Below are 57,671 nucleotides of genomic sequence, written 5' to 3'. Positions count from 1 at the left end.
TATGTGACACCGAAAGAACATCTCGGACTTCCCGATAAGGAAGACGTAAAACAAGGAGTGATCGCGTATAAGATCGCGGCTCATGCGGCCGATTTGGCGAAGGGACATCCGGGCGCGATCGAACGGGACAATCTTTTGAGCAAGGCACGTTTCGAATTTCGATGGGAGGATCAGTTTGCTCTTTCGCTCGATCCGGAAACGGCAAAGTCCTTTCACGACGAAACCCTTCCGCAGGATCGTATGAAAACGGCGCACTTCTGTTCCATGTGCGGTCCTCATTTTTGTTCGATGAATCTAACGCAGGAACTCCGCAAATTCGCGGAGGAAAAAGGAATCGGCGAGAAGGAAGCGCTCCGGGTCGGAATGGATGAAAAATCCAAAGAGTTTTTGGATCAAGGAGCGGAAATCTACAGTGCTCCTTGAGTGTGGGAACTCCTTCGGAAATATTTTTGGCCGCATCCGCGTTGGAATCGCAACGAGTTCGTTTGAATTTCGTAAGAGTTCCCACGCGGACCGCGCCACTTCCGGCTCGCGGAGTCCCGCTCGGTCCTCGAAGACTCGGACCAAGCCGTGCGTGTCGCTTGCGGGCCGTTATCCGGGATCTTTCCGTTTTCGAAAGAGTGTGGGAACTCCTTCGGACTGGAAATACGGATGATTTATTGAAATCGGAAAGGTCGTGGGAACTCCCGCAAACCGGAAAAACAGGCGATTCACCGAGATCCTAAAAGTGTGGGAACTCTTACGCTTTCTTTCGAACGCAACGTTTGGTCCGACAAACAAAAGGGCACAAAATTACGTTGACAAAACGGCGAACGGCTCTTTGCGGAAGACGTGATTTCGTCTAACGTTTTCCGCTGCCGTTCGTTGGTATAACACATTCGGAGCTCCGCGGGAGATCCGTACGTTCGTCTTACTCGGCGATCACGTTCAAAACCTGTTCACCCAAATCGATCTTGCCGTCAACGGTGCGGATCGAAGAACGGACGACGTCACCCGGTTGTAAGTATTGGCTTCGTTTGCTTTGACCTTTGACGAACAACTTCCATTTCGTTTTTTCGGAAAGAAAACCGCCCAACGCCTGTACGAGTTTCCCCGGTGCGCGGAGCGCGCAACCGGAAGGAGTTCCCGTCAACAAAACGTCACCCGGAGCAATATTACAAAAACGTGATAGTTCTACGATGCTTTCGATCGGTTTGAAAACGAGATTGGAAGCCTTGTCCCTTTGACGGACTTCTCCGTTAACGGTCAACGTCAATTCCAGCGAATCCAAACGTTCGAAATCTCCCGGTTCCAAAACCGTAAGATGCGGGCCGGACGGACAAAAGGTGCGGTAAGATTTTCCCTTATACCATTGCAATTGAGGAAGTTGAACATCCCTCGCAGAGACGTCGTTTGCCATAAAGAACGCTGCTACGTGCGAGGCGACGTTTTCCGGATTCGGATTCAAATCGGAATCGAATCCTTTTCCGAAAACAAGACCGAGTTCGATCTCGTAATCCAGAAGTTTTACATGCAAGGGACGCACAATGTCGCCGATCGGCGGAAACAAGGACGCGTCCGATTTTGTAAAGAAGAGATTGTAATTCTTATCGTCCGGATTCAAACCCGATTCGATCAGATGTTGCCTATAGTTCGCGCCTTGACAAATGATCTGACAAGGAGCCGTGATCGGCGATAAAATCGAAACTCCTTCCGAAGAGATCGATTTGAGTTTGGTTGATTTCTTTTTCTTCCGTAAAAATTCGAGAAAGTCTTTTGTCGATAGATCTCCGCAGCCCAACGGGAGAATTCTTCCGTTATCGAGTAAAGCCCAATCGATGTTCTTCTTTTTCTGAAACCGAATATAATTCTTTGCCATGGATGCGAAGTCCGCCTAAAGATTTTTTTGAATCGATTGCAACTTTAAAAAAATCACAACGATTGTTCCGACAAATTATTTCCAAGTCGAAATTTCGTTTGCAAAAATCCGAACACTTGATCGTCAACACAACGATCCATCAGTGGACTTTCGTTTTTGCGATCATCTTCGCAAAAATCCCCGGAAAAAATTTATACATAAAAATTCCGAACCTTTCTCTCGAACCTGCGATGATGATCTTGTGTTTCTTTTCCGCGATTCCGTCCAGAATTTTGCGGGCGCATTCGTCCGCGGGGATTCCTTGTTCGATCACGGAATCCATTTTACCTTGTTTGCTTCCGTCGCCTTTAAGGGCGTTGTTGGAGATTTGAGTTTTTATAAAGCCGGGATAAATTAAGGAAACTTGAATATTCTCCCGGACGTTTTCCGCGCGAAGGGCCTCGTAAAAACCGGTGAGGGCCGCCTTTGTCGCGCTGTAACCGCTGCGTAGAGGAACTCCGAACAATCCGGCTACGCTCGAAATCGAAGCGATGACTCCGCTCTTTTGTTTGCGTAAGATCGGAAGAACGGCGAGGGACAACGCGATGTTTCCGAAGTAGTTCACGTCCATCAGCTTCTCGTACGTATCGATCGAGGTTTCATACGTGAAGGAACGCTGGCTGATTCCCCCGTTATTGATGAGAACGTCGATTCTTCCGAATTGATCGATCGCCTTTTTGGGAACGTTCTTTAGTTTTTTATAATCTTCTAAATCTAAAGGAAGAATCAGGCTGTTCGTTTTGGTGAGGCCGCATTCTTTTTTGACCCTTTCCAATTCCTTGGTTCTTCTGGCGGAAAGAACGATTTTCGCTCCCCGTTTGGCCGCTTCCTTTACGAGTTCTTCCCCGATGCCGGAAGAGGCTCCCGTGATCCACACCACCTTGTCTTTGTAAAACGCTGCGCTCATATTGAACTCCCGCTTTCGTACGCCGATTTCCGGATTCCGATTTCTTTTTAAAAAGCGAGAATTACGGAGAAACTCTCTTACTTCAAGAATTCTTTAGTGCGAATCGGAATTTGTTCGTCCGCGATCCATCGCATCCAATAAGCAAGCATCAGAAGAGAAATCGCGGGGAACAAAAGACCGGGCGTATTGAAGGAAAGAGGGCTCATATCAAGAAGGATCGAATCGCGGACTCGGCTGTAAAGTTTCATTTTTTTACGATTCAAGAGTTTCCTGACGGAAAAAATATCGCCTGAATTCTTACTTGTGATAAGAATACACCAGGCAATCGTATGAATACCGAACTTACTCCCGTTCCGAAACCGGACTTAACCGTTCATCGAATCTTCGAGACACTCAGCATAATCGCGTTCGTTTTTCTTTCCGTTTATCTCGGCTATAAACTCGCGAACCTTTTTCAAAACGACTTCGCGGCCCATTCGTATTTGATCTGGGCCGTGCCTGCCGTGATTTTCCTTTCCTGGCTTGGAGCCGATTTCGTTTCCGGATTGGTCCACTTTTTGGGGGATAGCATCGGTTCGGAAAACACCCCCGTTCTCGGCCCCGCTTTCATCTTTCCTTTCCGCGATCATCACGTGGATCCGAAAGGAATTACGAGACACGATTTTATCGAGACGAACGGAAACAATTGTCTCGTTTCGTTACCTATATTAGTATATTATGTTTTCTTTTGGGAATCTGCTGGCGTTTTCAGTTCGCTTTTCGCGTTGTTCTGGTTTTTCCTTTTGTGGGGAATTTTCGCGACCAACCAGATTCATAAATGGGCGCATCAGGATTCTCCTTTGCCCGTGATAAAAATATTACAAAAATATAAACTGATTTTAGGGCCGGAACACCACAAGGTTCATCACACGGCCCCACACGACACGTATTTCTGCATCACAACCGGATGGCTGAACCCGATTTTAAAAGCTACGAAGTTTTACGAAGCGCTTCGTTGGATTTTAAGAATTCCTCCCGCGGTTAAACCGTAAGCCACCTTCGAATCAGAACCGGAATACAGGCCAGGATGAAATAACCTTCTCCGAAAAGTCTGTAAAACCGGTTTCTCTGAAACGAAGTTTCAAATCGTAAAATCCCGGCAGAAATCGCATAACCCAAGCCCAAATACAGACATTCGGGAAGAATCCGCTCCGAACTTTCGAAAAACCAAAAAAGAATTCCGGCAGTTCCGATTGCGGCTAACGTATAAACGGTCTTTCTCAAAGTGACGGGAGAAATTTGTTTGAGAATCGATTCCACGTTTTCTTTGCGATCGATTTCCTTTTCCATATAAGAATTCACGAAAGAATTGCAAAGTGCCGTTAAAAGGAAAAGAGCGCAGGGCGTCCAGGTTTCGAAGGCGGATTTTTGCGTCAGCAAAATCGGACCGAACCAAACTCCGGCGGTATAAAGAACGGAAACGGAACATTCTTTCCAAAAGAAGGAAATTTGAAGATAGGCAAAAACGACGTGCAAAAACACGAAGATTCCCAAAATCAAAGCGACGTTTACGACCCATTCCCGCAGAAACAGAATCCCGCAGACAAAACACAAAACCGCGGCGATCATCGTAATCCAACTTAAGAAAATTCTGTTTTTGTAATGGAATGCGTGCCGTTCGTTCGCGCTGTTTTCTCCCAATTTCCAGCCGTCGATCAGATGATCCGCGCTGTAGATGACCCAAACGGACGCGGGTAATAAAATCCAAAATGCCGTTCTCATTTGCGTTTGGAGAAGCGAGGAAGCGAACCACGCCGAAGCGACCGCGCCGCATACTATATCGACGCTCAATACGTTCCAGTAATAAAACGCGTCTTTAAAAAAAGAATCTTTCATGTTTGCAAGTATATTTAAGGCGTTCGATCGCTCCTGTCATTTCTTGTTTTGCAACCTCCATTCGATTCCTTCTTTTTGAAAACGGGAATGGAGAAGTTTGATGTATTCGTGTTTGATCGGAAACTGATCCGTAAATTCCTGTGAAGGGAGAACGACTTTAAAATCGATCGAATTTTCGGAGAACTTTTGATAAGCGAAGGAAACGTCCTTGGTCGAAGGAGATTGATAGAACTTCTTCAATACTTCGTTTCCGATTTCCACGGCGAGAGTTTCCACTCGTTCGAGATCGGATTGATAAGCGACACCGGCTTCGATCTGTATCGAAAATTCTTTCGTGGGCAGATCGAAGTTCGTAAACACAGAGGAAGCCATGACCGAATTCGGAACCACGATCGTGCTGTTGTTGAATCTGCGGATCGTCGTGCTTCTCCACGTGACGTCCTGCACGTAACCTTCGAGTCCTTCTCCCGATAAACGAACATAATCCCCTTTTTTGAGCTGCTTTCCGAGAAGAATGCTGAGACCCGAAAATAAATTGGAAAGAGTCGGTTGCAAACCGAGCGCGACCGCAAGACCTCCTACTCCGAGCGCTCCGAGAATCGGCGCGACGGAAATTCCGAGCGATTGAAGGATCAGCAAAACTCCGATGGCGAATAACGTGATCCGAATTACGTTGCTGATGATCGACGCGGAAGAAATCAAACCGTCCGTTTTTTCGGAATACGTTTCGAACACCGCCGAAAAAAGACGAACGAGAGAAAATGTCAAAAGAACGATCGAAAGAATTTTGTATCCTAAAAAGACGAATTCTCCCGAACCCGCGGTAAGTTTGAGAAGTTTTAGAAATAAAAACGCTGCGAGAAGGAAGAAAAGCAAACGGATGATTCTTCTTCCCGCTTTAAATAGTGGATGAGAGCTGGGGATTCTATTCTGAAAAAGAACTGCGGAAAGTCTCGGAACGATTCTGTCTCCGAGTATATAACCGAAAAATAATACGAAGAGAAAAATTCCGAAAGCGTTTCCGAATTCCAAAAAGAATTCCTTCGAAATCCAGGTTTGAATTCCGTTCCAATCCATAGGAACAGTTTTCACTCCGATCGGGATTGGGCAAGACCAAATCGATTTCGTTTTTTGTAACGAATTTCGTTTTAAACCGAATTAACACGAAGAGGTGGTAATGAAAACTGCTTTAGCGATTACGATTTTATTTCTAAGTTCTGCGGTTTCCGCTTCGGAAATCAATAAGACATTTTTGAAGGGCGTAGCGATCGAGGGTTATGATCCGGTCGCTTATTTTGTATCGGGCAGACCGATCGAAGGAAAGGGAGAATTCTCCTATAAATGGAAGGGAGCGGATTGGTATTTTTCTTCGGCCGAAAATTTGAAACGATTCCGCGAAAATCCCGAACGATATGTTCCTCAGTTCGGCGGCTACTGCGCGTACGGAATCGCACTCGGCGAAAAAGTAAATATCGATCCCAATCAATGGAAGATCGTGGACGGAAAGTTGTATTTAAACTACGACCACGAAACTCAGGGGCTTTGGGAAAAGGATATTCCGGGTTTCATTCGGAAAGCCGCGGAAAAATGGGAGGGAATTAAGACGAAATAAAAAGATCTTCCCGGCTTTCTTTGTCCGATCTGTGTCGATTTTCGTTCAAATCGTTTGGTTTAACTATGTCTTCTGTTTAAATTTTTGATTTTAGGATGACAGGAGAAAAAACATCTTCATTCTTCTCCAGAATTAAGGAGAACAGGGAACGGATGTCCAGGCTGCTTGATCGATTCATACGGAAACGGGATAAAACGATTCGTTGGGAAGAACTACCGAATCTTCATTCCGACGGAGACGATCCCGATTTATTAATCCGAAGTCTGATTGGCGAAAAGCTCGCGCTCGGAATCAGAGAAGTCGTTTTTTGTCTTCCGGGAAAGGAAGCGGAAACTCTCAAAAAGTCCCGCGATTTTTTAAGACTCGTACGCGATCTGAAACACGGAGGTTTCACGATTTCTTCCGCGGACAGCGATAAGATTCTTTCCGGCAGCGGAGAATCCTCGGAAAAATTCTTTCAATTCCTGAAAAACCGTTCGCACAACAGCCCTTGTCTGATTTGGACGGGCAACGGACTCGCTTCCACGATCGAATCAAAATATTATGATTTTCTAAAACATCCTCGTCATCCGCACGGTTACGACGAGCCGTTCCGTCCTTCCCGGTTTACGATTCGAGTAAAACTTCTCTCCATCGTTTCCGCGATCATCATGATCAGCATGAGTTTGATGATCACGATGGCGACGTACTTTTTCAGAAAATACAGCGAGATTCTCATTCAGGAATACAATCTTTCTCTCGCGAGAATGACCGGTCTGCAATTGAGTGGACAACTGAAGGAAACCACTCGTAAGATCCAGGACTTTCGTCCGACCGAATCCGAAAAATTCTTCCGTGCGAACGCGAACGCGGTCGCGTATGTTCGTTTTCGATCCAGACCCGGAGATTCCGTCCGCGAGATTAGTTCTCTTTTTTGGAATCTGAAATTTTTAAAGGCGAATTCGGTTTCGGGAGTTCCCGATCCGGAGACGTTGAAAGTAGCTTTGGAAAAGGCTTCTTCCCGTTTGTCCGGAACATTAGAAGTATTGAATGTTTCTTCCGAATTCGGATTCCCCGCTGTTGCGGTACTTCTGCCCGTGTCCGAAGGCGCTGAAATTTCGGGTCTGGTTTTTTCCGCCACGGAATTTTTGGATTCTTTTTTGGCCGTTCGGCAAACGGACTTCTTCCAAATGCTCGTCGTGGATTCTTCCGGAAATCTGATCGCGCACTCGAACGATAAGGAAGCGATTTCCGGTAAGGATTATAAAAAACATCCTCTTGTGGAGAATATGCTTCGCAGTCCTTCGGACAACGGTTCGCAGCTTTTCGATTTTGAAGGAAGGGAAATGCTGGGTTCGTATCAACAGCTCGAAGTCGGAGGGCTTGGAATTCTTTCCACGTTGGACGCCGATCTCGCTTTCGAGGCGGTTTACAAGATTAGAAAGCAGAATCTTCTCATCATGATTTCGGTTTTGTCAGTGGCATTCTTCGTCGTGTTCGTGTTTTCAAGAACTCTGACGATTCCGATCATTCAACTTCTAAGTGCGACGCGTAAAGTGGAACAGGGGAATTATCACGTTGATATCCGTCCAACGACGCACGACGAAGTGGGGGTTCTTACCAACTCGTTCTTACGAATGGCGCGCGGACTCGAGGAGCGCGAAAAGATCAAAAACACTTTCGGTAAATTCGTAAACAAGGAGATCGCCGAACGCGCGTTATCTTCCGATCTCAAGCTCGGCGGCGAAAACCGAGACGTTACTGTCTTCTTTTCCGATCTCCGAAACTTTACGGGAATGTCAGAAAAGATGAAACCTGAAGAAGTCGTCGAATTCCTGAATCAATATTTCACGGAGATGGTGGAATGTATTTATCTCACCCAGGGAATCGTGGATAAGTTCATCGGAGATGCGGTGATGGCTCACTGGGGCGCGCTCGTTCACGATGGTCACGAACCGAAGAACGCGATCAACGCCGCCTTGTTAATGCGAAGAGCGTTGATCGAGTTCAACGACAAAGGACACGAGATCGGACGTCCGTTTACCCGTTTCGGTTGCGGAATCAATTCCGGCCCGGTGATCGTCGGGCAGATCGGTTCGGAGAAGAAGCTTGAATTCACGGTGATCGGCGATACGGTCAATCTCGCGTCCAGAATCGAATACTTGAACAAGGAATTCGGAACCGACATTCTCATCTCGGAAAGCACGTATCAACTGGCAAAGGATCATTTCAATTTCGTCGAACTTCCTCCCGTATGGATTCGCGGAAAGGAAAAGCCGCAGTCCATCTACGCGGTGTTAGGTTGGAAAGAGGATCAGGATTGCCCAAAATCTCTCGAAGAATTACGCGTGTTATGCGGAATTCCCGACCCCGAATCGCCTTCCCGGTCCTTGGCATGAACCTATATTCGAAATTTCGAAAGGAAATCCAAGTGGGCGTTCTGTCCCTTCTCGCGCTTTGTGTTTCCCTTTTTCTTTTTTGGAGGGAGGGCGCGGCCGATTTCGGGGAAGGCAGGAAGGAAACCGTAGGTAACATCACGTTCAAATACAAAACCGCGCAGAGAAAATTTTCGGATCGTATGATCTGGCAGGACGTGGAGCAGAACTTTCCGATCTTCAATCACGATTCCGTCCGAACCGACGAATTATCCGAAGCCGTCGTCACGCTGACTTCGGGAACCAAATTCGAATTGGATCCGAGATCGATGATCGTAATCAATCTCAAGGAAGAAGAGGAACTTCTGGAATTGGAGGAAGGTTCGGTTCGAGTGCAATCTACCCGATCGATAAGTCTTGCATCCGGCAAAACGGTTCTGAAGTCGGCGGACAAATCCAGTCTGTTTCGCATAACGCGGGATGAAACCGGCGGGGACAATCTCGTCGAACTCACCCAGGGAACCTTGAAGTGGATCGGCTCCGATCAGAAAACCAAGGAAATCAAAGAAGGGGAAAAGGCGAGGGTCGGTCACGAATCTCTTCAGCCGATCAAAGAAGAATGGACCTTACTCGAACCCGTGGACAATCATCGGATTTTTCCGGAAACCGGAGAGGCCAAAATCTTATTCCGATGGAAGCCGGTCCCTTCCATTCCCAATGTCGTATTAGAAGTTTCGTTAAACCGAAGTTTTCATCCTTTGATTTTCAAAAAGGAATCCAAAGGGGATTTTGCTGACGCCAGCCTTCCGGAGGGAATCTATTATTGGAGACTCATCTCAGCGGACAAAACGAAACTCTCCGAAGTCAGGAAGTTTCGCATTCTCCCCAACCCTCCCGTAACGTTATTGTTTCCGTTGAAGAACACGAGCTTGGAAGGCGGCGAGCTGCAATCGTTTCGATGGAAACCTTCCCGGTTGGCGACGGGTTATATTTTGGAAATTTCGGATTCGTCCGATTTCAAATCGGGGCTCAGGCAACTCACGGTTTTTAAGACTTCGATTTCCATCCCGTTATCGGGAGGAAAATATCATTGGAGAGTAAAGTCCTTTTCGAACTTACCGGAAACCGAAGCCGTATCCGAAGCGAGATCGTTCCAGGTTGAAAAAACGGAAACCGTTCAAAAGACGGAGATTCCGGTTAAAACGTCCGAGACTCCAACTTTGCCTGTTGCTAATGCGACATCGGCGAAAGTAGAAGAGAACACGACTACCGAGAAAAAGAACGATGCGGCCGAAAAGAAAACCGAAAAAGAAACTTCGCCAGTCCCGGCCTTGGTATTTCCGATTCAAGGAAGAACCGTGGATATGACCGGAAAAAACTCGATCGTATTCCGCTGGAAACACAACACGAATTCCAAAGAACAAAAATGGAGTCTAAATCTTTACGGAGGAAACGGAGAATCCATATTCAAACGATCCGTAAACGGAGAATCCTTCCGCTTGACGGACCTAAGCGTTCTGGACGTTGGAAAATTCTCCTGGGCCTTGATTCAGGAAGGCAACGAATCCAATCGGGCTAAGGCGGAATTTAAAATCGTACTAAGAGAAGACTTGGCCGCCCCGGAAACAAAAACAACGGGCAAAAAAGGGGAATAGATTGAGATCGATCGCAAGATTCGTTCCGGCGCTGATCTGCTTGTTTATAAGCGTTTCTGCATATTCGGAAGAAAGAAAGTATACGTTTTACATAGAATGGAACGAGGTCAAAGGAAACAACGGATACAAGGTGGAAATACGAAAACCTTCCGATCCGACGACCTTGGTCGCGGAAGAAAAGGTCGTAACGAACAGCTTGGAATTCCTGATTTCCGCGGGCGAATACGAGTTTAGAATCTCGGCGCTCAATCGTTTCGGAAAACCGTCCTCCTGGAGTCAATGGTCCGCGTTTCTTGTCGAACACGATCGTCCGAAGAGCGTGTATGAAGCCGAAAAAAAACAGGCCGCCGTGGGCGTCGCATCGTGGAAAGTCTGGGTTCCCGGACTTCTTCCTTTGGAACGAAAAGAATACACGAAGACCTCTTTGATTTTTTTGTGGTTCGGCGCCTTGGCGGTTGCGGGTAACGCGGAGAGGACGGCGGGAAATTCTCTCGCCCAATCCTCAGCGAACGATCCCGGTTTTTTGACGTTAGCCGCATTGACCGCTCCGCTGCCGGTTACGTTGTATCTTCTTCAGCAAAGGGACGAGGATAAAAAAGAATACAAAATGCATCAAAATAATCAAGTCGGCATAAGCGCGTTAGCCCTTTTGACATACGGCTTGAATGTGTGGTTGGAAAAACGTTCTTTTCAATCCGCAACCGTTTTGATAGAATCGAAGTCGGAAGGCGTTACGCGATGGAATTCTCCGAACCTGCAACCGAATTCGTTTCTTTCCTTGGGAAGAATCGAGTTGAGCTTCCGAAAGGAGTTCGAATGATTCGAAAGAATATTCTGAAATTCGTATATTCTTTTTTTATACTATGTTTTTTTGGAATCGGCTGTTCGGTTCCGTTTCCGGGAGATGCTTCCGGCGTTTTACTGCTCGCACTTTTGAACTCTAATTCAAACAACGGCAGCGGAACTACCGATCCGGTTCTTTCGTATAAATTTCTTTTTGTGACGACCGGTCCAGGCACGACGGGAGCCCTGGGAGATGTGACGGGAGCGGATTCTACTTGCGCCACTCAAAAGAATAACAATTTCGCTTCTTTGCCCGGGACGGGAACGGAGTACAAGGCTTTGATCGTATCAACTGTACCGCTTCGAAGAGCTTGCAATGGTACTGCAAATTGTACGGATCCCACTGAAAATAGTAACTGGGTTTTGTTGCCCAATCGGGATTATTATCGAGGCACAGTTGCGAATCCTATAAAAGTATTTACTACGAACACTGCTGGAATTGCGACATTTCCAATTACAGCGGCGATAGATACTAATGGCGCTAATATTTGGTGGACCGGATTGACCAGTGATTGGAGAATCAGCGTCGGTGATACTTGTAGCGATTGGGTGGATGGAACGGCAGGTTCTACGGGTGAATTCGGATCTGGTGCTGTAAGCAATTTAAACTCAATCAATTCAGGCGGATTTTCGGATCCTTGTAACTCAACCAAAAAGCTGATCTGCGTTCGCCAATGACTTCGTTTTAAAATAAAACTACAGGCCTTTGATAAGCGACAACGATTAGATCTTGAATCGGCTCCTGTTCCTGTTCAAATTCCAAAACCGATCGAATCTGGTCTTGATCTAGATCCGCGGAGCGGATCGTTTTGCAAAGATGTCTTCCTTGCGGTTCGACGTCTTTTTTGTAGAGTACGATGTGCGTTCCCGTTTTCTTTTCTAAAAGAAGAATCTTCTTTTTTTGTTCCTCGTTCGGAATCCAAAGAACGTTCAAATCCAATTCCTCGAGAATCGGCTGGGGGATCTGATTTAGAAAAGAATGATGTTTGAATGTGATTTCGTGTTTCAACAAAGAAGTCCTTGGGTCGGGATCCGTTTTTCGTTCGTGCGCTATTCGATCGGTTCTTTGGAAATTTTTTCGATGACCGCGCGGAGTTCCTTCTCGTCCGGTCCGTATAAGTTCCATTGAATCGCGTCGGCTCCCCAGAGACGTTCCCATCTCCAGTGAAAATCGGACGCCGATCGGAATGGCGCAAACGAACGAATGTTCGAGAGCTTGTCTCCTTCCATGGTTTCGTTTTTCGTAACCGAATACCACCAAAAAAGAATCGGAGCCGCGCCCGAAGGACTTTTGAGCTGACCTCTGTTCAATCCCTTATCTCCTGTTTGTTCCGTAAAGGCAAAACCGACCGCTTCAAAACAGATTCTCGGATCATGGCCGGTTCCGATGGCGAACAAATCCCTCTTTATAATCAGATAATTCTCTCCCGAACGATAAACGGCGATTCGAGGATCATCGGCAGTGGAGCCGGATTCGAGTCGAAAGGAGGACACTTGCGAAGGCCAGTCGCGTTTTGGAACGGGTGCGATCCGGTTTCCAAACAGCGAGATCGTCGCGAGTAAGGGGAGAATCAGCCGCGCCGACCGGGAAGGAAATCGTAGGGGAAGGGCGGCGCTGCTTGGAGTTAATTCGGATTTTTGAATATTCGGAAAAATCAATGAAATGATCGAAAGCGGGATGAAAACTCCGCAGAGAAACAAAACGATTCCGATAAACTCGTGTCTCCAGGAAGAAGCGGGAACTTGAAATAAAACCAGCGTAAAGACGCGGAATAAATTCGAAAAAAACCAAAGCGGGAAAACGGACAAAAGAATCAGAACAAAACCGAAGCGGTCGGAACGGAGCGCGAGCGCGGCCGCAATCAAAAGGGAGGCGAGGCCCATCTTCATTCCTTCGCAAACACGATCGACTACGAACCACTCTCCGTGAAAGAAAATTTGATTCCCGACCGCGATCGAACCCGCATCGATCCAGCGTATCCCTTGAACGCAGATTTCCGTTACGATCAATCGAAGTTTATATCCCAGAAAAAGGGAACCGAATCCGGTGATCGGAGGAATCGCAAAGATTAAAAAGGGCGCGGGCCAAGAAAAACGGATTCCGCCTGTATGCAAAACGGCCAATGCGTTCCAAAAGGAACCGATCCAAATCAAACTCGATCTTTGGAAAAGGATTCCGCAGACCAGAAACGAAGAGCCCGGAACGAACCAAAGAACCTTTTCCGATACGATCGAAAACAGTTTCCATCTTTTGAATATTCTATGAATTGCAAGCGATGTGATCCCTCCTTCTCCGTCCTTCGTCGAACGAACGAATAAAGGAAGAAACAAAACCGGATACAACTCCGCGATCGAGCGTGCTCCGAGAGAATCGAAACCGACCTTAAACATCGGAATCACGCATACGAAAGCGAGAAGTCCGACGTAAAAGGCGGGTCGACTGGCGGAACCGGTGAAAACTGAAGTCGCGATCATATCGTTTTTGTTAAGCGAATTGTCTTCTCGTTTTGAAATATACGATCAAACCGAAGACGACGCAGACCAGCAACAGCCATTCTTCCGGTTCGGGAACGGCGCCGGGCGCTTCGAGTTTGCTTTGTCCGAGCGCCGATTTGCCCGCTTTGATTCCGAAACGATCGTAGTCGTTTTCCGTTTCCAATACGATCAAAGTGGAAACGGGAGATACGACCATCGCGTCTCTTGCTAAATCGACGAGATCCCCGTTTTCCAAATCACGGTCAAAGAATCGTTTGCCGAGTTGTTTTAGAATCCTTCTTTGAATCGCCATTCGGATTAACAGATCGCTTCCGGGACGTTTTACGTTCGAGCCGTTCGTCGTTTCCAAAGTGAGTTTTGCGTGAGGAAGGGATACGATTCCTTCTTTTTCGATCGGCAAACGGATTCGTTTATTCTTGAGAACCGCAAAGAGTTCGTCTTCGTTATCCGCGACCGACACGACTTGATTCAGATCGATTAGGCTCGCGACGTATTCGGAACGTTTTCCGTTGAGGATCGCGATCTTATGCGGCTCGCTCCGTTTGCCTGCGGCGCTTTGAATCCCTTCAAATCGGGCAGAACCTCTGAGTTCTCCCAAAGGGATCGATTGATTCTCACCCGATACGATCCACAGAGGATTTTTTCCGGCGATCTTAGAAGTTTCCGAAATTGAATCCAAGTGCAGCGGAAACAGATTGAAGGCGGGAATTTCGCATTCGTCCAAATACCTCATCGCCTTATCCGCGTCTTTCGTATAAAACCATTCGTTGGTAAGAATCGTAACCGGAATTCCGGAGTCGTAAATTTTTTGAACGACTTCTTTCCAAGTCGAACGGGAAAGCGAAGAATTTAATACGACAAGAGCACGATCGGGTTGAAAGTCTTTGATCGCGGTTTGTTCCGGAAGAACGTTGTATGTCACGCCTCCGGCGGAAATCGTTCCACCCGGTTTTGTCGCCGGAAAGGAAAACGACCAGCCTCGAAAACCGGAGTTTCCGGTCCATTGACGCACTTGCGAATCCGACACGACTTTTTCCTTGAGAGAAATTCCGTTCGAGTCGAGTTCGATCGGCGCGTTGGAAAACAAATCCACGTTCACCTTTTGATCCGCAAAATCGGCAACCGGACCTTCGATTTTGATTCTTTCATAGGAAAGAATTTCTTTTCCATCGGATGTAAGCTCCGCCTTGAGAGGCGAAACGATTCCGATACGGACCATTCTATAATTTTCCGGGGTCACCGGAAATACTCGCAGGCGCAGACGATTTCCGTCCAGCCATTCGACATAAGAAGGGTCCCTTCTTTCCCCGCCTACGATCGTCTGATACGCGTTATGCGCCGTTGATTTGAAAGTCAGCCTCGCCGGTCTTTCCTCGCCGTCGATCCAAAGGGAAAGTTTCGTGCAGATGCTTCCCGGAGGAACGGTGATCGTATAAATCGCCTCTTCGGGAGAGGAATTCCAAGTGCCCAAACCGACCCAAGTATGAGAGGAAGAATTCTCGTTATAAATGGAAAGAGTCGTTTCGGTGTAAGACACTCTGAGTTCGGGATGAATCTGAACGTGCGAATCCATATCCGTCGTAATGAGCGAAGTTCCTCTCCAAAGACGATCCAAAAACGCATGCGATTTTCCGAATAGAAGATGGAGAATTTTTCCCGCGTCCTCGGCTGTGATCCTTTGTTCTGCGTCGGAGCGAAAGAGAGAAAGAAAACCCTGCGAAGCGAAATACGCGAGCGGATCGAATTGACTTTGCGCCGCGAACAAACCCATCGCCGATCTGCGATCCGGCTGCAGCGCCATTTCGGTCACGTGATTGACACGGAGATGCGCCGCTTTTTGAACCCACTCGGGTAAATCCGCATCGATGCGGTTATGACCTTGGATCGTTTCGGGTTTGGTAAGAATATGCTCCGCGTGTTTCCATTGGAAAAAATAATAAACGCTGTAACTCAAAAGAAGAACCGTCGTTCCTAAAATCAAGGCTGCCGAAATTCGTTTTAGATTCTCTCTCGGAAAGGAAGAATGAATCTTATGAACCGCTTTTCCGAATGCGGTCATCGCGAACAAAGGACCGTAGGGAAGAAAACCTAATCCCGCCATCCAAACTAAAACCCAACTGAAAATCATTACGGGCGCCAATACGAGCGCGAACGAAAGCGAGATAAACGCGCCCATCACTAAGAAGGGTTGAAAAAACAACAACACAATCGGATGAATCCGCTCCTGGATCAGCGAAGCGGCCAGCAAAAAAAACGAAATCCAAAGAGCCCATACGGTTCTTTCCGTGAACGGAGGGAAGACCTCGTGATTGAGGATGTACGAATTCGCGGTAAAACAGATCGCCGAAAGAATCAAAGTGAAGATCAAAAACGGTTTGTAACTCGGAAACAACGCGTAAAGAAGAAGGGAAAAAAGAGAAAAGAATACGATCGCAAGAAATCCGAAAAAGAGAAAGTTGGCGAACTCCGAAGGGTGGTATTGAATTCTCCAGCTGAGTTCCATAATTCCGTACGCGACACCGATCAGAGTCAAAATGATCCCGATCAATCCGAAGATCGCCAATATCCTGTTGTGTATTTTGAATCCTAAAAGATTCACTTCGCCTAAAAAGTAGTCTTGAATTTTTTTGCCGATCGCCATAACGATTGTTTTCCTTCCTAAGTAGGATTCAAATATACCGAAAAAACAGGAAAGATTCGCCCGTTTGAGTGTTCGTTTCCAAGCACTCAGGTGCTTGACGACGCGAAGTTTCCCCTCTGAAAACTATTCCTTCCTATAACAAACAAGGTCAGCCTGCGAACGCTTTTTTTACCGGGAAACGGTCGGATTGATAGCGCGGATCGGCCTGCTTTGGAGCGGATGTTCCATTGGCGTGCCGCGTTGTCGTTTCGGATTTTTTTTAAACGACAACGAAAAGAGAATGGAAAAGGGGTTCGATTTTAAAAAAACAGCTTTGCGGCAAACATAAATTTCGATCCAAGAGAAAACGTCCGTCATTCTCCCGCTCAAAATGAAAATGAGAAAATTATAATGTTTGAATGTATTAGAATCGGCGTTTCGTTTTCGCGGTTACGATTCGATCAAACCAGCGCGGATCGCATACATGACCAAATCCGCAACCTTATGGAGATCTAGCTTTTTCATGATGTTCGCGCGGTGAACTTTGACCGTAGCCGGAGAAATTCTCAAGATTTTGCCGATCGATTCGTTGGAATTTCCTTCCGCCACAAGTTTTAGAATCTCGCGTTCGCGATCCGAAAGAACGGAAAACGCCTTCTTCGCGTCTTGATTTTCTTCCCCCGGTTTTCCCGAACCGACAAATCCGGAAAGAAAGTGCGCGGTGATCCCCGGACTTAAATACGTTTCGCCTTTGTGAACCGCTTCGATCGCTCTCAGAAGGTCGTTCCCCGCGTCGTCTTTGAGAACGTAACCGTTGATTCCTAACTCCAATAATTTTTGAACGTATTCTTTGTTGTCGTGACGGGAGAGAATGATGGTGCGTATGTTCGGATAATATTTGCGTAGATTCTTTACGAGGTCGATTCCGCTTAAGCCGGGCATCGAAATATCGGTGATGACCAAGTCGGGATTCAATTTGCCGATTTGATCCAAGGCTTTTTCGGCGTCTCCGGACTCGCCGCAAATTTCAAAACCGGTTTGTCCGGAAAGAATCATCTTCAGCCCTTCGCGGAGAATGGCGTGATCGTCGACTAAGAATACTTTTGTGATTGCAGGTTTCATATTTTTTTAGCGTTCGTATTTTTATTTTTCTCTAAAGGAATCCGAATGATAAACTTAGTTCCTTTTCCGGCCGAAGAATCAATCTTAAATTTACCGTTTAAATCTTCCACTCTTCTTCGTATATTTTCAAGTCCAAAACCGGAAGACCTGGCTCTGACCTTTCTTTCTTGAAAGCCGATTCCGTTGTCCTTCGCATCGAGAAACAACTGCCTTCCTTTGACGTGAATCTTTAGATAAATATTTCTCGCCTGCGAATGTTTGATCACGTTCTGAAAAATTTCCTGCACGATTCGAAACACCTGATTGGCGACCGTTTGTTGAAGATCCGGTTTGAGATTCAGATCCAATTCCGCCTGAACGTCCATAGGCGGAAAGAGATCGGAACTGAGAGAACGGATCGCCGCTTCCAACCCGATTTCACGCAGAGTGGAAGGGTGCAGATTCGTATAAATGTCCCTGAGTTCCTGACTCGCTTTGTCGATCAAAAGAAGTCCCGTATCGAATTGAGCTTCGTAGATTTTCGGATTTCTGCTGTAGGCTTGAAAGTTGAGTTTGGCCGCGAGAATCGTTTGTCCGACTCCGTCGTGCAATTCGCGAGAAAGTCGGATTCTCTCTTCTTCCTGCGACTGAAGAAGTTTGGTGTGAAGGTTGGCGATTTTTCTTTCCAACCGTTTGTTTTCCGTAATGTTCTTGAGAATGATTCCGATGCTTTCGCCGAATCGAAACACGGAATAACCGTAATAGATCTTTTGTTTTCGAAACTCTTGGTTTTGAACCTTTCCTCGTTTGGAAAGATTGATGTTGGCTTCCATCTCTTCCTGATCGACGGGATTTAAACCGAAGATCCGAAACAGATTCTTTCCCATTAGGTTGCGGGAACTCCCCGCAAATTCTTTTCGAAAGGATTCGTTCGCAAAAAGAATCGTTCTATGGTCGTCGATCGCGACGATCGGTGAGATTTCTTTCAAAAGGTTGAGGAAGAATTTAGGGGAAAGACCGGATTCTAAGATTGCAGTCGACGAAGGAAGTTTTCGATTCTTCAGTTTCAAGTCCCGCATAAGAGCTTAAAACAATCTCATGGCAGCGCGAGAAAGAAAAGAAAAAAAGAGGCCCCGGGAAGAAAATCCCGGGGAAATGAGTTCAATTCGTAGCGGGGAAAACCTCGGAAGATACCGGACTGAGATACCAGTCTTGGTTCGTGTTTCCTGAGGATTCATACCAAGGTTTGAAAGAAGGATAGGATTTACGGATATCCGTGCTTTCATAGGGCCAGAGAAAATTTCCCGGAACCAAAAGCGCCCAAGGGAATCCTGTGGAATCCAGATAAATATCCTTTCCCTGCGCGTCGAAGTATCTTCTCGGAAAGTGGATTTCCTTGTTCGTGTTGATGACTTTGACGAAGGTATCGTACGGAGCCGGACCTAAGCTTACGCGGTTGATCGCATTTTGTAAAACGACTTCCAGATTCGCGGACTTGCCTTTTTTGAACGTAGTGTTGTTTCTCGCCGAGTTCGAGGATTGAATCGTCGTATTGGATCTGGGGAGAATTTCGAGAGATGAAATCGCCGTATCGTTTCCGGTCGTGTTGGATTCTACCGTAGTTCCGTCAAAACCGTATCGAGTCAGAGCATACGAAGAAGCGGTGATTCCCGGAATCGTAAGATGCAGAGTATGGTTGTAACCCGCGCCTTTCGCCACGTGTGTGAAGTTGGCGCGAACTCTCGCGACTTCACCCTTGGCGTTCCAGTCCTCTTCAAACACGACTCGAACGTTGTAGTCGTTGAAGTCCGCGTCTCCCTGAGCCGGATATAAGTCTTCGTAAGAAATCGTGTAATATCCTTCGGTAGGATAACGAAACGTGGAAGCGCGGGTCGGATCGTTCGGATACGTGTCGTCCCGATCCACGATTCCGTCCCCGTCCGTATCGGGGAGAATCACGTTGTTTCCTTTGATGACGACCGTGATTCTTCTGGAAATGCTGTACGAGTTGATGATTTCCACTTCCGCTTCGTAGAGTTGACCGAAGGCTTCCACTTTGAGGAAAACCTTGCGGGTCGCTTCGTCGATCGTAAAACTTCCTTTGACTTCTCCGTTTTCGGAGGTCGCCGCGCGGAAGATCGATTTCTGAGCGGTGTTATCTATATTAAAGATTTGTACTAAACTTCCCGAGACGGGAGATTCGGGACTTAAAACCTGGATGTTTACGTTCACCGTTTTGGTCGTATCGAAGACGAAATCCACCGGAGCCGTTTCGTCGTTGATGACGATGCTGAACGGTTGCTCTCCGTCCGGAGCGGCCGAAGGATTCGGCTGCGTAGCGCTCAGGAGCCAGAGAAGATTGGGATCCTGTGAATTCGTGCAAGCGTTCGCTCCGAAAAGAAGAACCCCCGCCAGAACCGTCCCCGTTATTTTTTGAAACCCTTTCATCGTCCCCTCCGGCATGTCGCCTTAACGAGACCTATTCTCGCATGTCGGAATAACGGGGGCAATAGTCCGAACGGTGTATTTTGTTAAGCGAACAGGTATAAAACGATGTCGGATTAAATTTTCAATAAATGACGGAAAATAGGCTTTTAAGGGGAGACGGCCTATTTACGGCGAAAACGGATTCGAATTTTAAAATATAATAAATTACGGATTCTGCTTCAACTTTAACAAACCGCCGGGAAATCGTTTGCGTTTTTTCGAAAAAAAATCGGATTTTTTTCGTCGTTCTCGAACTGCCCGGAGAGGCGGTTTCCCTTATCTCGCGGTCGCGAGAAAGTTTTCGAGCGCTTTCGTTCTAAAGGAATGAAATTCACCCGAACTTCCGAACTTGCAAAACTGAAGAATCTTTTCGGGAATCTCGCTGTATTTCGCTTCCTCGTTGTTGATCTTGATCATCATGTCCGCGATATAAATCGGATAGATATACGGCGCGAATTCCTCGTCGATGATCAAAGGTCTGTGATGGAATTCCATCGCCTTTGCGTAAATATCCGGAAAGTTCCATTTCTCGGCGATGAGAGAACCCACTTTCGTATGAGTGATTCCTAATGCGGCTTCTTCCATGGAAACCGCGGAAGCGATCTCCTTGGAAGCGGAGATTTTGCCGATGCTCTTCATCGTCCTTTCTTCCAAAGAAAGAAGTATGATTTCCCCGATGTCGTGTAACAATGCGGCGGACATCAGATTGCTGACCGTATCCTTGGGAAGATTCATCTTTGCGGCGATCAATTTACAATAGAACGCGCATTGATTGGATTTGTCCCAGATGGAAAGAAAGGCGGGGAACTTATCCTCCAGAATCTGTTTTGTTCCGAGAGAGTATAAAAGCTGACTGAGTTCTTTGAGTCCGATGAGTTGAATCGCTCTGTCCAAGGATTCCACTTTGTTCGCGCGGATAAACGCGGCGGAGTTTGCAAGTTTCAGAATGTTCGCGGAAAGCGCCACGTCCTTTTTGATGACTTCGGCGATCTGGCTGATGGAAGAGTTCGGTCTTTCGATCATCGCCTGAATGTCCTGAATCGATTTCGGAAAGGTCGGAAGTCCGTCTATGTTCTTAAGAATGTCCTGCGTTTTCTGAAGCTGGTGATTGTCCTTTGTTACGTTCAAAGGAATATCGATGATGACGCTCGTGTTGTTTCCTTGGCTTTCGATCTTATAGGAAGAAGTCGAAAGTCCGTCGTTTTTCAGCATCATCAACGACATGATGAGGCCGAGTCCGGCTCCTTCGGTTTCGTCCCCCGCTTCGAGAAACGCTTCGGCAAGATCGTTGTATTGTTTCGCCTTTTCGATCCTTTGATTGATCCGTTCCACCTCGGTAGGACTGAGTTTGACGTTGTTCATCACCCGAATCCGGATCATGTCCTTGTTGTGGATAAAGGAAACGAGAACCACGAAATTGTTCTTAAAAAGAAGTTCCTCGTATTTTTCCTTTTCGTCGATGTATTTCTTTTTGAATCCTAAAATCTTCTGTTTGTAGATTTCCGGATTCTGAATGTCGGCTTCGAGTTCGCGGAAATAAATTCGTTTGATGTTCGCTTTGATCGAGTTGGCGATCGTTTCTTTCAGAGCGGCGAAAACGGAATCACGAACGTAAATGATGTCGAGTTGAAGCAGATAACGGTCCAGAGTTCTGCTGATGATGGAGTCCACATTTTCCGTAAGGTTATGAAATCTGTAATGAACGGGAGAATTTTCAAGAACGGGATGGTTTAAATCCTTAAGATTGCTGTAAAGATTTAAGTCTCGGTGATGATGCAGTTCTAACGCCTTGCTCTGACTCATATAGTTTGATTCTTCCGTGTGCGTTCTTTTCTTGTCAAGTCATCGGAAATCCCGCATGGAAATTCCTGGAAAAATATTTCCTAATTCTATTCCGTTTTTATGATTCATGAAAGAAATCTTTGTTAAGGAATTTGAATTTTATTCCGTCTCATTTCCTTTTCGTTCTTAAACTGAATCCTCGCCGGCGCATACAATTCTCCCTTGGTTGCGATCGGCATCGCAAATCCGTTAATGCGAAGTCGCAACTTATAATATAAGTTGCGTTGTTGGGCGGCCGTAACGTCTAACGTATGTGAAAATCGCCGAAATTCCGTTCGATTTTTCCTAGCGGAAAACGCTCCGGGAAACTTGGGACTTATTTCATCCCTTGGAACGGTTATCCGATCCAAACGGTCTACTTAAGGAATAGGGACTGAAACGCCTATAAAAAGAATTGCTTTCCGATTCCGCGATGATAGAATGGGGCCGCCTAATCGGGTTTATTCCCGAATTTCAATCCCAGAACTAGATCTAAGGAGCCGCTTCCGATGCCAACTTTACAGGAATCTCCGGTAAAAACGCCGAATTCTCAACAGACTCCCAATTACCCGCCCGTCGATAAGGCCGAGATTGAACGTGTGTTCAAGCTTCAAAAAGAACATTTCCATAAGGTGATGAAACTCACCACCGCAAGTCAGCGGATTCAGCGTTTAAAAAGGCTCAGAGACGCGATCAATAAATACACGCCCGAAATCGAAAAGGCTGTGAACGCGGACTTCCGCAAAAACGAAAGGGAAGTCGACATTTCCGAAATCATGCCTTCGATCTCCGAAGTCAACGACGCGATCAAACACGTACGTAGATGGATGAAACCGGTGGGAGTAAAAACTCCGATGACTCTTTTCGGGGCGAAGAGCCAGATGATCTATGAACCGCGCGGAGTGGTGTTGATCATCGGACCTTGGAACTATCCGTTCTATCTCACGTTTGCTCCTCTTGCGGCTGCGATCGCTGCGGGGAATACGGTTCTCATTAAACCGTCCGAGTTTACTCCCGCGACGACCGAGATCACGCAAAAGATCATCAGCGAAGTATTTCCAAAAGAAGAAGTCGCCGTGTTTCCGGGAGACTATCAGGTTTCAGGCGCGTTGATGGAACTTCCTCTGGATCATATCTTTTTTACGGGAAGCACCCAAGTCGGTAAGATCGTAATGGCCGCGGCGGCCAAACACTTAACGACGGTGACTCTCGAATTAGGCGGTAAGTCGCCTGCGGTTATCGATCGAAGCGCAGATCTCAAAAAGGCGGCTAAAAAACTCGTTTGGGGAAAAGTGTTGAATGCGGGACAAACCTGTGTGGCTCCCGATTATCTTCTTATTCCGAACGACATGATCAAACCGTTTGTGGAAGAAGCAAAAGCGGTCGTAAAACAATTCTATACTAAGGACGGCAAATCTCTTAAGGAGAATCCCGATTTTTGTAGAATCATCAACGATCGCAACTTCAACCGCGTTTCCGGTTACATTCACGAAGCCGTGGAAAAAGGCGCTAAGATCGAGATGGGAGGAGACACGGACGCTTCTCAAAACTACATCGAACCGACACTCCTCAGCAACGTACCAGAAAATTCGAATATTATGGAAGATGAAATCTTCGGACCCGTTCTTCCGATGATTCCATATACGGATCTCGACGACGCGATCGCTAAGATCAACTCCAAACCGAAACCGCTCGCTCTTTACGTATTCGGTAAAAAGGAACGCGCGATCAAAAAGATTCTCAAGGAGACTTCCTCGGGAGGAGTTGCGGTCAACGACGTGATTCTTCACTTGGTGAATCCGAACCTTCCGTTCGGCGGTGTGAATCATTCCGGTCACGGAAGTTATCACGGATACTTCGGTTTTAAAGCATTCTCGCACGAACGTTCCGTTCTGCGTCAGGCCGCTTTGAGTTCGATCGATCTGATGTATCCGCCTTACACGAATTTCGTAAAACGCCTCGTCTCTTTGACAAAGAAGTTTCTCGTTTGAGTCGATAGGAAAAATTCTTCCGGCTTACCGCATTCGGAAGCCGGCGGTTTATGAAAATCCTTTGAGGTAGGCGACAACGCCTAAACTTCAAAGGATTTTTTTGTGCATTTCGGAATTTAAATATAGACAGACTTGTCTGTTCGTTTTTAGTTTGGATAGACTTGTTGGTCTATGGAGAATTCGAATGCGACAACTTACGTTTATTCGCCCCGGCATATTGGAATGGTGGGATGTTCCGGAACCTCGGTTGGAAAGCGACGACGACGCTTTGGTGGAACCGCTTGCGGTCGCGAGATGCGATTTGGATCTGGCGATTTTGCAAGGCGAGGCGCCGTTTCGAGGAAAACTTCTTCATTGGATACGAAATCACGCGCACGGTCTGATTTCCAACACCGCTTTAGGAAAAGCGCCGTTTCGCGGTCCATATGCGTTCGGACACGAATTCGTCGCTCAAGTAAAACAAGTCGGGGACAAGGTGAAGAACGTAAAAGAAGGAGATCGTGTGATCGTCGCGTTTCAGATCGCCTGCGGAAAATGCGATCGATGCAGACAAGGTTTGACCAATAGCTGCACCGGGGTTCCGGCGAGATCGATGTACGGTTTCGGAGATCTTGGAGGAAAAAAATGGGGTGGAGCCTTTTCGGATCTGGTTCGAGTTCCGTTTGCCGATTATATGCTGATTCCTTTGCCGAAGTCGCTTTCTCCCGCCGATGCCGCGAGTATGAGCGATAATATTCCGGACGGTTATAGAACCGTTGCGCCTTTTTTAAAACGAAATCCGGGAAGTCCCGTTTTAGTCGTGGGCGGCGGAGCCAAAAGTGTCGGTCTTTATTCCGTCATGATCGCCCTTGCGATGGGTTCGCCCGTAACCTATGTCGACGATGAACCGCAGAGAATCAGAATCGCTTCGGAGTTAGGAGCCTCGGTCCTCACTAAAAAATATCCCGAACCTGTGATTCAATATCCGATTACCGTGGATGCGAGCGCGAATGAGGACGGACTTGCGTTCGCTCTCCGATCCCTTTTGCCGGGAGGTCATTGTACGAGTGTGGGAATTTACTACAGTAAGAAGACTTCGATTCCTTTGTTGGAAATGTACGGAAGAGGAATTACGTTTTCCACCGGAAGGGTTAACGTTCAACCGTGTTTGCACGATTTACTTCCTTTGACGGAAAATCCGCATTTCTGTCCCCACAAGATTACGACCTTGACTTCTTCCTGGGAAGAAGCTCCGGAAGCTCTGATGGATTTCGGACCCAAGGTCGTAATCGAGAGACGGTTTTGAGATTCGATTTTTAAAGCGCAGCGTTGGCTGCCGCAAGAGCGGCCGCGTAATTCGGTTCGGAACCGATCTCGGGAACAAGCTCCACATAACGCACCGTATCCGATTTATCCACGACGAACACGGCCCTCGCGGAAAGTCCTTTCAGAGGCCCGTCGGCGATATGAGTTCCGTACGCTTTGGAAAAGGAAAAGTCGCGATACTGCGATCCTGTCACGAGGTTCGGAGAATTGATTCCTTCGGTGGAACAAAAACGTTTCATCGCAAACGGAAGATCTCCGGAAATGATGAGGGTCGCGACGTCCGAAAGTCCGGCCGCTTTTTCGTTGAAGACCTTGGTTTCGATCGCACAGACCGAAGTGTCCAGGCTCGGAACCGCCACGAGAATTTTCACTTTCCCCGCGTAGTCTTTGAGACCAAACTCGGAAAGATCTTGTTTGATCGCTTTGAAGTCGGGAGCCTTTTCACCGGGAGAAGGAATCTTTCCTTCCAGCGGAACCGGATTGCCTTTGAGAGTGACTTGTGCCATTTGAGTTTTCCTAATCCATTCAATTTCGAGAATATATGAGAAGAACCAATTCTAACGGAAGAAGGAAGTTTAGAAAGCAGGATTTCCATCGAATGTCTGTGGAAGGGAACGCAAAAAAGAAAGAAATAGAATTCAAATTTGAAAGTAAAATGGAGAATGCTCTTTATTTTATAGATCGGTTTAAAAAAGCGCTTGCTAACGAAAATAACATTCGGATAAGTTGGCGGCAGAACTCAATTTTATGAATCTCAATCGCGTAACAACACAAGATACTCTCGTCACCGTAATGGTGTGGCTCGTGCTTGTGGTGGTCGTCTGGCCACCGGGACCCCGCTTTACGCTGTAGAGATTTACTTCAGGCGCAATCCTAAGAAAAGCCTCCTCCGGTGTAAAGCCGGGGGAGGCTTTTTTATTTTAAGGCGCTCGTTGAATGAACTTGAGAACGAAATCAAAAGTTTACGGAAGAAGGGACCGAGATATGAATTTAAACGGAGCGGAACTCATCGTTCGATTTTTAGAATACGCAGGAATCGAAGTCGTCGCCGGAATTCCGGGAGGCGCGAGTCTTCCCATCTACGACGCGTTACACGGAAGTAAGATCCGCCATATTCTTGCCAGACACGAACAAGGAGCGGGATTTATCGCAGGCGGAATGGCGAGGGCTTCCGGAAAACCCGCGGTTTGCATCGCCTCTTCCGGGCCGGGCGTTACGAATCTGATCACGGCGGTCGCCGATGCTAAGATGGATTCCATTCCTTTGATCGCCATCACCGGCCAGGTTCCGGTTTCGATGATCGGCACGGACGCCTTTCAGGAAATCGATACTCTCAGTCTGTCCGTTCCCATCACAAAAAGAAGTTATCTCGTAAAAGACGTCGAGGATCTGATCCGCATTCTTCCGCAAGCCTGGAAGACTTCGATCGAAGGACGTCCGGGCCCGGTTTGGATCGACGTTCCCAAAGACGTCGCTTCCGCAAGAATCGAATGGAACGAACAAAAAGAAAAAGAATTATGGAATATTCAAAAAGATGAATTTTCTGTGAAGATCGGCGCGGATTGGATCGAACGTTTCAAGGATTTGCTGTCGGAGTCCGAACGTCCCGTATTTTATATCGGGGGCGGTTTGAATCGTCCGGAGTCCGCGGAGTCGTTCCGGAAACTTCACGAAAAACTCGGCTTTCCCACGGTTTCCACATTGATGGGTTTGGGAATTTGTCGCGACGATCATCCTCGTTTTTTGGGAATGCTAGGAATGCACGGTTCGCGCGCTACCAATCTCGTCCTGGAAGAAACCGATCTATTGGTCGCGCTCGGAGTTCGTTTCGACGATCGCGCGACCGGAAAACTGAACGAGTTTTGTCCGAGCGCAAAGATCGTTCACGTGGACATAGACGCGACCGAAATCGGTAAATTAAAGAATCCGAATCTTTTCCTCAGACACGATATCGGAGATTTTCTCAAACAGATGTTGAACGAAACGTTCGCGGAAGCACATTCGGCAAAGGAAGAATGGCTGGATCGAGTTCGAACTCTGAAGACGTTATACGCGTTTCCGATGCCCGAAAAAAAAGAAATGTTGCATCCGTTCGCGATCATTCGACGCGTCGCGGAAATTTTAGAGGACCGTGCGATCGTCACGACAGACGTGGGTCAACATCAGATGTGGGCGGCTCAGTATTATCCGTTTCGAACGCAGGGTTCTCTTTTGACTTCGGGCGGTTTGGGAACGATGGGATTCGGATTGCCGACGGCGATCGGAGCTGCGCTTGTTTCGCCGGACAAACGAATCGTTTGCATTTCTGGAGACGGATCGATCTTGATGAACGTTCAGGAATTGGATACTCTCCGCGAACTCGATTTGGACGTGACCGTACTTTTGATGAACAACGGACATTTAGGACTCGTAAGACAACAGCAGGAACTGTTCTTTTCGTCCCGATTCTCCGCGTCGAAATTCGCTCTTCCCACAAACTTTACGAAAATTGCATCTTCTTTCGGAATCCCTTCTTTCGAGCTAAGGGAAGAAGACTCCGTTTCGGAAGTTCTGGAAGAGGCGTTGAACCGAAAAGGACCTTCTTTTGTGACGCTGAGGGTTGCGCCCGAACTGCACGTATTGCCGATGGTTCCGCCCGGAAAGCCGAATCGAGAAATGATTCATTAAAATATTAGAATATAGGAGAAATATCATGTTTATCCAACCCGCAAAAGAGGAAAGAAGTTATTCATACGAGATCGCGTCCGAAGAAGGCGCGGGCGCAATTTTACGTCTGATCGGAATTTTATCCCGCAAATCGATCGATTGGAAGGATTGGCGCCTCTGGCGCGACACGGAGAACAAAACACAAAGGATCGCTATCGTCATTCATACCGGGGAACCGGAAAAAATACTGAACTTGTTCCGGAGTATTCCGGAAATCACAGGAGTCCACTATGTCGAATCGGATTTCGAATCTGAAACAATCCCTGAACTCTCTCCCGGAAAAGCCGAAGAGTTTACCGTTTCCGCTGCGGGAGGAGGAAACTGAAACATTTCTATTTCGCTTAACAAAAAAGTATCCCGGATGTTTCCTGTTGGAGAGCCATCCGGGATATCCGGATAACTACCGTTATTCGATTCTCGGCTTTTCGCCTTTCGTCCAATTCCGCGGTTATCCCGGAAAGCTCGTCCTCGACGGAGAAACCTTCTTCGTTTTGAATCCTTACCGAACACTCCAAGAAATTTTTCCTCCGAAAAAAAACTGCAAACGTTACACGGGCGGTCTCGTTGGTTGTCTCGGTTACGATTCGGCTTCGCTCTTTGAACCGGTAACCGCTTTGAATCCGCGGAAAGGTTACCCTCTTTTTTCTTTCGGTTTGTACTTGGATGGAATCGTAATCGATCATCTGACCGGATCGTCCGAGTATTTTTATTATACGCGGAACCGGATCGAAGAACTTGCCTCTCTTCTCGATTCGAGCGATACCATTCCGCGCGATACGAAAGTCCGATCCCTCGGATTTTCCAAAACAAAGGAAGAATATACGGATCTTTTTCTGAAAACGAAGGAAGAGATTCTCGCAGGCAACACGTTTCAATGTCAGATCGGTTTCGAAGAACGATTTGAAATTGAGGGAAGTCTCGTTCCGATATACGGAAATTTAAAGAAGGGAAATCCGTCCCCTTATCTTTTCTTTTACAAGGACGACGAGATCGAAACCTTCGGTTCGAGTCCCGAGCTTTTGTTTTCTCATAAGGATCGGATCGCGGAAACATATCCTCTTGCGGGAACGTATCCGAGGGGCGCGACTCCGGAAGAGGATAGGATTCTTGCGCGGAAATTATTAAGCGACAAAAAGGAAATCGCGGAACATTCGATGCTGATCGATCTGCATCGGAACGATCTCAGCCGGGTTTGTGAAAAGGGGACCGTACGAGTCAAAAAGGAATTCGAGATCTTAAAGTTCGCGTACGTTCAGCATATCACGAGCGAAGTTTCCGGAATTATGAGGAAGGACGAGGACTCTTTCAGCGGTTTGGAATCAGTGTTTCCCGCGGGAACTCTTACGGGCGCTCCCAAAGTGGAATCGATCAAGCTGATTGCCAAAACCGAAGGAGACGATCGGGGTTTGTACGGAGGCGTTCTCGGCTATTTCTCTTTGGACGGAAGTTCTCAATTCTGCATTTTAATCCGAAGTCTGTTCCGATCGGGAAACTCCGCGTATTCGAGAGCCGCCTCCGGCATCGTTTTGGATTCTCTGGAAGAATTAGAATATCAAGAAATTCTAAATAAATTGAAGGCAGTGAACCGATCCATGGAGGAATTTACCGCATGAAAAACTGCATCGTCGTCGATCATTACGATTCTTTTACGTACAATCTCGTTCATCTTCTGGAGGATTGTTTGCAAACATCCGGGGAACGATTCTCTTTGTCGATTTTCAGACAGGATCAAACGGATCTGCGTGAGATTCTTTCCTTGAATCCTACCCACATTCTTCTTTCCCCGGGGCCGGGTCATCCGGAGGATCCGGAATATTTCGGGGTTTCCGAATCGATTCTTAGATTAAGAAATCCTTATATTAAGATCTTCGGCGTTTGTCTCGGTATGCAGGGGATCGTCACTTCTTTCGGGGGTCGTCTGCGGAGATCGAAAATTCCGTTTCATGGAAAAACGTCCGAGATCACGCACGATCGGCTTGGAATTTTTAGAGGTATTCCCGATGCGATCCGTGTGATGCGTTACCATTCTTTGGAAGGAGTTCCCGAGTCTTTGCCGGATTGTTTGGAAATTTCCGCGTTCGTCGAATCGGAGAATTCTTCCTTGATGGGAATCAGACACAAAACGCTTCCCATAGAAGGCGTGCAGTTTCATCCGGAATCCTTCGCGACCGAAGGCGGGAGAATTATGATCGAGAACTTTTTGGGATAAATTTCGAACTGTATTTCGATTCATAGGGAGAATTGCTGAGTTTGCCGAGAGCCCGGCCGCGGAGAGGCAACGCCATTTTATTTTCGTGCGTTCTATTCCGAATTTCGGTCCGAAATAAAACGGTTGAGTATGTCGGCGATCTCTTCTTTGCGGAATGGTTTGCTGATAAAGTCGTCCATTCCGGCTGCCATACATTTGTCCCGATCCGATTGATCCGCGTTAGCCGTCATTGCGATGATATAAGGACGAAGGGATTGGTTTGTGTGTTGAGTGAGGATTTTTGCGGTGTCGATTCCGCTCAACTCCGGCATTTGAATATCCAAGAACAAGATATCCGTCCGCATCGTTTCGATGTGATGAAGCGCCTCGATTCCGTTCGGAACGATTACGGGTTCGTATCCGAGTTTTTCGAGAACCTTTCGGATCAGCATCTGATTGATCTCGTTGTCCTCCGCTACAAGAATTTTCAGATCCGTTTGCTGAGGTTTTCCGTTCGCGTTATCGGAAATCGATTTCGGTTCGAAGTCGATTTCCGATTTTTCGGCAAGCGGAATTCTTCCCGAAATTTCGAACACGCTCCCTCTGTTGACGATGCTTTCCGCGGTCAATTCGAGACCCATCATCTCCGCGAGATTTTTGCTGATCGCGAGTCCGAGACCGGTTCCTCCGTATTTTCTCGATACGGACGTATCCGCTTGCGTATATGCTTGAAAGAGTTCGTTGAGTTTGAGTTTGGGAATTCCGATTCCCGTATCGCGGACTCGGATTTTCACGTCGCATTCCTCTCCGATAATGTACGATTCGAATTCCATCGAAACGCTTCCTTTTTCCGTAAACTTAAAGGCATTGGAGATCAGATTGACCAGAATTTGCCGGAGACGATTCGGGTCGGTCGAAACCGTGAGCGGCGTGGTTCTTTCCGTGACCAATCTGAATTCCAGGTTTTTCTTTTTCGTATCCGCTTCGAACAGGGAGTATACGTCCTTTAAAAGCGCCATCAGGTCGAACGCAACGATTTCGATTTTCATGTGAGCGGATTCTAATTTAGAAAAATCTAATATGTCGTTGAGCAGCCCCAAGAGAAGGCCTCCGCTTCTGCGGATCGTGTCGACGTATTCTTTTTGCTCCGGATGCAGATCCGTTTCGGCCAAAAGTCCGGCGACTCCGAGAATTCCGTGGATCGGCGTTCTTATTTCGTGACTCATATTCGCGAAAAATTGGCTTTTGGAATTCTGCAGCTCTTCCTCCTTTGTACGGATGAGAATCAGTTCGCGGTTCTTTTTGATCAGCTCGAAGTTTGCGATCACCTGATTGGACAGGACCTTCAAAATGATTTTTTGTTTTTCGTCGAGCCGTTTCGGATTTTGATCGAGGACGCACAACGTTCCTATGTTGAATCCGTCCGGGGTTTTCAAAGGAGCGCCCGCATAAAAACGGATGAACGGGGGGCCTAAAACCAATGGATTATTCTTAAAACGGGCGTCTTGTTTCGCGTCTTCGATTTCGAAAATATCGTCCTGAAGAATCGCATACTGACAAAAGGAAAAACTTCGCGGAGTTTCGGAGTCGGTCATTCCTACTTTCGCTTTAAACCACTGACGATTCACATCGATCAGGGAGATCAGCGCGGTGGAAGAATTACAGATAAAAGCCGCGATTTGCGTAAGAGAATCGAATTTTTCCTCCGGAGCCGTGTCCACGATCTGATACGAATCCAAAGATTTAAGCCGTTCGTTTTCGTTATCCGGAACGGGTAAAAATTGTTCTTCCGAAATGCTCACAATAGGAAACCGGAAACATTTTCTTTAAAAAAAATAAAATTAGGCAAGAGGAATTTAATACGAACTTCTAAATTCGGATCACCTGAAAATGTCTGGGAGAGCCGTATCCGTTTTCGTACAGACAATTCTGTAACTGCCGCATTTCCCTGCAGATTCTTCCTCGAATTCCCGAATTTAAAATCCGCTCTCCGGCGCTGTACGGAAATTTCAATTTAGAATGATTGGTGAACGTTATTTTTGTTCCGCTCTTGGAAGACTGGAACGTATAAATGTCCCTCTGCTCTAAAAACGGATGGTTCGTTTCCATGACCAGTCTCGAATTCGGAATCCATTCTTTTGCGAAATAATTCGCCTTGAGTTTGAACGGCCCGAAAGAATAGAGTAATTCGTACGTCGGCAGCTGTGTTCCGTTGTTGGACGGCATCGGGGAAACTCCGCAGATTCCGTCGACCCAATGAACTAAATTTCTAAAATCGGCCACAAAACGAAAAGCATCGTCTAAAGAATATGAAACTAAAAAAGTTACAGTAGTTGTTATCATGGAACCTGCCGTTATCCGTTTCGAAAAAGAATTTGCACCATGACCAGAAAGCGAGAGGAGCGCTTGAACTATGAATCTGAGAAAAATAAAAACGATCAGACCTTCGCTGAGAACGATTGAAGGAGGAGGTTTTCCGGTTCGAAGACCTTTCCCCGTTCAGGATCTGATTCAGCTCGATCCCTTTTTGTTATTAGACGAAATGGGACCCGTGGAGTACAAACCCGGAAAAGCGATCGGCGCTCCGGAACATCCGCACAGAGGGTTCGAAACGGTCACTTATTTATTGACTGGTGAAATGGAACACCGCGATTCTTGGGGAAATTACGGAAAATTAAAATCCGGAGACGTTCAATGGATGACCGCGGGTTCGGGTTTGGTGCATTCCGAAATGCCTTCCGACGAATTTCAAAGGAACGGAGGAACGATGCACGGCTTTCAGCTTTGGGTCAATCTTCCTTCCGCAAAAAAAATGAGCGATCCGAGATATCAGGATACGCCTTCGGAAAGAATTCCTGTCGTTCAAACGTCCGACGGAAAAACGAAAGTCAAAGTCATTGCGGGAGAAGTTTTGGGCACCAAAGCCGTGATCGAAACGAAAATTCCGATCCTTTACTATCATCTTCGTTTATCGCCGGGAGCGGATGTTACGATTCCCGTTCCGAATTCGTACAACGTATTCGCATATCCTTTTTCGGGCGACGGAGTTCTTCATACGGAAGAAGGAACGCAGAACGTCCGCGAAGGGGACATGGTTTGGTTCGAACGAAACGAAGGCGACGTTCGATTTTCGCTGCCGGAAAACGCCTCGAAAGAATGGGAACTTCTTTTGATCGGAGGAGAACCGGTTGAGGAACCCGTGGCGAGATACGGCCCTTTCGTGATGAACACACAAGAGGAGATCTATCAAGCTTTCCACGATTTTCAAGCGGGTAAGATGGGCGCGATCCATTCGTAAAACGATGTCGGATTAAACCGTAAATCCGTTAAACGGAAACATTCTTAACGAGGTTTCGGCTCCGGATTTGCGGTTCGGTTTTTAGGGATTTTCGGCGGATTCTCCCCTTGCAAAAGTTTCGGAAAGGGGTAAGATGAATTTTGCAAACCTAAAAATCTGGAGGTACGCTATGGATCGCTTGAACCATTGGCTGCAAGAGCATCGGGATTGGTTGGTCGACTTCCTGCGGATCTATCTCGGCGGAATTTTAATCTATAAAGGTCTGGAGTTCCTATACGATACGGACGCGCTGATTCGTTTGATGGAGATGAACAATGCTCCCATGGCGTCCGCGCTGCTTGCGCATTATATCGTAATCGCGCATATTTGCGGAGGAATTCTTCTCCTATCCGGATTGTTGACCCGCTTTGCCGCGATCCTTCAAGTGCCCGTGTTGATCGGTGCGGTTTTATTCATTCACGGTAAAGAAGGTTTTATGGCTCCGGGATCGAATCTTCCGTATGCGGCGATGATTCTTCTCTTACTTTTTCACTTTTCCTTATATGGTTCGGGAAGAATCTCGGCCGATTACTATATTGAAACGCACAAAAGCGTATAATAAAAATCTAATCTAGATTGGAGAGCAAATCTCTCCAATCTTCCCTAACGAATAACGGAGTGCAAATTCCGGCGCCCGATTTTGTATGGAATGAGAACGGGTTTTATTCCTGCTATTCCGATAAATTTTCTACATGACCGACCATACAAATGAAAAACATAAAGTCGCGGTGATCGGAGGGGGAGCCGCCGGATTTTTCGGCGCGATTCAGATCGCTTCCGAGGGAACTTGTAGCGTCACGCTTTTGGAAAAAGGAAAACAATTTCTTTCCAAAGTGAAGATCTCCGGGGGCGGAAGATGTAACGTTACGCACCATTGTCTCGATCCGGAAACTCTCAGTAAGAATTACCCGAGAGGGGAACGGGAGCTTCGCTGGGCCTTTGAAACTTTCGGACCGAAAGACACGATCCGGTGGTATGAGGAGCGCGGTGTCGCATTAAAAACCGAGGCCGACGGGAGAATGTTCCCGATCACGGATTCTTCCGAAACGATTTTACAGACGCTTTTTCAGGAAGCAAAGAAGGTTGGAGTTAAACTCAAAACGACGACCGAAATTCACTCCGTCACTCCGACGGACGAGGGTCGTTTTCAAATCAAGTTTAAGAACGGAGAAATATTAGAATTCGATAAAGTTCTTTTTGCGACCGGTTCGGGGAGAAAGGCGTGGGGTTGGTTGCAGGCCATGGGCCATACGATTTTGGAACCGGTTCCGTCGTTGTTTACGTTTAAGATTTCCGATTCCCGTCTGGAGAATTTATCCGGTCTTTCCTTCGAGCAGACGGAATGTTCTCTCGTCGAATTCGGATATTCCCAGATCGGGCCGACGCTCATCACGCATTGGGGATTGAGCGGACCCGCGATTTTGAAACTATCCGCAAAAGGCGCTCGGGAACTTTTTCAGAAAGAATACGATACGATCTTAAAGATCAATTTTATACCTGGTATGAAAAAGGACGAGGTCCGCAAAAAGATCGAGAAGGAAAAGGAATTGCATCCTTCTAAATCGATCGTCAACACGCCCGTTCTAGGAATCCCGAGAAGATACTGGGAAAGAATATTAGAAATTCATTCTATAGATTTCTCGAAGAAATGGTCAGGGTTGTCTTCCAGGGATTTGCACGCGATCACCGAAGAACTCACGGACGCACGATTCAGGATCTCCGGGAAGGGAGAATTTAAGGACGAGTTCGTAACCTGCGGAGGCGTAAGCCGCAAAGAAGTGAACTTCAAAACGATGGAAAGCAAGGTCGTCCCCGGAGTTTACTTTGCCGGAGAGGTTTTGGACGTGGACGGGGTTACGGGCGGATTTAATTTTCAAAACGCGTGGACGACTTCTTACATCGCCGCGCGCGGAATTTCGGAAAGTTTTTAGAACGGCCAAGGGTTCGGATAAGAAGAATAGCCCAGAAGATTCCCGTCAGGATCTTTAAAGTATTTCGTATATTCCGTTTCTTGAATCCATTGGGGAAGTCGTTTCAGATCTTCCGGCTTCAGAACGGCCGCGGAAAAAATGAGGGCTTTCGGGCCTTGCACCTTCAGATCGATTTCCAGCATGAGAATGATTTCCCCGGATTGAAACCAAACCGAGCGCAACGAACCGTCAGGATTGCGGTTTTCCTTCGATTTCGTAAGACCCGGCAAGGATTCGTAAAACGAAACGAGAGAATCCGGATGCGGAGATCCGATCGCGATATGATGCAGCATTAGGCGACGAGGTCCTTATAATTCGGATTTCGGTTTAAAAAGGTCACAACGTAAGAACAGCTCGGAATGATCTTTTTATTCAAGGAACGCGCTTTGTCCAAAGCAGTTCGGACGAGATCTGCGGCGAGGCCCTTACCTCTATGTTCCGGCGGAACGTAAGTCGAAAGAAGATTCCACACTTCGTTTCCTTCTTCCCGATAAAACAGATGGGATTCGTATCCGTCTACTTGTGCGTAAAATTTCGATTCCGATTCGGAGTGAACGACTTCTGGATTCATTCCTCAACTTTAAGATCGGAGAAGAATTCATCAAGCCGAAAGAGAATTTTGTCTTTCCATCCGCGTGAAATAAAAAAACCTAATCCGTTAAAACTTCGACAGGACTGAAAATGAAAACGGAATCGGCTTCGGAAAAGAAAGAAATTATTTATGATTATGACTATATCGTCGTCGGCTCGGGCTTCGGTGGAAGCGTTTCCGCTCTTCGCCTTTCGCAGAAAGGGTATAAGGTGGCCGTATTGGAATCGGGCAAACGCTGGAACAGCTCCGAATTTCCGAAGACGAATTGGAATCTCCGCAAGTTCCTATGGTTCCCGAAATTGTTCTGCTTCGGAATTCAGAGAATCAATTTTCTGAATGACGTGATGGTATTGAGCGGCGCAGGAGTCGGAGGCGGAAGTCTCGTTTACGCGAACACGTTGTATGTCCCGCCCGAGCCGTTCTGGCAAAAAGCCCTCGTTCAAAAGATGGGAGGGAAAAAGGGGATTCTTCCTTTTTACGAGCTTGCAAAGAGGATGCTTGGCGTTGTGGAGAATCCGAGGATTTGGGAATCGGATCGGTATATGCAGGAAACCGCAAAGACCTTCGGGATCGAGAAGTCGTTTAACAAAACTCCCGTCGGAGTTCATTTCGGTAAAAGCGGAATCGACCCGTTCTTCGGCGGAGAAGGACCGGAAAGGAATTCCTGCAACGATTGCGGCGGTTGTATGGTCGGTTGCCGATTCAATGCGAAGAACACGCTCGATAAGAATTATCTTTACTTCGCCGAAAAAGCGGGGGCGGTAGTTTTGCCTGAAACGAAAGTTTCCCGTTTACTTCCGTTAAACGAAGACGGTTCCGCCGGTTACGAGTTGCATACCGAAAGAACGACTTCTTTTTTCGGTTCTCCGAGAAGAATTTACAAAGCGAAGTCGGTCGTTCTTTCCGCGGGAGTTCTCGGAACGTTAGGACTTCTTTTAAAAATGAAAGAAGAAGGAATTCTTCCGAAACTTTCAAAACGTCTCGGACACGTAGTTCGAACCAACAGCGAGTCTTTAATCGGAGTCACTCTGAAGGATAAGAAGGCGGATCTTTCGCACGGAATCGCGATCACTTCGAGCGTGTTTCCCGATGAACACACGCATATCGAACCGGTGCGTTATTCGGACGGAGCCGATGCGATGAACGGATTGGCGGCCGGAGTTCTCGTAGACGGGGGAGGGAGTATTCCGAGGCAACTCCGCTTTTTGATCGAAGTTTTAAAACATCCGATCCACAGTGTGAGCTTGCTCAATCCGATCGGATTTGCCAGAAGGACGATCATTCTTCTTGTTATGCAGACCGTCGACAACAGCATCGAGATCGTGCGTAAAAGAAGATGGATCTGGCCTTTTAAACGAACGCTTTCTTCGACGCAGGAAAACGGAGAAAAAATTCCAACCTACATACCGATCGCGAACGAATTTGCAAGAAGACTCGCTCAGATCACGGGCGGCGTAGCACGAAGCAGCATCAACGAAGCGTTGCTCGATATACCGGCGACCGCTCATATATTAGGCGGATGTAATATAGCGGAATCTTCCGAGGAAGGGGTAATCGATCTTGAGAACAAGGTTTTCGATTATCAAAATCTTACTATCTGCGACGGCTCCATGATCCCGGCGAATTTAGGCGTCAATCCGAGTCTGACGATCGCGGCTTTGTCCGAGCGGGCGATGTCTTTTGTCCCTCCGAAAGAAAAGGAAATCTTTCAGTTCCAGTTTGAAAAGAGATGGGGTGTGATCGGATTGTTCGGAAAGGCAAAAAATTCTTCCTTTCCGAGGAACGCGACGGCGGACGGCGGAAGGTCAAATAACTCCTCGGGGAAAAAAGGAAAGATAAATCAGTCCGCGCCCGTGACTAAGGTTGGCGAGGCGAAGAAGTCGGGTTTGGCGAAAAAAGCCGCAAAGACTTCAAAAGCAAAATCCTCTAAAAAGTAAAAAAAGTAAAGAGTATAATGTAATTAGAATATTCTAAAATTGGAATTATTTCTTCGAACAAGGAAAACCGTGGATTTTCGTTCCACGGATTTCCCGAAGAAATTCTTTCTTAGTCGAGTTTTTCTTCGATCAAAGAATCTACGGAAGCTTTTCCGCCGCCTTTGATAAAAAGGACGATCGAGATTCCGATCAAAAGAAGATGGTATTCGTATCCTTCTCCCTGCTGATTCCCCGCCCAGTTGATGAAAAAGCCGTGCGGCAAGTGAACGAGAAACGTCGCTCCGATCATCACCAATCCGATTCCGAATGCGGACAATCTCGTGAACAATCCAAGGATCAATCCGATTGCGCCGAAAAATTCGCCGATGATGACGAGAAATGCGATCGGTGCGGGAATTCCAGTTCCGACAAAATATCCCATAGTTCCTGTGAAACCGTAACCGCCGAACCAACCCAAGAGTTTTTGTGCGCCGTGCGGGAACATTACAACTCCTGCAACTACTCTGAGAATGAGGGATCCGAGATCCGAATCTGTTTTAAAAAATTTTTGAAGCATTTGTTTCCTCCTAAATGATTCCAAGTTTATCATTCGCGAATCTTTGATGCTGAATGATTTAAATTTAAAGTATTAAGAATGAGCTGTATGTTTGCAGATCTTTCCTTATGATTTTGAATTTGCGGGAACTCCGCGCCGTAAGGCACAGAGTGGCTCATGTTTTGATAGTGAATGGTTTATATTCAAAGTATAACCATTGAAAAATGAAATCATACTGCTTTTAAACCTACTTCCTTGAGAAAATCACCAAGATCGATCAGTTGAGCTTCCGTCAAAGGATCGAATTTATGTACCAAAGAATCGAGAATTGCAGGAAATACTTTCTGAACGAGCGAGCTTCCTTCCGAAGTCAGATGGATAATGATATACCGTCTGTCTTCTTCGCTTCGAACCCTTTGAACCAATTTTCGTTTTTCCAGGTTGTCTATGATCTGGGTTATGTTTCCTTCGCAGGAGAACAGCTTTTGACCGATTTCCTTTTGGCACATCGGACCCAGATGATGAAGCGTTTCGAGGCAACCGAATTGCCCTGTCGTTAGGCCGTATTTTGTGAAAACCTTTTCTTCCAACTGACGAATCGAGTCGGAACAACGGCTCAGCTTAATAAAAGCGTTTAAGACCGCGGTTTCTCGACTGTTGCCTTTGTAGTGGGTTCCCATATAAATACTTTAAACTTGAACTATTATCTGTTAGACCGGGTTTTCCGGTCAATGTTTTTTTAATTCCGATTGTTTGCGCGGGGAGTTCCCACACTTTGGAGCTGTGTCAGAGTATCCATTCAGCGGGTTTTTGGTCTACGATCTCAAACAGAACCCGGAGGATTTTCAAGTGGAGGAAATTCTTCGGCCGAATACGGTCCAACCCGCCGGAAAGTGGACGATCTTCCGACTTCGAAAATCCGGATGGAATACGCTCGACGCTCTTTTAAGAATTTCCAAGGAATCCAAGGTAGCACTTTCCGATATCGGTTACGCCGGAAAAAAGGACCGACACGCGACAACTTCCCAATTTATCAGCTGCCAAAAACCGTTGCGGGTTCCGGCCGAACTTTCGCAGGTTTTACAGGTAGAGTCGGTCGGTAAAAGCGATCATTCTCTGAGTCCCGACGACAACGCTGGAAACCGATTCGTTCTGGTTCTTCGAAATCTGATCGAGAAAGAGTTCGAAAAGGTTCGGAAAAATTTTGACAACATCGCAAAGAACGGTTTTCCCAATTACTACGATTCGCAGAGATTCAGCCGATTTCATCCGGAGTTTCTACTTCCCATTTTTCCGTATTTGCAAGGCGATCCCGAAACTTGTTTGAAACTTCTTTTGACCGATGTATATCCGGGAGAGAAAAAACAAGCGCGCGATCGTAAGAAACTTTTGCAAACCGCTTGGGGAAATTGGTCCGAATGCGCGCATTTGTCGGAAAGTAAATTGGAAAATCGGATCTTCTCCGGTTTAAAGCGGGAAAGAAATCTTACACGAAAAACGTATTCCGATTTGATTTTGCAATTTCCGGAAGAAGAATTGCTGATGCTCGTTACGTCTTTACAATCCTTTATCTGGAACGAATTCGTATCCAGACTTTCCGTTGCCGTTGCGAAAGAGGGCGTTTGGATCAAAACAAAGACCGGCCCTTTGTTTTTTTGGGGAGAATCGGCCGGGGAATTTTTTTCGGCCACTAAAAGTTTACCCGTTCCCGGAGCGCCAGGAATTCAAAAATTAGAATATTCTAAAATTGAAATGGATATGATCGAGCGTGTTCTTGCGGATTTGCGATTGAAAGAATCGGATTTGGACCGTTCTCCGTTTCCAAAGGTCAAAATGAAATCCTTTGATCGGAACGTTTGCGTTGTGCCGGAGGACTTTCAATTGGGAGATCCGATGGAAGACGAACAAAACCCGGGAAGAAAAAAGGCTGCGATTTCCTTTCGTCTTCCTTCCGGGTCGTATGCGACGATGCTTGTTAAACGATTGATGCTGCGGGCCGATATTTGAATAAAAATATTAAACGACTTCCGACGGATCCCAACAAGTTCTAAAATTCTCGTCCAAAGAATTCAAAATCCTCATGTCCTCGTCTTTGATTTGAAAATCGAAAATTTGGGCGTTTTCTACGATTCTGTCCTTTTTAACGGATTTAGGAATCACGACGATATTCTGTTCAACGGCCCAGCGGATCAAAATTTGAGCAGGAGTCCTACCGTATTGTTTCGCGATGTCCGCGATCCGGCGATCCTCGATTTTTTGTCCGTGAGCAAGCGGGCTATATGCTTCCAGTTGAATCTTATGTTTTTTACAATATTCGAACAACACGACCTGATTTAAAAAGGGATGAAACTCCACCTGATTGACGGCGGGAGTAATTTTCGCTTCCTTTAACAATTCCGTCAGATGCGCGATCGTATAATTGCTGACTCCGATCGATTTACAGAGTTTATCGTGATACGCTTTCTCCAATTCTTTCCAAGAATCGTTTCTTTTGGAAGTTACCGGAAAATGAATGAGATATAAATCGACGAAATCGATCCCCAATGTTTCGAGACTCGTTTCCAAGGCCTTTCTCGTTTTATCCGAACCTTGGTCCGCGTTCCAAAGTTTTGTCGTTATGAAAATTTCTTTTCTCGGGATTCCGCTTTCGCGAATCGCCTTACCAACGTCCTCTTCATTCCCGTAAATCTTCGCAGTATCGATATGTCTATAACCTGCTTCGAGCGCGTTTAAAACCGCTTCCCTGCATTCTTTGCCGGATTTCGTTTTCCAAACGCCGAGTCCTAAGATCGGCATCGAGACTCCGTTGTTGAGGGTCACGGATTGATCGAAAGATTTTTTTGTCATAAAATTTCCTATGATACTTGGACGATTCTGAAAACGAAAGGGGGAATCGAAAGATAAAAATTGCATCCGATGGAAACGAACGACGTGTTTTGAATGCGGATCTTTTTTTGATTCTTCCTTGGGAAAGAATTGCAAAATTCGTTTTCTTCGAAATCATCATCCGTCATGCAATTGAGTACAGTATTTTCAGATTTAATTTTAAGCCTTGTTGCAATCTTGGCCGCGTTTCAGATCAGAAACTCCGCTTCGTATTCTAGAACCGCCGGTTTCTTAGGATTTTTAACGATAGGAGTTTCTGCCGGACTAGGGACGATTCATTTTTTAGGAATCGGGCTTCTGGATCCAGTGTATCGTTTTTCCGTGGGACTTGCTTCCTTTGTGGGCGTGCCGTTGATCGGCGTGGGATTTTTTCATCTCGGCATTAAGAAGCTGGAAAAGAATTCCCTTTATCCGATCGCAGGAGTTCTGCTTCTGATCTACGTTGTTTTCGGATATTTGCTTCCGTTCCCTTTGCTCTCAACCGTGTTAGGCGGACTTGCGATGGTTACGGCAATTCTTGTTTGTATTCGTAAGAATTCCGGCGGGACAAAAGTCGCCGCGTTGTACGGAATTTTAGGAGCGATCCTATTTATTCTTGCGGGGCTCGTGATCGGAACAACCGGTTCCAGAGGGCCGATTTTAAACGTGGATATTTTTCACATCGTTCTTGCCGTTGCGGTGTATTCTCTGAGCGTTTCTCTCAAACGATTGAGTTGATAAACTCCGGGAGTTTTTTTGGGGAATCTTAGAATATTCGAAAATTCGAATATTCTAAGATTAAGAAGGAATTTGTTCCGAAACCTGAGTTACCCAGGACGCATAGTAGTTCGCAAGAGTTCTCAAAAACATCAGATCCAATTCGTTCTCGTCCTTCAGGATCTTGACCGCATTCGTAAATTGAAGACGGAACTCGGTCAACGGGGTTGCTTCCGCGATCACGCGTTTCATCGACGGCGCGTTGTCCTCCATCCCGTATTCCTGAGCCCATTTTTCGATCAAACTTCCGCAGTTGTACTTTTTAGAAAGAAGAAGCTGCGCCAAAATGTGACGAAACATACTCTCGATCGAAATGATCGTGATGTCCTTATGAAGAATGGAAATTTCCGTAATGATATCGTCCTTCTTATCGATGACGACCTTCGTGTTTCCGATCTTGTTGAAGATCTTCGATAGATCGTTGTAGGCCTTGAAGTTTTTAAGAATCGTTTCTCGGTCCTTCATGTTCACGGTTCTTTCATTTTCGGGAAGATTCATTTCGTTCAGGATCGTTTCAATCACGAGAAAAATGATGTCGAAGGAAAACTGAGCCGATTTACCCACCAAGTAACGGATTTCATTTTGAAAGGAAGCGTGTATTCCGCTGAAAAATAATTCCAACTTATCCGGCGGCAACGTCGTAGACGCTTTGTAAAGATTGATCATGTCCTTTGTGAATTTGGCACGATCCAAAATCGGAAAGAGTTCGGGATGATTGGTATGAGTCCTTAAGAAAGTTTCCTTTAAGACTTTGACGGCACCTTGTCTGACTTCGTCCGTTCTATAAAGTACGCGATAGAGCAGAACGGAAAGTTCACGGGATGTTTTTTTCGCTTTAAGAATCTTAAGATCGGATTCGTCGAGATTCGAAGATTTAGGAGGGTTCTGGCTTTGCGCTTCTGCCATGGGCTTCTTTATGAAACAATTGGTATGCCAATGCTTTCCTTAAAAAAGGAAAAGTAAAGCGAAATTGCCGAACCGCATATATTTACATTGCTTTTTAAAGCTTCTCCCGTATTTTACCCGATCGAGATGAAAATTATCGGCGCCGAAAATAAAGTAAACTATGGGGTTTTCGACGGTCCGGTTGAATTCAATTACAAAGAATTTCAACTGCTTGACTTCTTCGGAAAAGAAATCCGCGGATTAAAGAAGCGATTTGCGTTTAAACGGTTCAATTATATCGGGATTATCACGGACGAATTCTTGATCGGATTTGCGGCCGTAAGTCTGGGGTATGTATATAACGTTTTCGCTTATTTGTATCATTATAAGGAAGGGATTCTTTACGAGTTCGATGCCAAAGGTTTGGATACGGGAAAGGAATTGGATTTTCCCGCGAATCCGGACGAATATTCAATTCGGTTTAAAAAAGGGGCTTCGTTTTTAAACGTGAATAAATCCCACTCCGATAAGAAACTCGAAGTCGAAGCGTTTTTAGGAAAAAAATTGCGATTTCGGTTTAACGCGGACTTCGGATTAAAAAGTCACTCGCCGTTACGGGTTGTGAATCCTTCCGAACCGACTCATTGGACATTCACTGAAAAATGTTCTCCGATCACGCCGTCTTCGATCGAACTTTCGTATAACGGAAAACCTCTTTCCTTTGATCCTAAAAAAACAACGATTCTCTACGATTGGTCGGGCGGTTATCTAAGAAGGGAAACGAACTGGTATTGGGCCGCTTTCAGCGCCATCCTTCCGAACAAAACCACGATCGGAGCGAACTTTGCCGCGCTCGTAAACGAAACATTCTTTTCCGAGAACGCGTTTTGGATCGATCGGAAGCGAACGAGAGTTCCGAGGCTGATCTTCGATTTTTCGCAGAAGGATCCTTACAAAACCTGGCGAATTTATGATGAGGAAGGTTTGGTCGATCTCGAGTTTAAACCCGAAGGTGAAAGAAAGGATAAGATGAATTTGATCGTGACCAAACTGTATTTCAGACAATTCGTCGGAAAGTTTTCCGGCAAATTCGAATCCGCGCAGGGAAAGAAGGTTTCCTTCAAGGACGTTTACGGATTCACAGAATTTCACAGATCGCTTTGGTGAATCGGAACGTTTCGCTTTGCGTCGAGTGACGGATTAGAATATTAGAATTTATGGATGCATACGTTCCCGTTTCCTGCGACTTCTACGATCGATTGGAGGAAATTGTACTCTCCAAACGAAGGGTTTCTTTGGAAGTTTCGGAGGGTGGGAATGCGGGAACAACCGCGACTCAAAAACAGAGAATTTCCGATCTCGTATCCGTGAATCGGGAAGAATTCGCCGTTTTGGAAAACGGTGAAAAAATCCGATTGGATAAGATTCTGAAAATCAATCCTTGAATCAGGCCTCATTTTGGAAAAAAATTCAACGCAAGTCAAAAAACGGATCCTGTCTTTGGATTTGTTCCGCGGTATGACCGTGGCGGGAATGATTCTCGTAAACAATCCCGGCTCCTGGTCCGCTATCTATTCGCCGCTCAAACACGCAAAGTGGAACGGATGTACTCCGACGGATCTGGTGTTTCCGTTTTTTCTTTTTGCGGTGGGAGCTTCTATTTCAATTTCATTGTATTCAAAAAATGGAATGAGTCGAAGCGGGATTTGGTCGAAAATATCGATTCGAAGTCTTGTTCTGATCGGGCTCGGATTGTTTTTGAACTTTTTCGGAGAATGGTCTTTTGCCGAGCTTCGGATTCCGGGCGTTTTACAAAGAATCGGTTTCGTTTATTTCGCGGTCGCTTCGTTGTATCTTATAGTTCCCGGGAAGAAGAGTTTAATCGCTTTGATTCCGATTTTGGTCGTGCCGACTTGGATTTTGTTGAACGTCGCGCCTCCGGGAGAATCGACCGTTTCCTTGGAGCCCGGAAAAGACATCGGCGCATGGTTCGATCGAATTCTCTTCGGTGAAAAACATCTTTGGAAGTTTTCCAAAACCTGGGACCCGGAAGGATTTTTCAGCGGAATCACGTCGATTGCGAGCTCGTTATTTGGCGTTCTCTGCGGTTTGATTTTGTCCGTTCAGGATACTTCATGGAACAAAAGGACGGCGGTTCTTTTCGGCATCGGCGCCTTGTTAACGTTAGTCGGGTCGATCTGGGATACGTTCTTTCCTATGAATAAAAGTTTATGGACCGCGAGCTACGCGGTTTATACCGCAGGACTTGCGTTTTTCAGCGTGGGTTTTTTCGAATTCTTATCTCTGACTTTTTCTTCAAATCGATCCGAGTCGGGCAAAAACGTTTTGAATATCTCGTTTCAACCTTTTCTCGTGTTCGGAAAAAACGCCATTTTGGTGTTTGTGGCTTCGGGAATCGTCGCAAGAATTTTGAATCTCTGGACTGTGATCGGTGAAAACGGAAAAGCGATCAGCGTTAAAACTTGGATTTATTTACGCTTAGTCGGATTGTTAAGCGACTCGTATTTCGCTTCATTGTCGTATGCTATTTTGAATCTGATCGTATGGTGGCTGATCTTAAGTTACTTGGATCGAAAGAAAATTTACTTCAAGATTTAGAACAAAACCCGCGCTATGGATGCGGAGCGCGCGAAGCGGTCCTCGCGCAGAGAGGACCGAAGGCGAATGCCGAAGCGCGGAGCAAGCCAGGTCTGCGACTAAAACGGCAAGTTCTGTTTTGCGGCCGTTGCGAGCAGAAGCGCCCGGCAAAGATCTAAAAAGCAATTATACTTTTTTATGAGTCGCTCGGTATGTCAGATCACGAGTTCCAAATCGTTGAAGACAGGAGCTTTTACCTCATCCAAAAGTCTTTTCATGGCGAGGTTGCGAAGGTTGTTCAGTTCCATTCTGAGGGTCGCTTCCAAAGTAGTTTTGGAAAGAAGGTTCGAACAAGTCACCGCAACCATCTTCAAATCCTCGGCGGTTCTGATTTTGGAGGAAAGAAGAAGCTGCTGAATAATGGAATATTCTTTTTTTCTAAAGTGAATTCTCAAAAGGAACGGAACGGAATAAAGTTCCGCCATCAATTCCCATTTTGTTTTCGGTTTAGATTGGTGTTCTTCTGCGCGAAGATCGACGTCCATCTCAGTCTGAGGTTCGATATAAATCGTGGAGATGGAAACCGGCTCGGAAGAAGAATAATTCCGATCGGGGTTGAATGAAAGCGGGGTTTCCGAATCGCGGATCATATCTTTGAGTGTCGCGATTCGTTTCGATTCCTCGTATCGTTCCGGATGAAGTTTCATCATTTTGCGGATGTCCTCCAGAAGAATGCAGAAGGAAAATAATTCCAATACGGATTGATTCTGAATCGTTGAGATCTCGTCGAGAACTCTCGATAGAATCTGTTGATATCCGAGGGATTTGCGATACATCGCGTTATATTGAAGTTCAAGCTCTTTTTGATGTTTTGTAAAAAGGCTTTCCACTATATAAGAATCGGCAACGACATAAGCATCCAAACCCGGCAGGGAGAAGTTCGGGTTCTGCTTTTTGAGATTTAATACGAAGATGCAGTTGGAGTCTTTGAGGAACGCGAGGATTTTCGAGATTTTCTTTTCCGAAAGATTGAGCGTGGATCGGAAATGGTAGAACAAATCCGTGTTAGTCGGCAATTGAAAATTCTCGTTTTCCTTTTTGATTTTGTCCTGGATGATTTGCGCTAAAGTTGTATCTTCCATCGTTTTAGTTCCGTTTTACGAAAGAGTCGAATCTTAGTAAAATTTTTGTATCTGATTTGATAACGGGAAGGACGGAAATTATTGACTATTTTTTTTAAAAAAATACGGAATGAAGTTTAAAAAACGGGGAATGAAAGCGAGAAGGAAAGTGTCCGGACCGAAATTTCGGTCCGGATCGGGTAAAGTTAGATTCTTTCGATGATCGTGGCGATTCCCATGCCTCCGCCGATGCAAAGCGTGATTAACGCATAACGTTGTTGTCTTCTTTCGAGTTCGTCTAACGCGGTTCCTAGTAGGATCGCTCCGGTCGCTCCGAGGGGATGTCCGAGAGAGATTGAGCCTCCGTTTACGTTGATCTTTTCCAATGGAATGTTAAGCGACTTCTGAGTATATAACACCACAGATGCGAATGCTTCGTTGATTTCCCAGATATCGATATCTTCCGGTTTCAGTCCCGCGATCGCGAGCGCTTTCTTGGAAGCGGATACGGGTCCGGTAAGCATGATTGTTGGATCCTCTCCGGTTGAAGCCATCGCTACGATTTTTGCACGAGGCTTGAGTCCGTATTTTTTAATTCCTTCGTCGGAAGCAAGAAGGACCGATGCGGCCCCGTCCACGATTCCGGACGAGTTGCCTAACGTGTGGATGTGGTTGATCTTTCCCACTTCAGGGTAAGACTTGAGTGCGATCGCGTCGAGTTCCTTTTCACCGATCGTCTTGAATACAGGAGCTAAGTCGGAAAGCCACTCGAATGTGGATTCGATTCTCGGGTTTTCATCTGTATCGACGATCGTGCCGTCTTCGGTTTTAACGGGGATAATGGATTTTTTGAAATATCCGGCTTTGATCGCGTTGTCCGCTTTGATCTGGGAGGATTCCGCGAAACGGTCCGCTTCTTCGCGTGTGATTCCGAATTTTGTCGCGATCAGGTCCGCGGAAATTCCTTGAGGCACCAAATTGTAGTGTTTTTGAATATTAGGATTTCCTACATTAAAATCTCTTCCATTCATGTCCGCTCCCATTTTTACGCGGGACATGGATTCGACTCCTCCACCGAGGGCGATTTGCATGGAACCGGATTGAACGTGGTTCGCCGCGTTGTTGACTGCTTGTAATCCCGATCCGCAAAAACGGTTTACGGTATAGCCGGGAACCGAGTTCGGCCAGAGCGCGGACATAACCGCATAACGCGCGATACACGCTGCTTGGTCGTCCACTTGGGATACGCATCCCATGACTACTTCTTCCACGATTTCGGGCTTGATTCCGTTTCTGTCTTTGATTGCGTTTAAGGTTGCTGCGGAGAGTTCCTGCGGATGGATGCTCGCGAGTGTTCCTCTTTTTTTCCCTTTTCCTCTAGGAGTTCTTACGGCGTCGATTACATAGGCGTTTGACATTTGGTTACCTCTATGTTCATTTCTTTCTTTTGGAGATAAAATTGAACGGTTGTTTAATGAAATTTGGTTGTTCCGGTTTCCATTTTGCGGGGGTAGGGGAGTTTGCAATTCTTTTTGTGGGAACTCTTAGGTACGGCATGGTTTGGGCCGCACCCTCCTGCATATTTCTTGATAACGAACGTCATTCGGAGGGTTTGCAGGAGGGTCGGGCTTGTTACGGGCTCGCGGAGTCCCGCTCGGTCCTTGTGTGATGGCTTAACAAAGCGATTCAAAGGAATTAAGGACCAAGCCCTTCACATCCCTGCGGCAGGTTTTACAGAAATACACTGTTTTGCGGGAACTCTTCAGAAATCTGGATTGAATTCTGGTTTATTATTTTCAAACAAAGATCTTCTGTAAGCGAAACCCTGATCATATTTATGTTAAAGTGTCGAGCAACGTTCTTTACCTTTAAAGATGTAATCCTATGTAAAAGAAAGCATGTTACATCGAGTGAAATATTCTCTATTTTTAATAGAGGCGGTTAGGCTAAAGAGAACATTTTTGGTTTTATCGATAGAATATTCATAATCTATGATATATTATTCTTCGAATCATCTTCGTTTTTAAATTTATTTCCCAGATGAAGGCCGGTAAAACAATTTCTTGAATTTTTTGCAAGTTGTGATTCGGCTTTATTAAAGTGCCGGTTAAATGTAGTTGAATTAATAGGCAATATAGTAAGCAGCGGGAAACCCCGTGGATTGCGGAAAGAATACTAAGTTGTGCCCACTCTTCCGGGAATACTCTTGAATTGAATTTCACCAAAGAATTTCCTTTTCTTTGATATTTGACTGTTAGTGCACTCTTATTGAAACGCTTCTTGCTTTTTATATATTTAGAATGTGTTCTGAGAAGTTGCCCCAGATTTTTTCCGATCTTTAATTGATCAGATTTTGGAAGCTTTTTCAGCAATTCGAGAGGAATTAAAAAGCTGCATGTGATTTTCGGTCCCTTTAACGAAGATGCGATGAATTCTTTTTCGGTTAAGTGTTGAATGTTTGCCATGCTCTGTACAGTTTTTTAAGAATAAAAATGAGCATGGTTTCGTAGAATTTTTCTAAAAATATAGATATAAAAATTAAAGAGTAGTTCCCGCAATCCTTCTATAACAATAAAATTTCCTCTAATACGCGGAAATACCAACAAGCACCTTTCCAGTTCTCTAAAAAGCCGTTATGACCTCCAAAATTTTGAATCGAAATTCTAACATTTCGATTCGGATGTAAGGATAAAAATGATTCACCACGAATAATTGGATCGTCTTTTGCGGTAATAATTGTCGTCGGGACTAAAATCTGAGAAAGTTCTTTTTCTCCTAACGTATAAGTTCCGAAATAATGATCTATATCGGTAAAATCTTCAGTCGACTCTACGAATCTTTCCGTCATACGCATTACCGATTTTTCTTTGAGAATAGAGTCATACGGAACGATTGTAGGGAAATGTTTTTGTTTTTTCTCAATCGATTGTTTCCATTTTTTAAGAAAGTATCGGCCAATGATAAGCTTATTATCCATTAGCATTGTTGCATCTTTAGGATGAATTGCAGGAGAAATCGCTATGAATTCTTTCAATTGATTTAATTTCTTTTCCGATTGAGAATGTACTTTCGCAATTCGAAGCGCAAAATTTCCGCCAAGAGAAAAACCAGTAACAAAGACTGGAACATTCTTCTCCGCTAAGTATGTGGCTTTTCGAACGGCTTCATACGTTTCTTCGATAAGGCTACCGTTAAAAGGTTCGGGGTTGAGATGATGTGTATCTCCATGATCTCTATAATTTAAACGAAAAATATCGAATCCTTTCTCATAAAAGTAATGGGAAGTTCTCAAGATATAAGTTGAATTGATGCTTCCCTCCCAACCATGTAACAAAACTAAGAATCCTTTTGGTTTCGTATCTTTTTGTTTGCTCAAAGCTCCTTCCAACCTTACGCCTTTTCCGGCATCGAGAATCATTTTTTTCTCGTGATCTAAAAATGGCATTTCTTCCGGTAAATTCCATGCCAACGAGGCTAAAGTCGTTTGAATCAAAGGTGATTTCAGAATTCCCGCGGGGTTGAATTTTGGGGTCTTGAGTTCTTTGAGCATAAGATCAGTGAAAGGGAATTAATTCTCCAGCAAAGTCTTTTTGGTTATATGAATTCGGTTTTTTTCACAAAGGCTTTTATTTATTTATAATTTGATTTTTGAGTTCTGGAGAACGAGAGAAAAAAACTGGCCTTCAAAACACTTTCTAAAAATATACGAACAGCGCATAATTTCTTGAATTAGGAGTATATTCTAAAAGTGCAGAAATCATTTGGTATTTTACATTCTATTTTGATTCTATCCGAGCGTCGTAATTTTGTTCTGTTATCATTCTTACTTTTCTCTTGTTCTACGATCGAATTGAATTCGGTCCGAGGAGGTGAAAACGCAAAGATACCTGTATCCTCTCAAAAGGATTCTAACATTTCCGAAAATGTTTCATTTAATTGTAAGCCGAGTATTAGAAAATCTCAGTGGTATGTTCTTTTTGGATCGGTTCCAATCAATCAAATGGACACTTCCGAGATCCTTCCGGATTCAAACAAAACGTATCGTGTAAATCTGAAAACGACCTGGTTGGATGGAATTCTGAGTACGGTTTTGGGTATTGCAGCTTCGATTACTCGGAAGACGGTTGAAGTGGAGAGCTGTGATTCCAAGGATATTGCATTTTCCGCGAGAGTTCCCGCAACAAATCCGAATCTTCAGCAAGATAAAGAACTTTCCAAAGCAGATTTGGCAAAATTGAAAGAAGATTTTATCAAGCAAAATGAAAAGCAATGGAAAGAAGAATTGCAGGAGAAGATTCATTCTTCTTTGAGCGAAGAATTGGAAAGTTCTTGGAACAAAGAGATCAAACATTCTAAGAATCTTTCCGTTTTATTTTTAAAATCCGGGGAAATAGCGAAAGGAACGGTAACGCGAATTGATGGGGAAGGCGTTAAATTGTTTTATAAAGGCAAAGAAAGAGTTTTTCGCCGTGCTGACGTTCAAAGAGTTCGATTTCAAGATTGAGGTTGAGGCATTGATGCGATGACAAATTTTAGAATCCTATTCATTAAAGCTTATCTTGTCGGAATAATTTTTATCAATTACTCCTGTTACTTGAATCCTTATTTCAAAGATGCTGTTTCTCCAGATGAAGAAAAGGATTCTCCAGTGCCTTTGATTTTTCTTTTAGTAGCAGCGTCAAATCCTGTAATTCAAGGTGAAACGATTTTCTTTCCATCGACCGGTCTGACGTGGATGAGGTGTTCCCGCGGTCAAACATATGATGCGATTACGGATTCATGCACTGGATTTGTCGTTTCTCCGCAATATTGTTCTACTTCTGATAACCAATGCAACGGTTCTTCGGGCGGAGTTTTAACATCCGGGCCAGCTTTTGATTCCTGTGCTTCGTTTAGTGTTTCAGGAAGGACGATGACATGGAGAGTTCCCACGCATGCAGAGTTGAAAGGAATAGTTTATTGTTCCAATGGAACGGATGTGGCAAATTCGACTGATAATTCAAAGACTTGTTCTTCAACTGGGACAGGCTTTGATGTTCCAACCGTAAGAAAAGAATGGTTTCCGGGAATTCCAACTGGAAATCCAATTGAGTTTTGGTCAAGTACGAGCGACCCATTGAGCTCCTCAGTAGCCTGGAAGGTGAATTTCAGTACAGGAGCTACGAATCCTAATGCCGGCAAAGTCGTCGCTGGTTATATCCGCTGCGTGAGTTCCCGCTAAATTCTGCTCTAATACATCTGCAATCCCTCAAGAATCGCGGGAACTCCCCGCGCATTCCTCAAATCACAGAAAAACCTTGACGGAAACAGCTGATCCAAAAATTGTTTCCCGAATAGGAAACAATAAACACTAATACTGTTTCCGGATTTGACTTCAGTTCAATTTCGAATCCAAAGAATGGTAGGAGATTCACAATGAATTTAGCCTCGCTCTCGATCAAAAGACCGATCTTCATTACCTGCACGGTTTTACTCATTCTCGTCGCGGGATATCTTTCCTTAAACAAGCTAGGGGTCGATTTATTTCCCAACGTGACTATTCCCGTCGTAACAGTAACGGTTCCATATCCGGGCGCAGCACCGAATGAAATTGAAACCCTCGTTGCAAAACCGGTCGAGGACGAACTCTCCACAATCTCGGGCGTAAAACGGATCAAATCGATTTGCAACGAAGGAGTCGGAACGGTCGTCGTGGAGTTCACACTAGAAACCGATGTCAAATACGCCGAACAACAAGTCCGCGACAAAGTCTCCAGCGTTAAACCTAAATTACCCGATGACGCAAAAGAACCGGTGATCCGAAGAATCGATCCCGCGGATCAACCGATCTTAATCATCGCGCTCCGAGCCGATCTTCCGGAAGCCGAACTCTACGACATTGCCAACGAAGAAATCAAACAAGTCCTTCTTACGACCAAAGACGTCGGAAACGTAAACATCTACGGCGGACGCAAACGCGAGATTCACGTCGAACTGGATCGCCACAAACTCAAGGAACACATGATTCCCGCGTTCGTCGTATCAAATCGACTCGCATCGGGAGGAATGAACATTCCCGCCGGAAAAGTAAGTAAGACCGATAAGGAACTCGTTTATAGAACCATCAACGAATTTCAATCACCGCAGGAAATCAGAGACACACCTGTATCCTTGTTCGGGAACGAGGTTCCGGTAAAAATCGGACAACTGGGAGAAGTAAGAGACACGGTCGAAGATGAAACTTCCAGAGCATACTTTAACGGGAAGAAGGCGGTCTTTCTCTTAGTCTATAAACAGTCGGGATCGAACACGGTTGCGGTCGCGCAAGCGGTAAAAAAGAAGGTAGCCGAAATCAACCAAGACCTTTCTAAACGAAAGGGATCTCCCGAACTCACCGCGGCAAACGATTCATCCATCACGATCGACAACAACATTTACGACGTAAAGGAAACGATCATCATCGGAATCATTCTCACGATCATTGTCGTATTATTATTTTTAGGAAGCGTCCGTTCCACTTTGATCACGGGACTTGCTCTTCCGAACTCCCTCTTGGGGGCATTTATTCTTATGGCGATCGCCGGTTTTACCGTAAACGTCATGACTCTTCTCGCGCTCAGCCTTGCGGTCGGACTGCTCATCGACGACGCGATCGTAGTCCGCGAAAATATTTTCAGACATAGGGAAATGGGAAAGACCGCGAGAGAAGCTTCCATCGAAGGAACGAAGGAAGTAACGTTAGCCGTAATTGCGACGACGATGACAGTCATCGCGGTATTTATGCCGATCGCGTTTATTAGCGGGGTCGTAGGACAGTTTTTGAGAGAATTCGGATTAACCGTATGTTTCGCGCTTCTTATTTCCTTATATGATGCCCTTACGATCGCGCCGATGTTATCCGCGTATTTCGGAGGAAAAATCGGGAATCACGGAAATAAATCAGGACACGGACACGATGCGATTCCTGAAATTACGACTCAGTCTCCGAAAGGCAAAGGGAAGAATAAAGCGGCCGAGACGACCGCTTTGGAAGAGATTGCGTATTCCAAAATCCGCTCTCAGAACAACGCTTCCAAAGGAATTCTTTCGAGAATATTCTCGCCGGTCTTAACCGTACTGGGAAAGTTGGAAACGGGTCTGGATTCAGTATTAAGTATTTTTAATGTGTTTCAAACTTGGCTGGAGGAAAAATACGCATCCATCCTGAAGTTTACGCTCAAACGACCGTTGTTCATTCTATCCAGTGCGGTATTGATTTTCGTTGTTAGTTTGGTTCTTACCAAATTCATTCCGAAAACGTTCTTACCCGCGCAGGACGAAGGAAAATTCTCCGTAACCCTGGACATGCCTCCGGGAACTTCCGTGGAAAAAATGGCGCAGGTCGCGCAGGAAGTCGATCAAAAGATCCGTTCTTACAAAGAGATCAAGCTGGTCGCGATGTTCAACACGAACCGGAATACGAACATGTTCGTCGAGATGGTTCCTTCCAAAGACCGTACGATGAACACGACTCAGTTCAAAGCTTTCCTTCGTAAGGAACTTGCGGGCTTCGCTTACGCGAATCCGATCGTAAAGGATATCGATAACGTGGGCGGGGGACAGAGACCGTTCACTCTCACCGTAAGCGGACAAAAGGGAGAAGTCGTCGAAGATTATGCGAAGAAGTTATTCAAACGACTTCAAAAATCGCCCGCGCTTCTCGACGTCGATACGAGTTACCGCACGGGCGCTCCCGAGTTTCGAGTCGTGCCGGATCGCGATCGTGAAGTCCTTCTCGGAGTTCCGGGAACTGTGATCGGAACCGAACTTAGAACTCTCGTGGAAGGAACGACCCCGGCGGTATATCGTGAAAACGGAGTCGAGTATGATATCCGAGTTCGATTAAAAGAATCGCAAAGGGATCTCAAAGAAAACTTTTATAATTCTTTCGTGCCGAACTTCAACAACCGATTGATTCCGATTCAGAACGTTGCAAAAGCGGAAGAAACCACGGGGCTTGCGACGATCAATCGACTCAACCGGAACAAGGCCGTGGAAATTTATGCGGACGTAAATCCCAAAGGCCCAGGTATGGGAGGAGCGATGGAAGAGGTAGCAAAGATCAGCCAAACCGAACTTCCTCTTCCGCCGGGAGTCCGGATCGGATATTCGGGACAAGCGGAAAGTTTTAAGGAGATGGGAACTTCCATGGCGATCGCGATGGGACTCGGAGTTCTCTTTATCTACATGGTTCTCGCTTCTCTCTATGAAAGTTTTATCACGCCGATCGCGATTATGCTCGTGTTGCCTCTCGCGCTCTGCGGAGCGTTTATCGCCCTGTTCCTTACGCAAAAATCATTGGACATCTTTTCGATGATCGGGCTCATCATGTTGATCGGAGTCGCGACCAAGAACTCGATTCTTCTCGTGGACTTTACCAATCAGTTGTTGGATCAGGGAAGGGAAATGAAGGAAGCGATCATCGAAGCGGGAAGAGAAAGATTAAGACCGATTTTGATGACTTCCTTTGCCCTGATCGCCGGAATGCTCCCGATCGCGATCGGACTCAACGAAGCGTCCCGTCAGAGAACGAGTATGGGTGTTGCGATCATCGGAGGATTGATCTCTTCCACGATCCTTACTTTGGTGGTAGTTCCCGCGGCTTTCTCTTACATCGAAAAGTTGAATCAATTCGTAAGAAGAAATTCTCCGGACCCGGACGTTAAATAAGAAGAGAACCGATTTCGGAGTCGTTTCACATTCTTTGCTAATGCGACAAGGGCTCCGAATTCGGTTAGAATATAAAAAAAGAGTTTCGTAAAATGTTTGAACTGATAAGAATGAGTGCGATGGAGCAGGATGAGGTAAAACTTCGGATTATGGAAAAAGCGCTTGAGCTTTTTCTAAAATACGGTTATGCGAAGACCAAGATGGAGGAAATCGCAAGGATTCTGAAAATATCCCGTAAAACTTTATATAAACATTTCGAAAACAAAAATCATCTTCTTTTCGAGATTCTCTCCCTGAAACATGCGATCATGAGTTCCAAGCTGCAGCAGATCAGCGAGGACGATTCCCTTTCGGTGCACGAAAAAATCAGGGCCATCAACGACTTCAAGATCAGCCAATTTCCCGCGGGCGCGAACGAGTTCATTTTGGAAATTCGAGATCAAGCTCCGGATCACTACGCATACATCAAGGAAGTGCGAATGGAATCGGTTTCCAAATCGATTCAAGCTCTTGTGAAACAGGGAATCGAAAAGGGAGAAATCAGAAAGGATCTTAACCCGACGATCTTTGCGGCTCTGATCAACTCGGCGATCGAAATGACCGCGACGCCGGAACTGCTTTTAAATTCTCCGTATTCGATGATGCAGCTGCAAGGCGAGATTCACGGAATTCTTTTTTACGGAATTATGAATTCTTGCCCCGCGGCCAACGTCGACGTTTCTAAAGTATCCGGACAGGAACGATCGTAAGTTCTAAGCAAGTCCGATTTTAAACTTGTTCCGACAAACTTTCAAGAAAGACGGCCCGATCCCCGCTCGAAAAAAAATCAATGTGCTCCTCTCACAGAAGGAAGTAGTGACGAGTGATTCCTAAAGAGTGAGGCGTAGAGTTCAAATTTGTTCGCAAATCTACGGCATTTTTTCCATATCAGAAAAACCGCATGAATGCAAGCGGATTTTCCCGCATTTTGTGGGAACTCCCGCAGCCATTCATCGACCGTTTTAACTTGCCGAACGGATCGCCTTCATTTTGTTCCACTCGACTTGAATTTCGTCCAAGGTCAATTCTCCTCTTCCCGATTCTTCCGAGATCTTTTTTAAAATCGGCTGTAGTCTTCCCGCTTGTTCCAACGTGATATCTTCTCCCGCGTCTTTCAGAATGCAGAAGACCGCGCTTCTTCCCGATTGGCTCGTGAACTCGATCCGATCTCCTTCGGGTCTTCCGATCAAACCGGCGTCAAACGCGCGATAGGCGCCTTTTTGCAGGTGCCTCGTTTTCGCGACTCCGTCCTGATGAATCCCCGATCGATGCGAGATCACGTCTTCGCCGATCAACGGTGCTTTTTCGTAAATCGGAACTTCGGAAAGATACGAAACCAAACGGGACGTTTCATAGATCGCCGAAAAATTCAAAGGTACGTTCACGCCGCAGTTGTGAAGCGCGATTGCGACTTCGTAAGTGTTCGTGTTTCCCGCTCTTTCACCCAAACCGTTCAATGCGGTTTCCAATTGAACCGCGCCGGAAAAATACGATTCCACGGTGGTCGCAGTCGCCATTCCCAAATCGTTGTGCGTATGGATGGAAATTTTAGTATCTTCGGGCAACGCGTTCGTTACGGCCTTCACCATCGAAACGAACAACCAAGGACGATATCGTTCCACAGTGTTGGGAAGATTGACCACGTCCGCTCCGTAGTTCAATGCGGTGCGAAACGCTTCGACGGCAAAATCCAAATTCTCCAGAGCGTCACCGAAATGTTCACCGGAAAATTGAACCTCTCCACTCGAACCGACCAAACTTTTTGCGTAAGCGACCGATTCCGAAATTCTTTCCAAAACTTTTTCCGGACTCAACTTCAACACGTTTTGAATCGTAAACGCAGAGATCGGATATACGATATGCAGTCTCGGTTTCGGCGCGTGACGGATCGCCTTCCAGGAAATTTCGATCTCCTTCTCCACGGCTCTCGAAAGAGAAGAGATGACTACGTTATCGGGCGCGATGGAAGAAAGATGACTGCAGGCTTCGAACTCTTGATCGTTGGAGGAAGCGAAACCCACTTCGATTCCTTGCACGCCGAGTTTCAGAAGTTGTTTGAAGATCGTTTCCTTTTGATCAAGATTCCAAGGTTTACGCAACGCTTGATTTCCGTCTCTCAAAGTCACATCCATAAAAAAGGGAGGATGTTTGGGAAGGGGGTTCTGAAGAATTTCCGAAACGAGTTGAATTTCTTTTGAACTTGCCGATGCGCTGACCGCGCGGGAGAAGTCTACGTTTCCCGGTTCCGAATCTTGTCTCATTGGTTTTCTCCTTAAAACCGGCCGGCTTAGGAGTGGGTTTCCGAATCGGGGAGAATTCTCCGGAAACAAAAAAGCCCACTCCAGGAGGAGCAGGCTCGTGTGTTCTTTTACAACTCTACCGGCTCCCCCTATCTAAGGAGGAGAAGAAGCTCAAGGCTGGTCGGTAGAAGTACGTTGCGAAACATGTTAGATTTAGACTCGGAAGGAT

Annotated in this window: 50 protein-coding genes and 2 pseudogenes (1 of these 52 running past the window's edge); 26 read left to right on the top strand and 26 right to left on the bottom strand. The window is 46.0% G+C overall.

The genetic code is table 11. The annotated features are described in order from the left end of the window. Positions 1–423, top strand: partial view of a phosphomethylpyrimidine synthase ThiC gene (thiC, locus tag LFX25_RS14190; protein WP_238730819.1) — the final stretch only. The gene continues 1,146 nt to the left of window position 1, outside the view; only the last 423 of its 1,569 coding nucleotides appear in the window; its start codon lies beyond the left edge, outside the window; the stop codon is at positions 421–423. A gap of 487 nt (positions 424–910) precedes the next feature. Here thiC and LFX25_RS14185 read toward each other — a convergent pair whose 3' ends face one another. From LFX25_RS14185 to LFX25_RS20990, 3 genes and pseudogenes are all read right to left on the bottom strand, one after another. After that, on the bottom strand, positions 911–1,858 hold the full coding sequence (locus tag LFX25_RS14185; RefSeq protein ID WP_238730818.1) for a fumarylacetoacetate hydrolase family protein: 948 nt from the start codon (positions 1,856–1,858) through the stop codon (positions 911–913). Positions 1,859–1,997: 139 nt separating this feature from the next. Then, positions 1,998–2,804, bottom strand: coding sequence for an SDR family oxidoreductase (locus LFX25_RS14180; RefSeq protein WP_238730817.1), 807 nt, complete (start codon positions 2,802–2,804; stop codon positions 1,998–2,000). A gap of 122 nt (positions 2,805–2,926) precedes the next feature. Continuing rightward, a pseudogene (locus tag LFX25_RS20990) lies at positions 2,927–3,056 on the bottom strand (DUF2721 domain-containing protein); the annotation flags it as partial. Positions 3,057–3,133: 77 nt separating this feature from the next. Between LFX25_RS20990 and LFX25_RS14170 the strand changes: the two are divergent. Next, positions 3,134–3,835 carry a fatty acid desaturase family protein gene (locus LFX25_RS14170; protein ID WP_238730816.1) on the top strand — a complete coding sequence of 234 codons (702 nt, stop codon included), beginning with the start codon at positions 3,134–3,136 and terminating at the stop codon, positions 3,833–3,835. Here the strand turns inward: LFX25_RS14170 and LFX25_RS14165 are convergent. Together LFX25_RS14165 and LFX25_RS14160 are read right to left on the bottom strand one after the other, a co-directional pair. Continuing rightward, positions 3,825–4,679 carry an LA_0991 family prenyltransferase-like protein gene (locus LFX25_RS14165; RefSeq protein WP_238730815.1) on the bottom strand — a complete coding sequence of 285 codons (855 nt, stop codon included), beginning with the start codon at positions 4,677–4,679 and terminating at the stop codon, positions 3,825–3,827. The genes LFX25_RS14170 and LFX25_RS14165 overlap by 11 nt on opposite strands. 36 nt (positions 4,680–4,715) lie before the next feature. Continuing rightward, entirely contained in the window at positions 4,716–5,756 is a 1,041-nt protein-coding gene (locus LFX25_RS14160; RefSeq protein ID WP_238730814.1) for a mechanosensitive ion channel family protein, read from the bottom strand. Between the two features lie 100 nt (positions 5,757–5,856). Here LFX25_RS14160 and LFX25_RS14155 point away from each other — a divergent pair, with 100 nt between their 5' ends. The 5 genes from LFX25_RS14155 (at position 5,857) to LFX25_RS14135 (ending at position 11,821) form a co-directional block, all read left to right on the top strand. After that, entirely contained in the window at positions 5,857–6,291 is a 435-nt protein-coding gene (locus tag LFX25_RS14155) for a YHS domain-containing (seleno)protein (RefSeq protein ID WP_238730813.1), read from the top strand. 95 nt (positions 6,292–6,386) lie between these two features. Further along, positions 6,387–8,669 (top strand): adenylate/guanylate cyclase domain-containing protein, encoded by a 2,283-nt coding sequence (locus LFX25_RS14150; protein ID WP_238730812.1) that lies wholly within the window; start codon positions 6,387–6,389, stop codon positions 8,667–8,669. Continuing rightward, positions 8,666–10,300: a hypothetical protein gene (locus LFX25_RS14145; protein ID WP_238730811.1), complete on the top strand. Its 1,635-nt coding sequence runs from the start codon at positions 8,666–8,668 to the stop codon at positions 10,298–10,300. Before LFX25_RS14150 ends, LFX25_RS14145 begins: the two co-directional genes overlap by 4 nt. Before the next feature lies 1 nt (position 10,301). Next, a complete protein-coding gene (locus LFX25_RS14140) occupies positions 10,302–11,120 on the top strand; it encodes a fibronectin type III domain-containing protein (RefSeq protein ID WP_238730810.1) in 819 nt (272 codons plus the stop codon). Beyond that, positions 11,117–11,821, top strand: a complete 705-nt coding sequence (locus LFX25_RS14135; RefSeq protein ID WP_238730809.1) for a DUF1554 domain-containing protein — start codon at positions 11,117–11,119, stop codon at positions 11,819–11,821. The genes LFX25_RS14140 and LFX25_RS14135 overlap by 4 nt, the downstream gene beginning before the upstream one ends. A 7-nt stretch (positions 11,822–11,828) precedes the next feature. Here LFX25_RS14135 and LFX25_RS14130 read toward each other — a convergent pair whose 3' ends face one another. From LFX25_RS14130 to LFX25_RS14100, 7 genes are all read right to left on the bottom strand, one after another. Continuing rightward, positions 11,829–12,152, bottom strand: coding sequence for a hypothetical protein (locus LFX25_RS14130; RefSeq protein ID WP_238730808.1), 324 nt, complete (start codon positions 12,150–12,152; stop codon positions 11,829–11,831). Positions 12,153–12,193: 41 nt separating this feature from the next. Then, entirely contained in the window at positions 12,194–13,618 is a 1,425-nt protein-coding gene (xrtN, locus tag LFX25_RS14125; protein WP_238730807.1) for an exosortase N, read from the bottom strand. Positions 13,619–13,628: 10 nt separating this feature from the next. Continuing rightward, on the bottom strand, positions 13,629–16,280 hold the full coding sequence (locus LFX25_RS14120) for an XrtN system VIT domain-containing protein (protein WP_238730806.1): 2,652 nt from the start codon (positions 16,278–16,280) through the stop codon (positions 13,629–13,631). Between the two features lie 429 nt (positions 16,281–16,709). Beyond that, positions 16,710–17,381 carry a response regulator gene (locus tag LFX25_RS14115; RefSeq protein WP_118956183.1) on the bottom strand — a complete coding sequence of 224 codons (672 nt, stop codon included), beginning with the start codon at positions 17,379–17,381 and terminating at the stop codon, positions 16,710–16,712. Continuing rightward, positions 17,378–18,439, bottom strand: a complete 1,062-nt coding sequence (locus LFX25_RS14110) for a sensor histidine kinase (RefSeq protein ID WP_238730805.1) — start codon at positions 18,437–18,439, stop codon at positions 17,378–17,380. The genes LFX25_RS14115 and LFX25_RS14110 overlap by 4 nt, the downstream gene beginning before the upstream one ends. 82 nt (positions 18,440–18,521) lie before the next feature. After that, the gene (locus tag LFX25_RS14105; protein ID WP_238730804.1) at positions 18,522–19,808 is read right to left on the bottom strand and encodes an LruC domain-containing protein; all 1,287 of its coding nucleotides are present in this window, start codon (positions 19,806–19,808) and stop codon (positions 18,522–18,524) included. Positions 19,809–20,123: 315 nt separating this feature from the next. Next, positions 20,124–21,650 carry an HDOD domain-containing protein gene (locus tag LFX25_RS14100; RefSeq protein ID WP_238730803.1) on the bottom strand — a complete coding sequence of 509 codons (1,527 nt, stop codon included), beginning with the start codon at positions 21,648–21,650 and terminating at the stop codon, positions 20,124–20,126. Between the two features lie 527 nt (positions 21,651–22,177). Between LFX25_RS14100 and LFX25_RS14095 the strand changes: the two genes are divergently transcribed. Further along, on the top strand, positions 22,178–23,659 hold the full coding sequence (locus LFX25_RS14095; RefSeq protein WP_238730802.1) for an aldehyde dehydrogenase family protein: 1,482 nt from the start codon (positions 22,178–22,180) through the stop codon (positions 23,657–23,659). Positions 23,660–23,843: 184 nt separating this feature from the next. Beyond that, positions 23,844–24,944 (top strand): zinc-dependent alcohol dehydrogenase, encoded by a 1,101-nt coding sequence (locus LFX25_RS14090; RefSeq protein WP_238730801.1) that lies wholly within the window; start codon positions 23,844–23,846, stop codon positions 24,942–24,944. Positions 24,945–24,954: 10 nt separating this feature from the next. Here the strand turns inward: LFX25_RS14090 and tpx are convergent, their stop codons facing one another. Continuing rightward, entirely contained in the window at positions 24,955–25,470 is a 516-nt protein-coding gene (gene tpx / locus LFX25_RS14085; protein WP_238730800.1) for a thiol peroxidase, read from the bottom strand. Positions 25,471–25,948: 478 nt separating this feature from the next. Between tpx and ilvB the strand changes: the two genes are divergently transcribed. The 4 genes from ilvB to LFX25_RS14065 are packed head-to-tail and all read left to right on the top strand — an operon-like array spanning position 25,949 to position 29,879. Then, positions 25,949–27,631 carry a biosynthetic-type acetolactate synthase large subunit gene (ilvB, locus tag LFX25_RS14080; protein ID WP_238730799.1) on the top strand — a complete coding sequence of 561 codons (1,683 nt, stop codon included), beginning with the start codon at positions 25,949–25,951 and terminating at the stop codon, positions 27,629–27,631. Between the two features lie 25 nt (positions 27,632–27,656). Next, positions 27,657–27,995, top strand: coding sequence for a hypothetical protein (locus LFX25_RS14075; RefSeq protein ID WP_238730798.1), 339 nt, complete (start codon positions 27,657–27,659; stop codon positions 27,993–27,995). After that, positions 27,901–29,283 (top strand): anthranilate synthase component I family protein, encoded by a 1,383-nt coding sequence (locus LFX25_RS14070; RefSeq protein WP_255717824.1) that lies wholly within the window; start codon positions 27,901–27,903, stop codon positions 29,281–29,283. Before LFX25_RS14075 ends, LFX25_RS14070 begins: the two co-directional genes overlap by 95 nt. Next, complete coding sequence (locus LFX25_RS14065) at positions 29,280–29,879, top strand: anthranilate synthase component II (protein ID WP_238730796.1); 600 nt, start codon at positions 29,280–29,282, stop codon at positions 29,877–29,879. The genes LFX25_RS14070 and LFX25_RS14065 overlap by 4 nt, the downstream gene beginning before the upstream one ends. Before the next feature lie 92 nt (positions 29,880–29,971). On the opposite strand, the gene LFX25_RS14060 is transcribed toward LFX25_RS14065, so the two are convergent. Beyond that, complete coding sequence (locus LFX25_RS14060; protein ID WP_238730795.1) at positions 29,972–31,660, bottom strand: GAF domain-containing hybrid sensor histidine kinase/response regulator; 1,689 nt, start codon at positions 31,658–31,660, stop codon at positions 29,972–29,974. Positions 31,661–31,727: 67 nt separating this feature from the next. Then, positions 31,728–32,201, bottom strand: a complete 474-nt coding sequence (locus tag LFX25_RS14055; RefSeq protein ID WP_238730794.1) for an LIC13081 family protein — start codon at positions 32,199–32,201, stop codon at positions 31,728–31,730. Positions 32,202–32,271: 70 nt separating this feature from the next. Between LFX25_RS14055 and LFX25_RS14050 the strand changes: the two genes are divergently transcribed. From LFX25_RS14050 to LFX25_RS14040, 3 genes are all read left to right on the top strand, one after another. Beyond that, complete coding sequence (locus tag LFX25_RS14050) at positions 32,272–33,156, top strand: pirin family protein (protein ID WP_238730793.1); 885 nt, start codon at positions 32,272–32,274, stop codon at positions 33,154–33,156. A 169-nt stretch (positions 33,157–33,325) separates the two neighbouring features. Further along, a complete protein-coding gene (locus tag LFX25_RS14045; protein ID WP_406600503.1) occupies positions 33,326–33,754 on the top strand; it encodes a DoxX family protein in 429 nt (142 codons plus the stop codon). A gap of 133 nt (positions 33,755–33,887) precedes the next feature. Next, positions 33,888–35,126: a BaiN/RdsA family NAD(P)/FAD-dependent oxidoreductase gene (locus LFX25_RS14040; protein ID WP_238730792.1), complete on the top strand. Its 1,239-nt coding sequence runs from the start codon at positions 33,888–33,890 to the stop codon at positions 35,124–35,126. On the opposite strand, the gene LFX25_RS14035 is transcribed toward LFX25_RS14040, so the two are convergent. Next, positions 35,123–35,458, bottom strand: coding sequence for a VOC family protein (locus tag LFX25_RS14035; protein WP_238730791.1), 336 nt, complete (start codon positions 35,456–35,458; stop codon positions 35,123–35,125). The genes LFX25_RS14040 and LFX25_RS14035 overlap by 4 nt on opposite strands. Then, entirely contained in the window at positions 35,458–35,736 is a 279-nt protein-coding gene (locus LFX25_RS14030; protein ID WP_238730790.1) for a GNAT family N-acetyltransferase, read from the bottom strand. The genes LFX25_RS14035 and LFX25_RS14030 overlap by 1 nt, the downstream gene beginning before the upstream one ends. 110 nt (positions 35,737–35,846) lie before the next feature. Between LFX25_RS14030 and LFX25_RS14025 the strand changes: the two are divergent. After that, positions 35,847–37,529 (top strand): annotated as a pseudogene (locus LFX25_RS14025) (GMC oxidoreductase); the annotation flags it as partial. A 274-nt stretch (positions 37,530–37,803) separates the two neighbouring features. On the opposite strand, the gene LFX25_RS14020 reads toward LFX25_RS14025, so the two are convergent. Beyond that, complete coding sequence (locus LFX25_RS14020; RefSeq protein ID WP_238730789.1) at positions 37,804–38,250, bottom strand: DoxX family protein; 447 nt, start codon at positions 38,248–38,250, stop codon at positions 37,804–37,806. 209 nt (positions 38,251–38,459) lie between these two features. Continuing rightward, positions 38,460–38,909, bottom strand: coding sequence for a MarR family winged helix-turn-helix transcriptional regulator (locus LFX25_RS14015; RefSeq protein ID WP_238730788.1), 450 nt, complete (start codon positions 38,907–38,909; stop codon positions 38,460–38,462). A 103-nt stretch (positions 38,910–39,012) separates the two neighbouring features. On the opposite strand from LFX25_RS14015, the gene truD reads away from it, so the two are divergent. Then, positions 39,013–40,236 (top strand): tRNA pseudouridine(13) synthase TruD, encoded by a 1,224-nt coding sequence (gene truD / locus LFX25_RS14010; RefSeq protein WP_238730787.1) that lies wholly within the window; start codon positions 39,013–39,015, stop codon positions 40,234–40,236. Positions 40,237–40,245: 9 nt separating this feature from the next. On the opposite strand, the gene LFX25_RS14005 is transcribed toward truD, so the two are convergent. Next, the gene (locus tag LFX25_RS14005; RefSeq protein WP_238730786.1) at positions 40,246–41,076 is read right to left on the bottom strand and encodes an aldo/keto reductase; all 831 of its coding nucleotides are present in this window, start codon (positions 41,074–41,076) and stop codon (positions 40,246–40,248) included. Between the two features lie 165 nt (positions 41,077–41,241). Between LFX25_RS14005 and LFX25_RS14000 the strand changes: the two genes are divergently transcribed. Then, positions 41,242–41,832 carry a hypothetical protein gene (locus tag LFX25_RS14000; RefSeq protein ID WP_238730785.1) on the top strand — a complete coding sequence of 197 codons (591 nt, stop codon included), beginning with the start codon at positions 41,242–41,244 and terminating at the stop codon, positions 41,830–41,832. Positions 41,833–41,892: 60 nt separating this feature from the next. Here the strand turns inward: LFX25_RS14000 and LFX25_RS13995 are convergent, their stop codons facing one another. Then, positions 41,893–42,777: an LIC_13029 family protein gene (locus LFX25_RS13995; RefSeq protein ID WP_118956471.1), complete on the bottom strand. Its 885-nt coding sequence runs from the start codon at positions 42,775–42,777 to the stop codon at positions 41,893–41,895. Positions 42,778–42,903: 126 nt separating this feature from the next. On the opposite strand from LFX25_RS13995, the gene LFX25_RS13990 reads away from it, so the two are divergent. The 3 genes from LFX25_RS13990 to LFX25_RS13980 are packed head-to-tail and all read left to right on the top strand — an operon-like array spanning position 42,904 to position 45,375. Continuing rightward, positions 42,904–43,923 carry a DUF2804 domain-containing protein gene (locus LFX25_RS13990; protein WP_238731609.1) on the top strand — a complete coding sequence of 340 codons (1,020 nt, stop codon included), beginning with the start codon at positions 42,904–42,906 and terminating at the stop codon, positions 43,921–43,923. Positions 43,924–43,973: 50 nt separating this feature from the next. Then, complete coding sequence (locus LFX25_RS13985) at positions 43,974–44,201, top strand: Rho-binding antiterminator (RefSeq protein WP_238730784.1); 228 nt, start codon at positions 43,974–43,976, stop codon at positions 44,199–44,201. 13 nt (positions 44,202–44,214) lie between these two features. Next, the gene (locus tag LFX25_RS13980; RefSeq protein ID WP_238730783.1) at positions 44,215–45,375 is read left to right on the top strand and encodes an acyltransferase family protein; all 1,161 of its coding nucleotides are present in this window, start codon (positions 44,215–44,217) and stop codon (positions 45,373–45,375) included. Positions 45,376–45,569: 194 nt separating this feature from the next. On the opposite strand, the gene LFX25_RS13975 is transcribed toward LFX25_RS13980, so the two are convergent. From LFX25_RS13975 to LFX25_RS13960, 4 genes are all read right to left on the bottom strand, one after another. Then, positions 45,570–46,496 (bottom strand): hypothetical protein, encoded by a 927-nt coding sequence (locus LFX25_RS13975; RefSeq protein ID WP_238730782.1) that lies wholly within the window; start codon positions 46,494–46,496, stop codon positions 45,570–45,572. 185 nt (positions 46,497–46,681) lie between these two features. Further along, on the bottom strand, positions 46,682–47,893 hold the full coding sequence (locus tag LFX25_RS13970; protein ID WP_238730781.1) for an acetyl-CoA C-acetyltransferase: 1,212 nt from the start codon (positions 47,891–47,893) through the stop codon (positions 46,682–46,684). Between the two features lie 564 nt (positions 47,894–48,457). Then, positions 48,458–48,940, bottom strand: a complete 483-nt coding sequence (locus tag LFX25_RS13965; RefSeq protein WP_238730780.1) for a DUF1564 family protein — start codon at positions 48,938–48,940, stop codon at positions 48,458–48,460. A 98-nt stretch (positions 48,941–49,038) separates the two neighbouring features. Then, complete coding sequence (locus LFX25_RS13960) at positions 49,039–50,025, bottom strand: YheT family hydrolase (protein ID WP_238730779.1); 987 nt, start codon at positions 50,023–50,025, stop codon at positions 49,039–49,041. A 198-nt stretch (positions 50,026–50,223) separates the two neighbouring features. Between LFX25_RS13960 and LFX25_RS13955 the strand changes: the two genes are divergently transcribed. The 4 genes from LFX25_RS13955 to LFX25_RS13940 all read left to right on the top strand — a co-directional run bounded on the left by LFX25_RS13955 (position 50,224) and on the right by LFX25_RS13940 (position 55,912). After that, positions 50,224–50,979, top strand: coding sequence for an LIC_13076 family protein (locus LFX25_RS13955; RefSeq protein WP_238730778.1), 756 nt, complete (start codon positions 50,224–50,226; stop codon positions 50,977–50,979). Positions 50,980–50,997: 18 nt separating this feature from the next. After that, the gene (locus tag LFX25_RS13950; protein ID WP_238730777.1) at positions 50,998–51,696 is read left to right on the top strand and encodes an Lcl domain-containing protein; all 699 of its coding nucleotides are present in this window, start codon (positions 50,998–51,000) and stop codon (positions 51,694–51,696) included. A gap of 194 nt (positions 51,697–51,890) precedes the next feature. Beyond that, positions 51,891–55,163 (top strand): efflux RND transporter permease subunit, encoded by a 3,273-nt coding sequence (locus tag LFX25_RS13945; protein WP_238730776.1) that lies wholly within the window; start codon positions 51,891–51,893, stop codon positions 55,161–55,163. Positions 55,164–55,273: 110 nt separating this feature from the next. Continuing rightward, positions 55,274–55,912 carry a TetR/AcrR family transcriptional regulator gene (locus LFX25_RS13940; RefSeq protein WP_238731608.1) on the top strand — a complete coding sequence of 213 codons (639 nt, stop codon included), beginning with the start codon at positions 55,274–55,276 and terminating at the stop codon, positions 55,910–55,912. Positions 55,913–56,164: 252 nt separating this feature from the next. Here the strand turns inward: LFX25_RS13940 and leuA2 are convergent, their stop codons facing one another. Next, positions 56,165–57,532, bottom strand: coding sequence for a 2-isopropylmalate synthase LeuA2 (gene leuA2 / locus LFX25_RS13935; RefSeq protein ID WP_406600502.1), 1,368 nt, complete (start codon positions 57,530–57,532; stop codon positions 56,165–56,167). Positions 57,533–57,671 lie beyond the last annotated feature (139 nt).

It is taken from the genome of Leptospira sanjuanensis, from assembly GCF_022267325.1.
GTDB classification, from domain to species: domain Bacteria; phylum Spirochaetota; class Leptospiria; order Leptospirales; family Leptospiraceae; genus Leptospira; species Leptospira sanjuanensis.
Note: the sequence above shows the minus strand (reverse complement) of the source record. Positions and strands in the feature narration are given on the sequence as shown.

Excerpts from the sequence above, each read along its gene's own strand:
- LFX25_RS14005 (WP_238730786.1), bottom strand. The coding sequence starts at position 41,076 with ATGACAAAAAAATCTTTCGATCAATCCGTGACCCTCAACAACGGAGTC.
- LFX25_RS14120 (WP_238730806.1), bottom strand. The coding sequence starts at position 16,280 with ATGGCGATCGGCAAAAAAATTCAAGACTACTTTTTAGGCGAAGTGAAT.
- LFX25_RS14070 (WP_255717824.1), top strand. The coding sequence starts at position 27,901 with ATGTCGAATCGGATTTCGAATCTGAAACAATCCCTGAACTCTCTCCCG.
- LFX25_RS14155 (WP_238730813.1), top strand. The coding sequence starts at position 5,857 with ATGAAAACTGCTTTAGCGATTACGATTTTATTTCTAAGTTCTGCGGTT.
- LFX25_RS14095 (WP_238730802.1), top strand. The coding sequence starts at position 22,178 with ATGCCAACTTTACAGGAATCTCCGGTAAAAACGCCGAATTCTCAACAG.
- tpx (WP_238730800.1), bottom strand. The coding sequence starts at position 25,470 with ATGGCACAAGTCACTCTCAAAGGCAATCCGGTTCCGCTGGAAGGAAAG.
- LFX25_RS14180 (WP_238730817.1), bottom strand. The coding sequence starts at position 2,804 with ATGAGCGCAGCGTTTTACAAAGACAAGGTGGTGTGGATCACGGGAGCC.
- LFX25_RS13965 (WP_238730780.1), bottom strand. The coding sequence starts at position 48,940 with ATGGCAAACATTCAACACTTAACCGAAAAAGAATTCATCGCATCTTCG.
- ilvB (WP_238730799.1), top strand. The coding sequence starts at position 25,949 with ATGAATTTAAACGGAGCGGAACTCATCGTTCGATTTTTAGAATACGCA.
- LFX25_RS13940 (WP_238731608.1), top strand. The coding sequence starts at position 55,274 with ATGAGTGCGATGGAGCAGGATGAGGTAAAACTTCGGATTATGGAAAAA.
- LFX25_RS13970 (WP_238730781.1), bottom strand. The coding sequence starts at position 47,893 with ATGTCAAACGCCTATGTAATCGACGCCGTAAGAACTCCTAGAGGAAAA.
- LFX25_RS13985 (WP_238730784.1), top strand. The coding sequence starts at position 43,974 with ATGGATGCATACGTTCCCGTTTCCTGCGACTTCTACGATCGATTGGAG.
- LFX25_RS14075 (WP_238730798.1), top strand. The coding sequence starts at position 27,657 with ATGTTTATCCAACCCGCAAAAGAGGAAAGAAGTTATTCATACGAGATC.
- LFX25_RS14015 (WP_238730788.1), bottom strand. The coding sequence starts at position 38,909 with ATGGGAACCCACTACAAAGGCAACAGTCGAGAAACCGCGGTCTTAAAC.
- LFX25_RS14045 (WP_406600503.1), top strand. The coding sequence starts at position 33,326 with ATGGATCGCTTGAACCATTGGCTGCAAGAGCATCGGGATTGGTTGGTC.
- LFX25_RS14105 (WP_238730804.1), bottom strand. The coding sequence starts at position 19,808 with ATGAAAGGGTTTCAAAAAATAACGGGGACGGTTCTGGCGGGGGTTCTT.
- LFX25_RS14035 (WP_238730791.1), bottom strand. The coding sequence starts at position 35,458 with ATGCTGCATCATATCGCGATCGGATCTCCGCATCCGGATTCTCTCGTT.
- LFX25_RS14185 (WP_238730818.1), bottom strand. The coding sequence starts at position 1,858 with ATGGCAAAGAATTATATTCGGTTTCAGAAAAAGAAGAACATCGATTGG.
- LFX25_RS14100 (WP_238730803.1), bottom strand. The coding sequence starts at position 21,650 with ATGAGTCAGAGCAAGGCGTTAGAACTGCATCATCACCGAGACTTAAAT.
- LFX25_RS14020 (WP_238730789.1), bottom strand. The coding sequence starts at position 38,250 with ATGCTTCAAAAATTTTTTAAAACAGATTCGGATCTCGGATCCCTCATT.
- LFX25_RS13960 (WP_238730779.1), bottom strand. The coding sequence starts at position 50,025 with ATGCTCAAAGAACTCAAGACCCCAAAATTCAACCCCGCGGGAATTCTG.
- LFX25_RS14145 (WP_238730811.1), top strand. The coding sequence starts at position 8,666 with ATGAACCTATATTCGAAATTTCGAAAGGAAATCCAAGTGGGCGTTCTG.
- LFX25_RS14115 (WP_118956183.1), bottom strand. The coding sequence starts at position 17,381 with ATGAAACCTGCAATCACAAAAGTATTCTTAGTCGACGATCACGCCATT.
- LFX25_RS14150 (WP_238730812.1), top strand. The coding sequence starts at position 6,387 with ATGACAGGAGAAAAAACATCTTCATTCTTCTCCAGAATTAAGGAGAAC.
- LFX25_RS14030 (WP_238730790.1), bottom strand. The coding sequence starts at position 35,736 with ATGAATCCAGAAGTCGTTCACTCCGAATCGGAATCGAAATTTTACGCA.
- LFX25_RS14065 (WP_238730796.1), top strand. The coding sequence starts at position 29,280 with ATGAAAAACTGCATCGTCGTCGATCATTACGATTCTTTTACGTACAAT.
- LFX25_RS14040 (WP_238730792.1), top strand. The coding sequence starts at position 33,888 with ATGACCGACCATACAAATGAAAAACATAAAGTCGCGGTGATCGGAGGG.
- LFX25_RS14170 (WP_238730816.1), top strand. The coding sequence starts at position 3,134 with ATGAATACCGAACTTACTCCCGTTCCGAAACCGGACTTAACCGTTCAT.
- LFX25_RS14090 (WP_238730801.1), top strand. The coding sequence starts at position 23,844 with ATGCGACAACTTACGTTTATTCGCCCCGGCATATTGGAATGGTGGGAT.
- LFX25_RS14110 (WP_238730805.1), bottom strand. The coding sequence starts at position 18,439 with ATGCGGGACTTGAAACTGAAGAATCGAAAACTTCCTTCGTCGACTGCA.
- LFX25_RS14135 (WP_238730809.1), top strand. The coding sequence starts at position 11,117 with ATGATTCGAAAGAATATTCTGAAATTCGTATATTCTTTTTTTATACTA.
- LFX25_RS13990 (WP_238731609.1), top strand. The coding sequence starts at position 42,904 with ATGAAAATTATCGGCGCCGAAAATAAAGTAAACTATGGGGTTTTCGAC.
- LFX25_RS13995 (WP_118956471.1), bottom strand. The coding sequence starts at position 42,777 with ATGGCAGAAGCGCAAAGCCAGAACCCTCCTAAATCTTCGAATCTCGAC.
- LFX25_RS14160 (WP_238730814.1), bottom strand. The coding sequence starts at position 5,756 with ATGGATTGGAACGGAATTCAAACCTGGATTTCGAAGGAATTCTTTTTG.
- LFX25_RS13950 (WP_238730777.1), top strand. The coding sequence starts at position 50,998 with ATGACAAATTTTAGAATCCTATTCATTAAAGCTTATCTTGTCGGAATA.
- LFX25_RS14050 (WP_238730793.1), top strand. The coding sequence starts at position 32,272 with ATGAATCTGAGAAAAATAAAAACGATCAGACCTTCGCTGAGAACGATT.
- LFX25_RS14165 (WP_238730815.1), bottom strand. The coding sequence starts at position 4,679 with ATGAAAGATTCTTTTTTTAAAGACGCGTTTTATTACTGGAACGTATTG.
- LFX25_RS14055 (WP_238730794.1), bottom strand. The coding sequence starts at position 32,201 with ATGATAACAACTACTGTAACTTTTTTAGTTTCATATTCTTTAGACGAT.
- LFX25_RS13975 (WP_238730782.1), bottom strand. The coding sequence starts at position 46,496 with ATGGAAGATACAACTTTAGCGCAAATCATCCAGGACAAAATCAAAAAG.
- LFX25_RS13945 (WP_238730776.1), top strand. The coding sequence starts at position 51,891 with ATGAATTTAGCCTCGCTCTCGATCAAAAGACCGATCTTCATTACCTGC.
- xrtN (WP_238730807.1), bottom strand. The coding sequence starts at position 13,618 with ATGATCGCGACTTCAGTTTTCACCGGTTCCGCCAGTCGACCCGCCTTT.
- LFX25_RS14000 (WP_238730785.1), top strand. The coding sequence starts at position 41,242 with ATGCAATTGAGTACAGTATTTTCAGATTTAATTTTAAGCCTTGTTGCA.